The organism is Rubripirellula lacrimiformis (genome assembly GCF_007741535.1).
In the GTDB taxonomy this organism is placed as follows: Bacteria; Planctomycetota; Planctomycetia; order Pirellulales; family Pirellulaceae; genus Rubripirellula; species Rubripirellula lacrimiformis.
In genome coordinates, this window is sequence record NZ_CP036525.1 from 5651793 (window position 1) to 5709463 (window position 57671).

Below are 57671 nucleotides of genomic sequence, written 5' to 3' on the forward strand. Positions count from 1 at the left end.
AAACTTTCACGCAATTGGTCACGACCATCCGCGGGTTGGGACAGCAACAGAATGCTGATCGCCGACACTGTGGTGCTGGAATAGTCGGCATCCACCCCATCTCGCGACGCCGCCACCACCACTTCGCGACGATAGGAATCCAGTTCCCAATCGGCACGACGCCCGTACAACATCGCACTGGCCGGTGCGGCATCGATCGCAGCATCGAAACGTTGCAACGTTTGTCGATATTCATCCTTGGATACCGCAGCGGCCGATTCCGACGAAACCCAATCGCCCGACAAGGCGAGTTGCAAGCAGATCTGACTTTTCCACGCACGTTCGGACAAACCAAAGGCGAACAACGTCAGCCCCAGCGACATGATGGACACAGCCGCCCGTAGCCCTGGCCGGCGGACAATCCTGGGATACCACGCCCGGGGCCTGCGGGTTCGCTGGATCCCGACCGTCCAAACCACGGCGACCAAACTGGCATAGGTCAGCATGTTCGCCGGAATTTCTAGGACGAAGTCAAACCCACTTTGCAGTGCCCCGGCACACAGGATCGCGACACCGATCATCCCCCAAGCGACGACTTCCGATGCATCGACCTGTGTTTCATCGGATTCGATCGGCGACCAACGGAGCATCCCAAAGGCAACTTTCCCGAACCACGCCACGCCAGCGATCACGATCACTAGGCCAATCAAACCCAATTCGGCAAAAGCTTCCAAGTACTGGTTATGGGCTTCGCGGAACCAGTACCCACGCGGTTCGCTCTGAAATGGCAGGCTGGCGTATCCATAGGTCCCCAGCCCACTGCCACTTGGAAAGTTTGCGATCGCCATCCGCAAACCGTCACGCCATTGATCCCACCGCTGATCATGGGAGAGGTTCCCGGGGCTGATTTGGTAGACGCGATCGCGGATCTCAGCCGCCGTCCCGGTCGCCAAGGCGACTGCGATCATCAAAACAACCAACCCACCGGCGATGCCCCAAGCCCGCGTGGTTCGCAGGCGCCACCCCCGACAAGCTGCGATCACGCCGACCGCTACCACCGTCGCCAACCAGGCTCCCCGTGAAAGCGACGCGGCCAGTCCGGCAAACACAATGGCTGCAACGAACAGGGTTGCGAAGTGCATCAGCGTTCGCGGCGGCCCCGAGTATCCATCTGGACGGCGTGGGTCTGTTCTTTGCACATGTTGCCACCGCAGAGCCAGCAAACAGGCTAAACCCGGCAACAGGGCAGCGGCACCTGCATTCTTGTAATAGAAACTGCCAAACGGCATGCCACCAACTTCATTGGCAATGCCGGGCAATATCATTCCCCCGCCACCGGCACGCTGAACGATGCCCCACGCAGATAAAGCCACTGCGTTGCCGATCAGAGTGAACATGAACGCGCGGCGAGCCGCTGGAGTGCGAAACCCGAGCGACGCCAGCACGGAAATCCCCAGTGCCAAAATGTACGGAACGGTCGCCTGCAAAGTATCTTCTTGGATCGCTGTTCCGCAGCCTGATTCAAGAGAACTCTCGACCAGCCCATCCAAACTGTCCGCAGACGCCGCTGCATCGGGAAGTCGCTGAACAGCCTGACTGAGATCGCCAAGCGGCTGGGCCAGTTCGACCGCCGCTTGGTTGGACCGCTGGAACCAAAACTGCAGTGGACCGGCACTGGGCGACGCCTGCAACAATGCGTAAGCGATCCACGCGATCAACAACACGTTCACCGCAATCGGCATGGGGCCCATTCGCCGCGACCAGATGGCGGGCGTCGCCAACGCGGCCAGCAACCCAACGCCGATCAGGATCGACAAATGCCATTGTGCGAGCGCGCCCACCGCTCCGAAATGCCATGTCGCGTAGACAATCCCCGCCAAAACACAGCCCCGCACAACCAGCAGACAAGCCGCATCGAAGCGACCCTGGGGCAGTTCTTCCGATGGGTTCTGGCTCTCTGAATTCATCCGGACACTGTACAGCACCCACGCGATCGCGAACCACGCCAGTTCTGCAAGTAGCACCTCCCAACCCACCCACAATGAAAAACGCGGCCAAACGACAAAGATGTAGGCCGGATCAAGGAGCGCAGCGAAGCGGATCCGGCAATCAAGCATTGGCACGTGCCGCGCCGCGGCCGACGCGAATGAAACACGCGACCCAAGCCCAAAATCGTTTCACCGCGTGGGCAACGCCCCGTGCGTCCACGTCCCCAAACGCGCGGCCCGCTGGGCACGCGGTTAAACGACAGCGGAGGTCATGCACCACGCATCCGATCCGAGCCCAAGATCGTTTAACCGCGTGGGCAACGCCCCGTGCGTCCACGCACCCAAAACGCGCGGCCCAACGACAGGGCGGTCATGCACCACGCATACGATCCGTGCGCGAAATCGTTTAACCGCGTGGGCATCGCCCCGTGCGTCCACGCACCCAAAACGCGCGGCCCGACGACAGGGTAGGTCATGCACCGCGCATACGATCCGTCCCCAAAATCGTTTAACCGCGTGGGCATCGCCCCGTGCGTCCACGTCCCCAAACGCGCAGCCCGACGACAGGGAGGTCATGCACCACGCATACGATCCGTCCCCAAAACGCGCGGCCCGGTGGGCACGCGGTTAAACGATCGTGGAGTAGGCCGGATCGAGGAGCGGAGCGACGCGGATCCGGCAATCCGCACTGGCACGTGCTGCGTCGCGGCTGGATCGGCGGTTCGCTTGGTCGGTGCCTATAAATCTGTAGCTGCGTTCGGGGCTGGCTTGCCGCTTCAACTGACATTGCCTTCCCTTCGCAGTCCCCCTACGATCACGCGATTCGACTAGTAAACGTCCCGCCCCGGAACAGCGAAGTCGCTTCTGCGGCCCGTCGCCTCGATTTCGGAGCCAAGATCGTCCGCAGAGTAAGGAAACGTTGCATCGGTCGCAGGGCTGTGCCGAGTGCCAAGGCTGATGATGGATTATTTCTCCGACGATGCCGTGCGTTCCCAATTGCGAACCAAGACGGTTCGCGGCGCGGCGATCACGGGGATCACCCAGATCATTCGAATTGGCATCGGATTGGCTACGATCCCCTTGCTAGCCAGGCTTCTTCAACCGGAAGATTTCGGTTTGTTCGCCATCGTGGCGGTGATCACCAACTTTGCGTTGATCTTCGTTGACGCTGGTTTGTCGATGGCGACGATCCAGCGTGAAAGCATCAACCGGACTCAGGTCAGCAATCTGTTTTGGACCACGGCCGCGATCGGCTTAGCCTTGACCGCCATCGTTTCGGCGACCGGTCCGGTCTTGGGCTGGCTATACGCCGAACCACGTCTTGCATGGCTGGTCGCTGTCACGGCACTTACTTACATATTTGCCGGATTGACCATCCAGCACCAGGCGCTGCTTCGCCGCTGCATGCTATTCAATCGCATCGCAGTGATCGAGGTCCTTTCCCTGCTGGCCGGTCAAGTAGCGGCGATCGTGTGGGCCTTTAACCACACTGGCCAAGCCAACGATTACTGGGCATTGGCGTTGATTCCGTTGGTATCATCCGGCACACGCATGTTGGGCGTTTGGTCGGCATGCCGCTGGATCCCGCAATGGCCCGCTCGCGATCCACAGAGTCGTCAAATGCTTCACTTCGGCGGTAACTTGACCGTCGGCCAGGCCTGCAACTACCTATCATCGAATGTCGACCAGCTTGCCGTGGGGTACGTTTTTGGCGATGCGTCGCTGGGCAATTACGAACGTTCCACCACATTGGCTCTGCAACCGATTCGGCAGATCAACGGCCCATTGACCTCGGTTTGCGTTCCGGCACTTAGCAGATTGATCGATCAACCCGAGAAGTATTTCCATGCCTTCCGCACGGCAGTCGTGCTGGTGGGGTTGTTGATCGTACCGTTCGCATCTCTGTGCATCGTAGAAGCGGACAAACTTGTCCCGTTGATCATGGGGCCAGGTTGGAATGACGCGATTAACATCTTCCGGTTGCTCGCCGTATCGCTGTTAACTTTGCCGATCTGCAACGCTTCAGCTTGGCTTTTGATTTCGCAAGGCCGTGGGGCGGAAACGCTGAAAGTGCAAGCTGTCGATGCCGTTCTGAAGATTGGCCTTGTCGGGTGTGGCATTCCCTTCGGGGTACTCGGTGTCGCTGCGGCGACCCCGATTCGCTCGCTCGTCATGCCGGCCTATCTGTTTGGGGTGATCGGACGCTCTGGCCCGGTTCGCAGCCGAGCGATATGGAAACTTTGCCTCGTCCAAATGTTGGCGGTGGCAACGACAACGACCATGCTGCTGGCGATTCGATGGTGCAGCGTGAATTCGGAACCCAGCGCGATTGTGGTTTCGGCCCTCGCCGCGGGGCTAACCAGTACTGCGATTTTCTTGGCGTTTCGGTTTGTTCGCACCGGGATTGCCGACATCGTTCGTTCGCTACCACTTGCCCACGCCACTGCGAGCTAAACCATGCCTGGCATCGTTGGATTCACAACGCCTAGTGAAAGAATCGAGGATGGAGCGTCGACCGAGCGACTGCGGCGGATGCAATCGCTGCTTCGGCATGATACCGGCTACCGCTGCGATGATCTGTTCTGTGACGAATCGATCGCAGCGTCCAGAACCAGCCATGGGATCATCGGTACGGCTCCGCAGCCAGCGGTGGGCGAACATCTTTTGGTGTGGTTCGAAGGCGAACTGCTACAACGCAGCCTCATCACCTCGGAGTCGTCCACAGCGAATGCGTCCAGCGACGATCGCCCCTCCGATGCGATGACCTTTGCCCGACTGCTGGGCGACGACCCTAGTGGCGCGTTCCTGGCTTCTGCCAACGGCGTATTTGCGGCAGTGGCGTACGCCCCAGCCCAGCAACGGATTCACTTCATTACCGACCGACATGGCCTGGAATTCTTGTACTATACGATCCAGGATGGATCGATCACGTGGTCATCGGAAACCAAAGGCTTCCTAGCCAATCAGCAATTTTCGACCGAGATCGACCGAGCATCGGCCGACCACTTCTTTCAACGCGGACATCTCCCCAGCGACCGAACATGGTTCCGCGATGCCAAACTGTTTCCACAGGCCTGCCACTGGGTTTGGGACATTCGAAAGAAACAGTTCATCACGCAAAACCAATACTGGTCATCCAGCACCTGGGCATCGGCAGCAGGGGACGCGGACCGAATCGATATCCGCGACACGGTCCGCGAATCGGCAAGCTTGTTTCGGCGAGCCGTCAAACTCTGTGACGACCGCCCCATCAATCGAGTCGGCCTGCTGCTTAGCGGCGGACTTGATTCACGAGCCATCCTGGCAGCATTGCAGCCTTCCGATTCGTCGGTCCACGCTGTCACCTTTGGGCTGCCCACATCCACCGATCTTCGGATCGCGAAACAGGCCGCAGCGGCCACCGGCGTTACGCATATCTACCACTCGATTGATTCGTCATCGTGGACAGACAATCGATCCGATTTTGTGTGGTGGCTCGATGGGCATCTGGATTTGCAACATATGCACTACGCAACCTGTGCTCGGTCCACCCGCGACTGCTTTGATGTCAATCTAAACGGATACCTCGGCGACGCGACCATCGGCGGATCGTACTTGGATTCCGAGGATCCGGACGAAGCTTTCCGAATCGCCAACCGCGGTCGACGATTCATCGCCTATGGAATTCAACAAGGACGAATTTTCACGCACGAAAGACTTCCGTTCTTAGAGAACGATTTCTTGGATCATGCGATGAGTATCCCGGCGTCCATTCGACGCGACAGCAGGTTTTATTTCCAGATGTTAAGGGAACTGATGTCGCCGAAACTGACCCGCATTGCGTGGCAGGCCAGCGGGCTAAGCATGAAATGGCCACCTGTGATTCACCGCATCAAACAGACTCAACAACGTGCCGTTGGAAAGCTTACTCGCATGTGCGGGCTGGCTAGTGGCAACCACGAATTCCACGACTACTGCGGATGGTTTGCCGCACCGTCGGGACGCAGCATGCTAACGAACTACCTAGCCGACAAAGAATCGCGATGTCGCGATCAGAATTGGTTCGATCAAGCTCCCAACATCGATACCGTGTTACAAAAGTCGACTTTCACACAACCTGAAACTAATCTGCTGGGCCGCATGTTGACCCTAGAGATTTGGCTTCGCCAGATTGACACTCCGCAAATTCGCCCAGATGGATCGAGGTGCCGCAATGAAGAATGAAGACAAGTGGATTCCGACCAAATTCCGATATCGAAAAGGCCGTTTGATTGGTTCCCGTGATACCGAGTTCGTCAACTTGGCCTCGCGCACCATTTCGGACCGAGTGGCCGCGTGCTACGACCGAGCCATCCCGATGCACTGCCGCGGTGACCTGCTGGACATTGGATGTGGTCGCGTACCGCTTTTGCTCGCGTACCGGGACCACGCTTCCTCCGTCACCTGTGTGGACTGGCCCGGGTCGCCACACGACATCCAGCACGCGGATGTGCTGTGCGACGTCAATCAGCCAATCCCCATTCCAGACAATTCCTTCGACACCGTCATTTGTTCCGACGTCCTCGAACATTTGCATACCCCGCATATCACGATACAAGAGATCACTCGCGTGCTGCGTCCCGGCGGCAAGCTGTTCTTGAATGTGCCGTTCCTGTACGGACTTCATGAACAACCGCATGACTACCATCGCTATACCAGGTTTGCACTGGAACACCAGGCCGCCGTCAATGGACTCGAGATGGTCGAACTGTCCAAGATCGGTGGGGCCGGAGATGCAATTTGTAATATCCTTGCCAAATTGATCATTCACATTCCAATCGCGGGAACCCTGCTCAGTTGGCTGTTGCAAACAACTTGGAACGGACTTCGGAAGCTAAGTTTGGTTCGCACTGCGGAAATGAAAACAGCCGCCATATTCCCGCTCGGCTACTTCGCAATTTTTTCCAAACCGGTTTCGAACACGGACGATTCAATCGCCGAAAATTCCATTTGACGATTTGTACAGATTTGACTTTCGGTTTCGCAGAAGCCGAAGTCGCACGACATCGGAACCGAATCGTCGATCCGATCCACCGTCTAGCGACTTCCGCTACAGCGGTCTCGAACAAGTTGACCATTCGATTATTGCAGAGGGCACACCATGACCAACACCTTCCCAAAAGCATGGATGACCTGCGTCGCCTTTGGCGTTAGCAGTGAAGTCTGGATGTACCGCCAAGCGACTCTGCTTCGCAAACTAGATCTAACGGTGATCGCAAAACGCTTTTACAACGAGGAACGATTTCCGGCAGTCGGCTTCGAATCGAAATGCGTTCAACATCGATGGCGACTGCCGCGGCAAGAATTTTTGCGTCAGTCGGCGCAGCAGATTTTGGGACGCTTGAATCGACGCGTCCCCGGGTTTGCCGCATCGCCGGGCGAAACCAGATGGTGGTTCGACCAGATTGAAAGGCAACGTCCCCAGGTCGTTTTGGCACAGTTTGGCAACCATGCCATGGAAATGTTGCCGCTGTTTCAGTCACAACAGATTCCCGTGGTCGCCCATTTCCATGGATTCGACTTGTCCCGCCTGCTGCGGAATCGACGGTACAGGCAACAGCTTCGGTCGACGGCGGGACAATTGGCTGGCTACGTCGTCGTCGCCCAATACATGCGATCAGAACTCTTGCAGCTAGGCGTCCCCGACAACCGAATCCATGTCATTCCATGTGGGGTTCCACTGTCGCCCATGCCTTCGAGCGAACAAAGATCGGGAGCGTGCCGATTCTTATCCGTAGGACGCTTCGTCGACAAAAAACGTCCCGAATTGACCGTCCGCGCCTTCGCGTCCGTTGCCGATCGCGAGTCACAATCGACGCTAACGATGATCGGCGATGGTCCCATGCTGACGCAGTGCCAAGAACTAGCCCGAACGCTGGGCGTCGCCGAGCGGATTCACTTTGTTGGTGTGAAAACGGCACCCGAGGTGAAGCAGGCAATGATGGAATCCAGCATCTTCGTTCAACACTCGGCCATTGCTGCCGATGGCGACAAAGAAGGCTGGCCTGTCGCGATCGCCGAAGCGGCCGCGCTGGCATTGCCCGTGATCGCAACCAACCATGCAAGTATTCCGGAGCAGATTGAGCACGGAAAAAGCGGATTGCTGTGCGACGAAGGCGACTGGGAAGCCATGTCCAAGAACATGCTGACCCTGGCGACATCGCCCGAACTGCGGCAAAGCATGGGTCGTTCCGCCTACGACCAGATGCAACCGTTCTCGGTTGACAATCAGGTCTCGCAATTGCAGAACGTTCTATTGAATGCCTCAGCGATGCCTGCGGCGAATCCAGTCCACGAACCTAGGTAGCTAGCCCGCGATGGCTGTTTCATTCCCACGAGTGGTCAACCACCGATGCGATTTTCGATCAATATCGACGCCAAAGACTTCTCGCACCTGGGCCCTACGTTGCTTAGCGTCTGCTGACTCTTTGAGTCGTGACAACCTCGATTCAATCCGCCGCTGCAACCCCAGTGGAAACCGACGAGACCATTCCGAGCTCGGGATCGTGACTCCGACCGATTGTCCTCGCGAAAGCACGGTATAGCAGTACTGCCCCGGAGTCCACACATTCACCGATTGATGGGCGACCACGGATGCCCCGATCTCTTTCGCGAAAACTTCAAAGTGGCTCCGATCAACGATCTCGTCAACGATCTGCAGCCCTTCGGGTTCGAACTCCGCCAGCCATTCCTGGTGTTTACGACTGGGCGTTGTCAGAACAACGATGCCGTTCTCGGCCAATGAACGTCCAACAGTCGCGTGGAACACCGAACGCGCCTCACAGGGGATGTGTTCATACACGTCGACCATTGTGATCACTTCAAACGAATTCACTCTGGGGGGCGTGGTCATATCCGAAACCGAAAATTCAATTCGCTCATTCGCCGACAACCGAGACGCTGCTTGAATATTCTGTGCACTGATATCGACACCTAAGACCTTTAGTTCAGGAAAACTTTTGGCCAGCGCCAACGAAGTTGTCCCGATTCCGCATCCGACGTCCAGCACATTTTTCACATCACTGGTAACTGCCGACTTCACGAACTGCAAAGCCATGTTCAGGCGCAAATTGCCATAGATGAAGTCGCGTAGCAATCGAATATTGAACTGGTCATAGAACTGGCTGATTTCGGCATTGGTCGTCATATCGTTTTTCCTAAAGATGGAGAGATTCGATTCGGGTCAGCATACGACTGGCAATCTGCTGCCAACTCATATCGTCATCAAGGTTGGTGGTCGAGAATCCTTGGGGATCTCTTCGAAAAGCAAGCGCCGCATCGACGGCTTCACCAAGTCCACTGGCCCCAGCCTGCTGGTAAAGGAACAATGAATCGCTCGAACTTAGGGGAGCAAGTGATTCCGCAGCAAAGGCGGCGATGGGTATGTTGGACGACCGATATTCGAAGTATTTCATGGGACTGCGGCCATGATTTTCTTCGTTATCGACTAGCGGCAACATTGCTACATCGCAATGTTGCAGCACAGCAGGCAACCGATCGTAGGTAATCGGCCCCATCCAGCGCAGATTGCTTGGCGAGTCTGCTGGCAAACTGATCGTGGTGGGCCCGTACATCAACACGTTCAAATCGGGTCGCCGCAGGGCCATGCCTACGACTCCGTCCAAATCAAGCCGATGATCAATAGCTCCCACGTAGACCGCTCTTGGGCCATCGATTCCTGCCAAAGATGGATCCTCGTCTCGCCGCTCGCGAAAGTGGTCTGCATCAAAACCGTTTCGGAAGACGTCGACTTCTCGTCCGCCACTTAGATCGCGCAGATGTCGCGCCACCGGATCACTGGTAGCGAAGATCCCATCTGCCGAGGCTAATATCTTGCGTTCGGCATCAAGGATGGATGGGTCACCTCGGTACTGGGCGTACAAATCCGTCGCTCGATAGACCGTCTTGCGTGCCTGCAAAACTGGCTCGACGCCAACCATCCGGGGTTCATCGATCAGCGCGACATCGATCGACGAAAAACCAAACCGTGACAACACGGCCCGAATACGCTTCGCCAGCGGAACGGAGAAATTGTGACCGAGCGGCGCGCTCAGGTATTTTGCAACATCCCATGGAACAGCAGCCAGCGGCACCCATTCGATCAAATTTGGCTCGCGTTCGGTCGCACCACCCCAGGCGGAATCGAAACGCTGCTTCATATGCGGACGCCCGATGCGCGACAAATGGAATGGCGTCAACGGCAGCGACACATGGATCACGCGATGACCAAGCTTCGCCCAAACTCGTGCGAGTTGATGCGAGCCGACCACCATTGCGGGATGAAAAGCCGAATGAGAGACAAAGGCGATATTCACTTTAGGCCGCTGCCTTTTGGAACACGAAACGTCCCAAATCATCGATTCGGTTCCACCCCAGCAGGATCCGATTGCTGGTTCGGCAACCATCGATCCATTTCCTCGCGTCCCCCCGATGCGCATCGTCATTGATGGCCAGCACGCTATTGTTTCCTGGCGAATGATACAGACAGGTCATTTCGCGATTGATCGATTCATACCAACCGGCAACCAAGCGCGGTCGTGCAATTTGACTTGGCAAAGCTGTTGGGATGGTGTCTTCGACCTTGCCTTGAATGATCGACAATAACGACCGTGGGTAACCGGTGGAAAGGGAATTCCGGGTGACACTTTCGAATCCCGTACGCACGACAGAACGAACCGCTTCGACCAACCCGTTCACTCGTTCAGAGGCTGTCATAGGAAACGCCTTGACCCGTTCGATGACCTTGCGATTCTCGGCGGTATTGTCGTCTCGGACGCACACCGCGTCGTGCGAATGGCGAAACATGTTGCCCCCTAGCGTATTTATGCCTGGACGCACCAACTGTTCGTGCAGTTTGATCATGGGAAAACCGGGAACTTCTATTTGGAAGAACTCTCAACGGCGGGCGGCAAGCTGGGGCGAACAAATGGCGTTGCTACCACCGCGGTCCCTATCGGTATCGACCAACCAAGATTCAATCGACCATACGATCTACTGGGCGCCGACCTGTGCTGAATTTGCACGAAACGCCGCCTTCAAATGCCGCGTCTTCTTCACACCTGATTCAATCCATACGACTGACCTGTGCGATCAGCAACAAGAACCGGGGCGAGCGTCCAAACGCAGACGCTGTGACACATTCGTTCCCCACGTTTGGAGCGTCTTCTTTGTAGCGGAAGGCGCCAACGGTTTGTCGATCGAGTGAGCCGTGATCGCGTGAGCGGCCGGGAATCTTTCCAATCGCCCGTGGCCTCATGGCCAGCGGAATTCGCCAATGCCGGTGAATGTTCGATCCAATCGACAAACCGTTGACGACTTGCGTTACGAGTTTCGGTCGAGGGACGTGGGATCGCCGAAAGTCTTGGCGACTTGCGCTACGAGTTTCGGCCGAGGGACGTGGGATCGCCGAAAGTCTTGACGACTTGCGCTACGAGTTTCGGCCGAGGGACGTGGGATCGCCGAAAGTCTTGACGACTTGCGGTACGAGTTTCGGCCGAGGGACGTAGGATCGCCGAAAGTCTTGGCGACTTGCGCTACGAGTTTCGGCCGAGGGACGTAGGATCGCCGAAAGTCTTGGCGACTTGCGCTACGAGTTTGGGCCGATGGACGTGGGATCGCCGAAAGTCTTGGCGACTTCCGCTACGAGTTTCGGCCGAGGGGCGTGGGATCACCGAAAGTCTTGGCGACTTGCGCTACGAGTTTGGCCGAGGGACGTGGGATCGCCGAAAGTCTTGGCGACTTGCGCTACGAAATGCTTCGCTGCGTTGGGGCAAGCGGCGAACAGTGGATGACGTTCGCACTAATAGCGGATGACGAGCCCACCGCTGTATTGCTTTGGCGGACGCACGTCGGTGCTGATGTTGTCCAGCTTCTGCGACATCTCTTGCCGGATTCGATGGACCAGTTCTTTTAGGTCAGCCGCACTTCCTTCGACGTCCAACATGACGCTGCCGTCGATCTCGTTTCGAACAAACCCGTGGACGTCCAACCCGGCGGCCGACTGGACTGCTGTCATCCGAAACCCGACACCTTGAACGTGACCGGTGAAACAAACGACATGACGAATCGGCGTGGTCGACATTAGAGGTGTGAATCCGTTTGGCCTAGAACATTGCCCAGGTCTTCGCTATCCAGCGTATCGGTGCCGGTGGTATCGGCGACAGGATCCGCGGATGTCGCACTCTTCATCCGTTCGATGACCACCATGCACATGTCATCAAATGGCGGTCGGTTGCCAATGTGTTCCAGCACTTCCTTGACGATCCGATCCTTCACTTCGTCGGCATCGCCCGGCATCGCCGCAAGTTCGCGAAGGCGTTTGATCCCGAATTCGTTGTCGTCGGTATCCATCGCTTCGTTGATCCCGTCGGTATACAGGACGGCAAGATCACCCACGTCAAACTTGAAGTTCACGACTTCGTATTCCATGCCATCGTCGATCGCGATCGGCAGTCCCGATTCCTCTTCGCTCGGTTCGCATAGCGATCCATCGCTGTGCATCCGCACCAGGGGAGCCATGTGACCAGCGTTGACAATCGAAACATATTCGTTGGACGGGTCGATCACGATCACCAAAAACGTGATGAACCGCTCAACATGCAAACGGCTCATTCGATCATTCAGACGCTCGATCGCTCGCGACAGATTTGAATCGCTTGCCAAGCAGAACCTAGTCTCGGCGGACAATTTGGCCATGAACATTGCTGCGGCCACGCCGTGTCCCACCACGTCCGCGACGACAATCGCAACGCGTCCATCCGCCAAGTGGATGTAATCGAAGTAGTCGCCACCGATATGGTGCGCCGCTTGATAGAAACTGCGAACACGAAAACCGGTCGCGTCGGGTGGCGTTTGGGGCAAGAAGGCTTGCTGAACCTCGGTTGCCAATTTCAGGTCCTGTTCGACCTCTTTTTGCTGTAGGGCTTGTTCGTGCATGCGAGCGTTGTTGATCACGATGCCCGCCTGTGCGGCGACACCGGCCAGCAAGTCGGCATCCTCTTCGCGAAATTGTCCGCGGCCCTGGATCGAGTCAATCTGCAAAGCTCCGAACGACTTGCCTTCGGCATCCACCAGCGGTGCGCAGATCATGGACCGAATCGAAAAATCGGCAATCGATTGGCTGCTATCGAACCGGCTATCCTCCGACGCGTCCAAAGACAAAATCGCTTTGCCCGAATTCATGACTTCGCGAATGATCGTCCGGCTGACGCGGATCGTTTCAGTTTCGTCGTGCGCAGCGCGTGTCTTGACCCAACGTGGCACCAGGTTCCCATCGGGGTCCTGCATGACGATGAACCCACGGTCGGCGGCCGGAAAAATCCCAAACAGGCTGCTAAGCACCTTGGGCAACACTTCTTCGACCGACATGGCGCCGTTGAGGTTGCGATTGATCTGGATCAGTGCCTCCAGTTTCGCCTCCGCCGTCGCGATCATCTTCAGCCCCTCAGAGGAGCTGCGGAATTCAACTTTGGCACCGGGGCTGTTCAGTCCGGATGACGATCCACTGCCAGAACCTGAAAGATTTTCGGTCTCTTGCTCGTCGACCATCATGATGCCGAAATTCGATCCATCGAATGTCATCTCGGCCCCGGCGCGAGCAAACTCGGGGACTGAATCGCCTTGGAAAACAAATTCGACGTCGCTGACCCGGATGCGATCACCCTGCTTCAGCATCTCCGGCGCGGTCAGCAGTTGGCCGTTTAGGAAGGTGCCATTTCGGCTGCCCGAGTCTTCGACCAGGAAGTCGGCGTCACGCTTGAAGACCTTGGCGTGATAGCGGCTGACGGCGCCAGCGTCGACGACGATGCTACATTCTGGGTGCCGGCCCAAAGTGGTTTCACGATCCACCAACTCGAATCGTTCCGAGCTGCCTGTGCCGTTTTGGGTAACCAGAAATGCCATTAAAAATACCTGCGACCATACCGATTCGTAAGTTCAGCATTGTAAGTTGGCAGGTTGCGTTCCACAACGAAGGCGCGGCGGAAAGCAGGCACGCTTCGGCAGGAAACGCCCGGACTGGCTGAGCGGAAGATGGGCGATCCAGTGAAGACGGGACGCTGCCGAGCGATCCAGGTCCCGATCCCTCACTACCCCCGACCCAACGATCCTATTCATGGGGACCACCGATCCCCTTGCCGGTCCGTTGGGATGCCCTGCCAACCCCTGGCTTCCAGCGACACTCTCGGGAAAGACTTAGCCTCCGACAGACGCCGACGCGAAAGGTCAATCGCCAGAGATTGGACGGCGTCGGCAATTCCGGCGGCGACTTCCCAGCTGACGTTTGGCTTCTAACCGCGAGACTGCCCATTGCGATCAAGAATCGATCAGGTGCTTTCAACAATCGATCGTCGCAACCAGGTCAATTCGCCTGCAATGTCCTCGGCCAATCCCCGCTTTCGCATCGGCTCGGGCAATACCGTCCAGGCGTAGGTCTCGATCTCGAGGTGTCCGGTGAATTCGATACTGGAATCGCTGGCCGCCAATGCTTGCAGACAATCCAGGACCTCGCCATGCGTCGTGGTGAGGTGCCCGAATCGCTCCAAGAAGATAGGCACGTGGAAATGGACCACCCACCGATCGTCGCCCCAAACCGGGTCTCCGTCTTGGGCCACTCGGCCGATCAATTCGGGCAGGTCTTCGACCAATTTCGATTCGCCCGTCGCGGTCCGCCGCATGGTTTGGTGCAGATAACGGTCTTCGGCAAAGAAACGCAACTGATCGATCGCTTCGCGGCGGCGGCCAATCGCCATCGACTTCCAATCCGCCACGACGGCGCTACTGACCTGGACCTTTCCGATCATGATTCCGGCTTCACCCAATCGGTTCAGGGTGTCGGCTTGGCCTTCCATCATGACCGCACTGTGACAGATATCGTGGCAAACGCCGATGTATTGACGGTGATCGGCGTCGGGCAACTGGTCCTGAAAAAACTCGATGACGTCGCTGGTGGTATCCAGCAAACACCCCGGTTCGGGTTCGATGGCCACCACGATTCGGCGACCGGTGCGAGACTCTAGGTCTTTCAGCGACGTCGCCAACTGCCGCAGATTCTCTCCCGCGGCCGCAATCATCTGAGCGGTCTGCGATTCCACATTCCCCGAACCATCGGCCCCGGACCCTGGCGGCCAACCGATGGGCAGGGTGCTGATGGATCCGAGCGAGCTTTTTTCGCCGGACGGGTCGGTTTCAGGCAGGATGGCTGCCAAAATTTCCGCTAACTGCTGGGTGTACGTCAGCCGTGACGTGTCGGCCCAGGTGGGCTGATACACCGCATGCTTGACGACGGGTTGGTGGAAATTGTCGTAGGGAAAGCCATTGATCGTGTAGGGACGTAGGCGCCGCTGGGCCAAAAAGCCAGCGAAATCCGCCGTATTGCCCACCAATTGCCCGGCTGCCGATGCCGGCAACCACAGCCCCACCCCCAAGTCATCCAGTCCGGCCTCAATGCGGGCGGGCACAGCGTACTGTTCCAAGTTCGATTGGATCGACTTCATGTCGGTCCCTGCGTGCACGTTGGTGCAGTAACCAATGGTCCAGTCGATGGGGGCTATATTCGTCACAATTCCTCGCGTTGAGCATGGGTACGGGCAAAACCGGCCTCCATATCTTACGCCCTGTGCGGTCTCCGACGCGACCCGATTAAACTAAGCTTGACCTACACCCAGATCTCCCTCCTTTGCTTGTAGCCCTGATATGTTTCGAACTCGCCTCGCTCTGGCCGCTTTTGTCACGTTCCTGTCATGGGGGGCCTCGCTAGGCGTCTCGACCGGGTCCGCCCAGCCGCTCAGCAACCGTAAACATTCCGACTCCACCGATCGCTTTTATCAGATCGATCAATGGCTGCCGACACCGGGTTCGTTCCGAACCGCTTCCGGGGCACCAGGACCGCTGTATTGGCAACAGCGGGCAGACTATGACATCGATGTCACGCTGGACGATGCCGAACAAAAGATCAGCGGCATCAGCAAAATCACCTATCACAATCAATCGCCCCACTCGCTTTCCTACGTGTGGGTTCAACTGGACCAAAATCGGTTCCATCCCGATTCCGACGGCAACCATTCGTCGCCCGCACCTTCGCTGGCCCCCAAGATCACATTCGATGCAATGACGTCGATCTTGGCCCAAATGAACTTTGACGGTGGTTTCAAAATCGACGCGGTCACATCGCTGGATCCCAAGACGGGCAAGACCGGCGACGCCATGAACCACACGATCGTCAAAACGATGATGCGGATCGACCTGGACCGCCCGCTGGCCCCCAACCAAAAACTTCATTTTGCGATCCAGTACCACTACAACATCGTCGACGCCAAGGTGATCCGCGCCCGTGGCGGATACGAACACTTCGACAGCGATGACAACTACATCTACGAGATCGCTCAGTGGTACCCACGCGTGGTCGCGTACACCGACTACACCGGATGGCAGCACAAACAGTTCCTGGGCCGTGGTGAGTTCACCTTGGAACTGGGCAACTACGACGTGTCCATCACGGTCCCAGCTGAAATGGTCGTTGCCGCCACAGGCACGCTGAAGAACGCCAAAGAAGTGATGAAGGCCGAGTGGTCCGAACGCTTGGCCGAGGCCCGATCGTCGGCCAAACCAATGTTTGTGATCACACCCGAGGAAGCGAAGGCCAACGAGTCGCAGCGAACCGGAAAAACGAAGACTTGGCAGTTCCATGCCGAGAACGTTCGTGACTTTGCCTTCGCCGCCAGCCGCAAATTCATCTGGGATGCCTTGGGCGTCGATATCGATGGCAAAAAGGTGATGGCCATGTCTTACTACCCCAACGAAGCCGAACCGTTGTGGAGCCAGTATTCGACCGAAGCGATCGCCCACACCCTGGAAGTCTATGGTCGGTATTCGTTCGCCTATCCCTACCCCGTTGCCATCAGCGTCAACGGTCCGGTCTACGGCATGGAGTACCCCATGATCTGTTTCAACGGGCCGCGTCCCGAGGACGACAAGACGTACACCAAGGCGACCAAGTACGGACTGATTTCAGTGATCATTCACGAAGTCGGCCACAACTTCTATCCCATGATCGTCAACAGTGACGAACGCCAATGGACATGGATGGACGAAGGCCTGAACACATTCCTGCAGTATCTGACCGAACAGGAATGGGAAGAAGATTATCCATCGCGACGCGGCATCCCCGAGAAAATCGTGCCTTACATGCGTGGCGGAAACCAGCGTCCGATCATGTCGGGTAGCGAGGAAATCCTGCAATTCGGAAACAACGCCTACGGCAAACCGGCCACCGCGCTGAACATTCTGCGCGAAACCATTTTGGGGCGTGAACTGTTCGATTTTGCGTTCCGCGAATACGCTCGCCGTTGGAAATTCAAACGCCCCACCCCATCGGATTTCTTCCGCACCATGGAAGACGCCTCGGGAACCGACCTGGATTGGTTTTGGCGTGGATGGTTCTACAGCACCGACCACGTTGACATCGCCATCGACAAGCTGGAACTGTTCCAAATCGACAACGGTGACCCCGACACGGATGCCGAACGAAAACGCAAAGAACGCGACGAACAAGAACCCACCGTTTCGAAAACACGCGACCAGAAACTGCGCAAACGAATCGAATGGCAGGCTGGGCTGAAAGATTTCTACAACAGCCCCGACTACGACGAATTGGCCGTGGACGACGACGCTCGCAAATCGTTCCAAAAGTTCGTCGACGGACTGGACGCCAAAGAACGTGCGATGCTGCGTCGAACGACCAATTTCTACGTCGCTAGCTTCCGTAATGTCGGTGGTTTGGTGATGCCGATCATCGTACGACTGCACTACTCGGATAACACCAGCGAACTGGTTCGTATTCCCGTCGATATCTGGCGGCACGACGGCAACAAGGTTCGAAAGATGTTCGTCACCGACAAAGAGATCACGCGAATGGAACTGGATCCGATGCGTGAATTAGCGGACACGGAAACATCTAACAATTTCTGGCCACCACGAATCGTCCCCAGCCGTTTCAAGCTGTACAAGGACGACAAGAAAAAGAACCCCATGCAAAAGGCTGGGCTGGCAGAGAAATCGGAAAAGGATGAACCGTCCGAAGATGATGCGGATGCCGGTTCGGACAAGTCGAAAGACGCCAAAGCCAAGACCAAAGCCGACGCGGCATAACGAACCAGGTCGTCAGGAGTCTTTCGGTTAATCAACCGTTCTGGCGAAAACGCGCTCGTCCCAATCAATCTTCGAACCCACGAATTTCCCAACCCCATTATCGCGAACAAATCGCTTGCCAAGCGTGGAGCCGCGATCGAACCATGGACTGGAACTTCAGGCCAATGGGGTTGGAAGATTTGCAGGACGTGAACGGTAACGTTTGAGCGAATGGCGATCCGAATTCCGCCGAAATCCGTAGCGGAAGTCGTCAAGACTTTCGTGAATCACAGCGAGTCCGAAACTCTTGACGAGTTCCGCTACCCCAAAACCAAGGCATAGCGAAACCCTAGGCGGCGTTGGATTGCACTTGATCGGTGATCGCTCGCAGCGCTCCCATCAACACATCGGTGGCATCATCTCGCAGGCCGACCGGTCGATCCGCCCAAGCTCGGTTGGCTAAGACTTCGATGCCCAGATAGGGAGTTCCGGCGAATTCGGCGCGCATCGACTTGGTGATGCTGTCGTGGGTCCCCCGTCTCGGGTAGTTGCGTCGCACACGAAGCAATTCCGTTTCGTCGTATATCTCGTCGATCCAATCCAGGCAAAGATCCAATTCGTCCTGGTTCGACGGATCGTACAACAGCCCGACGTCGGCGCGTCGGACCTTGGTGCCACTACGCGACGCGAAGGTGCGAACCGAAAGATGGATCACAAACGAATGTCGCAGCATGACGCCTGCGATCGCTCGGCGTAATCGTTCGCGGTGCGGAAAATAGACTTCGTCCAACAGGATCTGGCGTTGATCGGCGGACCATCGGCGCGTTAGCGGACCAAACAGCTCGCGGTGATGAAGCGAACGACCCACATCGATCAATTGGGCGGAAAACGGGTTCTTCACCAGCGGTGCGTTTAGCCCGCTAGCTAAGCGATCGGCAATGTACAACGCACTGCGATCCGACTTCGATCGGGACAAACGAGAACCAGCAAACGGCGACGATTCAACGGGTGCGATCAGCAGCGACTGATTCAAAATCGGCAGAATCCCGCACGATGGTGGGACCGCTGGATCCATCAACAGCGCAGCGGGAACTTGATCGCCCCCAACCTCGCAACTGATCACCAAGCACATAGTTTGTCTCGCTGCGGCTAAACCTCGGCCAAAAATGAATCCGCGTCCCGCAGTCTAGGGTTGGATCGCCCCCCCTGTAAATGTTGATTCCATTGCTCTGGAAGTGATCGGCCGCCGATCGTGGGCCAGCGCTGGGACATTCGCCCGAGCGTTTGGCAGGAAACCTCCGTGGCGCGATCCGGGGCAGCACACAGAGGCATTTTGAGTTGCCCAGGCAAATTGAGTTGCATGGACGCAAAAAAACCGAGTCGTCCGCATTGCAGACCACTCGGCTCTGATGACACGCTCATGTTGCGATCTGCACCGTCCAACGCCCAACCGATTGGGATTGATCGGATCAGATCACTCAATTGGATTAACGCGATGGCGATGCAGGAACGCCAGGCTCGTCGTCGTCATTGGTGGTCGCAGCGACTGCTCCGACGGCTCCCAGTGCAGCCAGTCCGCCTAGGCCGCCCATTCCACCAGCCGCTCCGCCGCCGCCACCGCCGGAAACACCGCTCGAAGCGGGCATCGAAGTGCCAGAGTTTCCGCCCATGCTGCCATCCAAGCTGGGTGTGGACGAAGCTGTACCGGCAGGGAACTCTTGCACGATTTGGTTGACCAGCTGAGTCCCGTTTTCGATCTCTCCGGCAAGCGTTTTGCTAACGATCGATCGCAGCTTCAATGCTTTCTGACGAAGGCCGGACAGTTCTTCCGTGTTGGCGGATTTTGACTGGATTGCAAAGTCGATATCGGAAACCAGCGAGTCGATGCGAGCCAGCATGGCTGGGTTCGCCGTCGGTGCGGCTTTGACATCGGCAATGATCTGGTTCAGCCTGTCGGTCAATTGGGCAGGTGTTTGCTGCACGTGGACGTCTGCGACCGCCGTTAGATTGGCGACGCTTGTATCGGCTGCATGCCCGGTGCCGGACGCGAAAGCGATCGACAGTGCCAAAGCAGCACTTAGGATACGAAGGGTTTTCATCTTTATTCTCATTTGGTTTTTGTTAAGCGGTCTCGTAAGTGTTGAGCGTCTTTTCGACCAGCTCTATCTTTTTGCACTGAATGTCGGCGGAAAGGCCGGACTCAGTAAGCGCCGCGACGGGTCAGGACGGTTAGTGGGGTTTTGACCAAGATCCAGGCATCCAGCCAAAGTGACCAGTTCGATGCGTAGTGGTGAACCAAGAAGACGCGAGTTTCGAACGTCGTCTCGTTGCGGCCCGAAACCTGCCACAGCCCTGTCAGCCCAGGCCACATATGCGTGTATTCGTAGTACCGGTTTTGATACCGTACGATCTCGTGCGGCAGCACCGGCCGCGGCCCCACCAAACTCATTTCGCCCACCAACACGTTCCATAGTTGCGGCAATTCATCCAAGCTCCATCGGCGCAGAAAGTGCCCCACACCGGGAATGATTCGCGGGTCGTTTTTCAATTTGGAATCTTGCGCCCATTCGGATCTGGCGATCGGATCGGACGCCAATTTTTGTTTCAGCACCTCGTCGGCGTTCACCACCATCGATCGGAACTTCCACATTTTGAAGCGACGACCATGCTGCCCCACGCGGCCGCTGCCATAGATCACCGGTCCGGGTGACTGCCATTTGATGGCGATCGCGACGGCGGCGATGAAGGGGGTCAGTGCCAGTAGACCCGGCACCACAATCATCAAATCCAAACCTCGCTTGCACAGCCTTGGCACAAACCGCAGGAATGGCATGTTCAATCGTTTGGTGAACGCACCCAACACGTCCGATGAATCTTGCGCTGCCGCCGAATGCCCCATCCATACCAGCGAAGGGAACTGAAATTTCATCCGATGTGCGGACTCTTCGACTTCACAGGATGCGATCGCTGCGACCGGCACGCTGCGTCGGCATGCAATGGCGAACGCGTCATCCAGCGTGCCCAAACAATTTACATCCTCGAGGTCCTGCTGACCGCGATGTCTAGCGACATAGCCCACCATCACAAACCCAGAGGATCGTCGATGAAGCATTCGTTCACAGATGCGGCCGCATTCGCCTTGTTTGCCCACCAACAGGGTTCGAATGCCCCACCATTTGGTTTTCGACAATACTTCGCGTGCTAGGTGACGGGCCAGTGGCAAGGACAACGAAATCGCGATCGCGGCAATCGCAAACACAGCAAATTCCGACCGCGGCAATTGCCCAAAGGTCAGGTTCATCCCTGACAAGAACAACAGCGCCATCACGGTCGAACGCACCAAGCCACGCAGTTCATAGACCGGGCTGACACCCGCACCCGGATACAACTGGTGCAGCGCGATCAGGGCCAATTGCAACGATAGCAGGACGGGTAACTGGATCCACATTCCCGAATTCACCGACATCCCCAATGCCGAACTGACGGCAAAGGACGCCGCGACAAAGGTGAATGCGGTCACCAGCGTATCGACGATCGCGAGCGGCAAACCGGTCAAAACCGACTGGACCGTGTAGGCACGCGACAGCCCAGCATGAATTTTTGATGCAGTGTGGTTGGCGACGACCGCGTCGGCTGCATCGACTTGCACCGACGGTTCGGCAAGCGCATTGGGACCGGTCGCATTGGGACCGGTCGATGAACCGGGCCCATACGTACCGGTTCTCGCCCCCTTTTCACGTCGGCGATATTTGCCGGCGGCCCGATCGAGTTCACCTGGACCATCGGCAGGAATGGTTTCCGGAAGATGCGGCGCCGGAACGGGTTGCACAACGACGGCACCTAGAGTCGGCAAAGATGTCGTGTCTAAATTTCCGGTCGGAATCGAAGTCGGTGAAAATACCAATGGAATGCTCAGGACTTTCGTATCGAGAGAGAATCAATCGAAACTCTCACCTGCTTTCCAAACGGACTGTTCGGCAAACGGCGACGCTGTTTCGGTGGCCGCCCCCCTGAATGATCTAGCCAAAATCAAGCGGTGTGCGTTGATCTTGCTGGATCCAAATGTCACAAACGGTTGACGAAGATAGCGGGACGTCGACGTTCAACCGTCCAACAATTTTTGGGTCGAAGCGTTCAAAAAACGAAAATAAATTGACCTCGTTCGCCCTTCCTTGCTAGCGGCGGCAGTGGTGATCGGCAGAGAAGGCACAGACGAAAATTTAAAAACAGATTGAAGGTCCGGGCCGCCCCGCTCTGGGACCTGCAACCCGCTTGTTCATCGCGACCCCGAAACTTTGCAATCTCGCTACAATGCCGCAGTACACCACCCCTTCTCTCACAAGGACGAACAAGACCGGATGAGTACCGCAGCCCCTGCAAAACTGCCCAACCGAAGTGAAGTTGCCCCCGAAGACTGCTGGGACCTGTCCAGCCTGTTTGCCGATGATGCGGCATGGGAGAGCGATTTTGCGGTCTTGGAGTCCAAAATTGCGAACTTTGAAACCTTTCGCGGTCGCTTAGGCGAATCCGCCAAAACGTTGGCCGAAGCGTTGAATTTCGACAACGAGTTCGACTTGATCGCCGAGCGTCTGGGGACCTACGCGTTTCTGAAGACGACCGAAGACCAGGGCGACAGCAAATACCAAGGCATGAAATCGCGGTTCCAGAACCTGGCCGTTCGCGCCGGTCAAGCCGCCAGCTACATGCGACCTGAACTGCTGTCGATCGATGCCGAAACCATGGCCGGCCTGATCGAAGACCCCGCGGTTGCACCTTTCCGGCTGCAACTGGAACGGCTGGTTCGATTTCGGCCGCACACGTTGACCGACAACGAAGAACGGTTGCTGGCGATGCAGGGCGAGATGGCTTCGGCGGCCGGCAACGCATTCCGTCAGCTGAATGATGCCGATTTGCGTTTTGGCGAAATCGAAGACCACAAAGGCCGCACGGTCGAACTTTCGCATGCCACCTTTGGCCAGCTGTTGATCAGCCCGCAGCGCAAAGTTCGACGGTCAGCGTTCCACCAGTATTACAAACAGTTCGCGGAACACGAAAACACGTTTTCTGCGACCCTGTGTGGCAGTGTCCAACGCGATGTCTATTATGCCAAGGCACGCAACTATTCCAGCAGTTTGGAAGCGGCGCTATTCCCCGACAACGTTCCCGTCAGCGTCTACGACAATCTGATCACGGCGGTTCGAGATTCGTTGCCAGCGGTTCACCATTACCTGGACGTTCGTCGTCGCAAGATGGAACTGAAAGAACTGCACCACTACGACACCTACGTCCCCATTCTTTCGGGCATCGAAAAACACCACACTTGGGACCAGGCGGTCGATGTCGTTCTGCAGTCGCTTGCGCCGCTGGGGACGGACTATGTCAACACTCTCGAATCCGGTCTACGCGGGCGTTGGTCCGATCGCTATCCCAACCGGGGCAAGCAGTCAGGGGCATTCAGTTGTGGTTCGTTCGCAGGTGATCCCTACATCCTGATGAACTTCAAACCCGAAGTTCTCAACGACGTGTTCACACTGACACACGAAGCTGGCCACTCGATGCATAGCTGGTATTCGTCACGCAACCAGCCGTTCCAGTATTACAACTACACGATCTTCGTTGCCGAAGTCGCCAGCACGTTCAACGAACAATTGTTGACCGATTACTTGATCAAGAACGCCGCTGATGACCAGGAACGCGCCTACCTGATCAACAACGAACTGGACTGCATCCGAGCCACCGTGGTTCGACAAACGATGTTCGCCGAATTCGAAAAGAAGACGCACGAGATGGCCGAAGCGGGCGAACCTTTGACGGTCGCCACCTTCCGTGCTGCCTATCGTGAACTCCTGGACGCCTACTTTGGTCCCGACTTTGTCATCGACAAAGAATTGGAACTGGAATGTTTCCGCATTCCTCACTTCTATCGCGCTTTCTATGTCTACAAGTACGCCACCGGCCTGAGCGCCGCGGTGGCCTTGTCGCGACGCGTGCTCGAAGGCGGACAAGCTGAACTGGATGATTACCTGTCGTTCCTAAAGGGTGGCTGCAGCAAAGATCCACTCGACTTGCTGCGCGATGCTGGCGTCGACATGACCAAGCCGGAACCGGTCGCCAAAACGCTGGAACACTTCCGCAACTTGACTCAGGAACTGGACCAACTGCTGTAGGCATTCCCGCCGATGCCTTCCGGACTGGACCGAGACGCGATCGCGACTGCCGCTAAAACACTAGCGGCATCCGATCTCGTTTTGGCGGATGTCTATCAACGATTGGGGCCGCCTCCGATATGGAGTCGCCCCGCCACTTTCGCAACCCTGATCCGGATCATCTTGGAACAGCAGGTTTCGTTGGCTTCGGCCAAAAGCACTTTCGACCGCACGCTTACCCTCTGTGGCGGACGTGTGACGGCCCCGACGATCATCGGCATCGGTCCAACCGGCCTTCGCGAGATCGGATTCAGTCGACAAAAGGCTCGCTACGCGCTCGCGCTGGCGGACGATGTTGCTGGCAAGCGGTTTCGTATCGGTTCGCTTCGACATCTTTCCGACGATGACGTCCGCTCGCAAATCACGGCCCGCTTGGGGCTTGGCAATTGGTCGGCAGACGTCTTTCTGATGATGGGGTTGGGTCGCCCCGACATTTTGCCCATCGGCGACTTAGCGTTGGTCAAAGGGATCGCGGAACTGGATGGATGCGTTTACGACAACCTGGATGAAATCATCCAGCGTGCCGAACCGTGGCGACCGTTTCGCAGTGTAGCCACACGGATGGTTTGGATGTCGTACCTGGACCGCCGAAAGTCTAGCCCCCAGTGATGTTTCGCTGCCCTATGCGGCGTCGGTGCAAACCGGTTGCCGAGCGTCTAGAATGGCCGCTCGTTGCCCCGCTTGGGCCCCACACTTCCATCCATCCGTTGGTACATTGCCATGCGTTTTGCACCGGTCTGTTTTGTGATTTTTAGTCTGCTGTACGGGACCGCTGCCACAGGCCAAACGGTCGCGTCCGAAAAACCGGTCCAGCAGCGACGCTTCGAAATTCCAGCGACAAACGATGAAATGCCCGGTACCGGCCCGGTCCGGCGATACGATTGGATGAAGAATCTATGGGATCAACGTCGATCCACGTTCGCCGATCGGGTCGAGCAAGACAAAGGTTCCATCGTCTTCTTCGGCGACTCGATCACCCAAGGATGGACGGATGATTTCCGGGGCCGATTTGATGCGTTGAACACACCGGTGGCCAATCGCGGCATCAGCGGCGATACCACCCGCGGAATGCTGTACCGGATCCAGGGGGATGTGCTAGATCTGGATCCCGCCGCTGTGGTGATGTTGATGGGCACCAACGATCTGGAAGAAAAGGCGGATGCGGACTCCGTCGCCGGAAACGTCGAGCGAATCATTGGCCGACTGAACCAGCACAACTCCGAAATGCCAATCGTTCTGTGTTTGGTGATGCCAAGCAGCGAAACGAAATCCCGCTCGGCAAAGGACATCCAAGCGATCAACGCAAAGCTGTTAGATACCGTCCGCGGCAATCCCCAAGTGACCGTCGTTGACACATGGACTCTGTTCGCCGGTGCCAATGGGGACGCTAAGAAAGAAGAGTTCCCCGACCTGCTGCATCCGAACGCGATCGGATACGAAAAATGGACCGCAGCCTTGATGCCTCTATTTGCGACCCTGGGTTTCGTCGACGCATCGACCGAAGCCTTTCAGGTCGAAGACGGATTCACCAACCTGTTCAATGGCAAGGATCTAACCGGTTGGGGCTTTCGAACCACCCCCGCCAAGGCTCGCAAGGGCCGATCCAATTGGATCGCTCGCGATCCTTCGGTGACCTGGCCATTGGTCGAAAAAGACATTGCGCTGGATGGCATGACCGCCAGCCCCGACAACCGGTTCCGAGCGATCGACGGACGATTGGTCGTGACGACTCCGCCCGAAGGACGCAAGATCCAGCAACTGTACACGACCCAAGATTTTGCGGGCGACTTTACATTGAAGCTGGAATTTCGCGCCGGGGCCAATGCCGATAGTGGCGTTTTCCTATGCGGACATCAACTTCAGGTTCGCGACTTCCCGCTGGCCGGTCCCTACAAGAAACTAAAAGACTTCCGCCCCTTCCAATGGAACGAATTGGTGGTCGTCGCACGCGATGGAAAAGCACGCTGCACCTGCAACGGCGAAGTGCTTGAAGATGAGTTTGATGTTCCGGCAAAGGGCCCCATTGGGCTGGAAGGTGACCGCGGACAGATCGAATATCGACGGATCCGGCTGCGAAACGATTCGTGAACCGCAGTCTTTTTAAAACCTGCCAAGGGGTTGCTCCGCTGCGACCTCGGTTGGCCGATTGGATGCAAGAATCGTTAGCACGTCCCGCTGTGCTTGTAGATCTGGTGCAGCGGCATGGATCCCCATTGCATCTGCATCAACCATCCCGAATGCGCGCCAACATCACGTCGTTGGCGGATGCGGCAAACAGCCGTGACGTTGATCTGCAAATCTATTTTGCCCACAAAGCCAACAAATGGTTGCCCTACGCTCAACAGGCTCGCCAGGCAGGCATTGGCATCGACGTTGCCAGTGCTGCAGAACTGCTAGCGGCGATCGAATCGGGATTCGCCGGATCGGACATTGCGGTCACCGCAGCCGTGAAGTCGACTGAACTGATCCGGCAAGCCATCGATGCTGGCGCGACCATCGTCGTCGACAACGCCGATCAGTGGCAACGGATCACTGAATCCCTGATCGAGGATCCCCAAGCGACAGCCACGCTGGTACCGCGACTGCGTGGGTTCGCGCTGGATCACGGTCGGCACCGATCTCGGTTCGGATTCGCGGCCGATTCGGTGGTCAGCCAAATCGATCAAATGATGGCCGCATCTTCCGAATGCACCGACCGGATCGTCATCAACGGATTGCACTTCCATTTCGACGGACACACCGCGATGGATCGCGTCGCGGCGATTCTGCAATCGATCGTCATTGCAAAGCAGCTTCGCCAGTCCGGTCACCGGATCGAATCGATTGATATCGGGGGCGGATTTCCCGTCCAGTACCTTCAGCGAGAGGAAGACTGGATCGAATTCCATCGCCGAATGGATCAGTCTCTGGGTTGTGTCGCCGCAGATGCCTGCACCGAACCGGTTCTGATGGATGGCCAGTCGTACGGCCGAACGCGAGTGAGTGATTCGAATTCAATGGTTCAGACCCAGCGAAACTACCCGACATGGCAACCCCAAGGTGCGGCGGAGTACCTAGGCCGGATCCTGGACACGCCTGGCCTGTGTGCGAGATTGCGACAGGCTGGACTGACACTTCGATGCCAGCCCGGACGCGCGCTGTTGGCTGACTGTGGAATGACGATCGCGCGAGTGGACAGTGTCGTTGATGACCACAGCTCTGACCCGGCCGGCCGTAACGAACGCAGGCGCAACGTGATCGTCAATCTGGAAATGAATCGCACCAACTGTTCGACAACGTCCGTGGATTTCGCAGTCGATCCCATCTTGTTGACCGTCGGACGGGGCGAGCGGTCCGAACGGTCACAGGGTGTGTTGGCGGGCTGCTACTGCGCCGAGGACGATTACATCACACCGCGGCGATTCTGCTTTACGCCCTCGCCCGTGCCGGGTGACTTATTCGTCTTCCCCAACACCGCCGCCTACCAAATGCATTTCCAAGAATCCGGTGCCCACCAAATGCCATTGCCCCGAAACATTGCATCGGATTGAAAAACGTGCTGGGAATGAACACCGTGCTGGCACCATGGATGCGATCGCATCGGCAACGCACAGGAAATATCTGTCGTAGTGGGATTCGCCAGAATTCCTGACACTGATCGATCGTACATTGCTTATTCGGCATCACGTTTTAATTTGCGATAGATCGTTTTGCGGTCCAGTCCCAAGATACGAGCCGCCTGTGATTGGTTTCCACCGGTCGCTTCGATGACGTGGTTGATGTATCGCTGTTCCAGTTCCTCCATCGACACCAATTCGGTGGGGTCCAGCCCACCGATCACGATCGTGCCGCCACGAAAGTTCTGGATTTTTTCTGGCAGGTCCTCGATCGTAATCTTGTCGTACCGAGTCAGGGCGACCGCACGTTCCATCACATTTCGCAATTCACGGACGTTGCCGGGCCACGAGTAGCCAAGCAGCTTTTCGGCGACGCCGTCGGCGAGCCCAGTCACCGGCTTGTTCTCGTTGGTGGCAAACTGCTTCAGAAAATGCTCGGCCAGACGCAGGATGTCGGTACCGCGTGACCTTAGCGGGGGCAGTTCCAAACCAATGACATTGATCCGATAATACAGGTCTTCGCGAAACCGCCCTTCGGCAACGGCCGTTTCCAGGTCGCGATTGGTGGCCGCCAGCACGCGAACATCAAACCGCGATTCCTTGTCGCTGCCGACCGGGCGAACCTTTCGTTCTTCCAGAGCGCGCAGCAGTTTGGCCTGCATCGAAATCGGCATCTCGCCCATCTCGTCCAACAGCAGCGTGCCACCGTCGGCTTCGACGAACAACCCACGTCGTTCGCCCCTGGCATCGGTGAACGCGCCTTTCACGTGACCAAACAGTTCGCTTTCAAGCAAAGTTTCCGTCAACGCCGCGCAGTTCACCGCCACGAACGGTTGGTTGGATCGGCGGCTGCCCGCATGAATCGACCTAGCAACCACCTCTTTGCCGGTCCCGCTTTCGCCGGTGATCAACACCGAAGCGTCCGAAGCAGCCACCTGGGACAATTGACCATACAAGGTGCGCATCGCAGGGCTCTGGCCTAGTACTTCGCCGAACGACGATGTCGATTCCTGGTTCAATTCCAACAACCGAACCTGTTGTGTCAGTTGGCGGTGCTGGATCGCGCGTCCCAGTGTGATCGACAACAAATCCATTTCGATCGGTTTGGTGATAAAGTCGTAGGCGCCTGCGCGCATGGCCGCGACGGCCGTTTCTAGAGTCCCGAACGCGGTCATCACGATCACCGGGATGTCGGGGCGTAACGCATTGATCTGAGCACAGAATTCCAGACCGGTCGTGCCCGGCATTCGAACATCGGTCAAGATCACGTCAAAGTTCTCTTGATGCAACGCTTCGATCGCATCGGCCGCCGACGTAAACCACCGGCTCGCGATCCCACGCAGCCGCAAATCGGTTTCAATCAGCTCGCACATGTTGCGTTCGTCATCGACGATAAGAACTTGTGGCTTCGAATCTTTCGAACTCATGACGCCTCCGAGACGTTGACGTGTGCTGGTAAGGTGACGCGGAACGTGGTCCCACGCTCGGGATGACTTTCAACGTGAATGTCGCCCCCATGTTCTCGCACGATTCCATAGGCGATGGAAAGCCCCAGACCGGTCCCCTGCCCAACGTCCTTGGTGGTGAAGAACGGTTCAAAAATATGCGGCAGCGATTCTTGGGCGATCCCTTCGCCAGTATCGGCAACCGTCAGTGTGATGGGGCCATCATCCGACGATTGATCCAGAACGACCGTCAGCGTCCCGCCATCGGGCATCGCCGCAATCGCATTGGTGATCAGGTTGGTCATCACTTGCTGCATCTGAGCGGCGTCGGCGCGAGTCGACACGGTGGGTTTGCAAGCTTGAAAATCAAGCTCGACGCCAGCATGTTCGGCCAACGATCGAGTCAGGTCGCAGGTGGTTTTTACCACTTGCACCAAATCCACGACTTCATGGGGGGAAGGTTTCTGGCGGGCAAAGTCCATCAATTGGCGGATGATCCCCGTCATCCGCTCGGCCTCGCTGTGAATCGTTTGGGCGCTGGAACGAATTTCTTCGTCCGACAGTTTTCCGCTGGCAATCAAACCTGCCCGCCCCGACACCACGTTCAGCGGCGTCCCCAGTTCGTGAGCCATGCCGGCCGCCAACGTCCCGATCGTCCCCAATCGGTCGGCGTGCCGAATCGTATCACGCTGTTGGCTAATCCGATGGCTCATCTGACTGATGGCAAGCGCCAAACGTCCCAATTCATCATGGCTGTTCAATACCGGCTGTTGGTCCAACTTGCCATCACCGATTTGATTGACTTGTCCGATCAGCTTCGCCAAAGGCTTTCCAACCAATTGCACACCCCCACAGTAAATCACGATCGCAGAAAACGCGGCCACACCGATCAGAGACAGGACCGAAGTCAACATCGACTGACGTACAAATTCGTCCGGCCCATTCATGGGTTCGGCAATTTCAACTGCCCCGGACGCATCCTCGCCAAGCGTGATCGGTACGTAGGAATAGGCTGTTCGAGTGCCGTCGGCATCCGTGATCGACACGCTGGACATCTGACGCGATGTGACTTTGGTCTTGGCGTCGGGCGATGCAACTTCCTGGCCATCGATCCATCGCACTTCAGGACCGTTGATCTTTTGAGTCGATATTTCCAGCGCCTGCCGAATCGTCACCCGACCACCCTCCTGATACGCCGTCTGGATTGCTGGTGCCAGGGCCTGGGCCAAGTCCAAGGCATGAGATTGTCGACGTTGTTCTTCCCAGTCGTGCTGGCGGCGAATCGTTTGCCAGGCGAACAGGGACACGATCGCCAGCACTCCGACCAGGAACACGAGAATCAATTTGGCGGCTAACTTCATGCGAACGAGTTCGATCGAGAAACGGAAAAGAGAAACGGCCAATATCCATTCTAAACGGACATCGGCCGCCCTACGTCCCCAGCGGCCAACCGGTTGCCCGATTGCCGCTGGAAATCAGTTGTCAGTCGCCTCGTTGGCGACATGGCTTTACTTCGCAACCACGACAAAACGCGATCCAGCGTCGCTGCGTACCAGCAACAGCACCGATCCATCGGTATCAGCCGCAAGCGCCTTTTCAAAATCCTCGGCTGTGGCCACGTTCTCTCGGTTGACCTGGGCAATCACCATGCCTGGTTCCAGCCCCGCTTCTGCGGCCGGGCTTTCATCCTGGACGCTGGTGATCACGACACCCACCTGATCTTCCATATCAAGTTGCTTGGCAACGTCTGCGGTCAGAGATCGGATTTCGACCCCCAATGACTTCATCTTCACGCCCTCGACGGGTTTCGACGAAGTTTTGGCCGCAAAGGTATCGGGAGCCGATTCACCAACGTAGGACAACTGGATCGATTTGCCATCTCGGATGACATCGACCGTCAGTTCGGTCCCCGATTTGGACCGTTCGACAGCAAGCTGTAATTGTTGCGGAGTGGTGACGCTTTGACCGCCAAAGCGGACAATCACGTCGCCAGTTTTGAACCCAGCTTTGGCCGCAGGTGTTTCAGGAAACACTTGGTTGATTGCCACACCGCTTTTCGGTGCCACCCCCAACTGGGATGCCAGTTCGTAGTTGACCGGTTGGATACTGACCCCCAAATACGATCGGTTGACGTGACCGGACGATACCAATTGACCGCTGACCCAACTTGCTAGATTCGAAGGGACAGCAAATCCGACACCGTTATTGCCACCGCCGCGTGATGAGATCGCAGTGTTGATACCGATGATCTCGCCCTTCAGGTTCACCAAAGGCCCGCCGCTGTTGCCTGGGTTGATCGCGGCATCGGTTTGGATAAAGTTTTCGCGGTCGGTGATCCCGATGCCACGATTCTTTGCACTGACGATGCCGGTGGTCACCGTGCCTTCGAGCCCGAATGGCTGCCCCAGCGCGACGACCCAATCGCCGACTTCCATCGAATCACTGTCGCCGATCTTGGCCGCCACCAAACTGGAATCGCCCTGAAAGCGAACCACGGCGATGTCGGTCTGAGGATCGGTAAGCACTTCGGTGGCTTCGAATTCACGGCCATCATGCGTTTTGATGATGACCTTGCCACCACCGGCGACCACGTGGTTGTTGGTCAACACGATGCCAGCGGAATCGATGATCACACCGGATCCGATCCCACCCTGCGAACGTGGACTCTGTTGCGGCACTCCGTTTGGAAACATCTGGTCCAACGGCATGCCTTCAAAAGGGGTGCCCTTGAACGGGTTGGCACCGGGGGCTTGGCCCCGTCTGGGCTTGTTTGCCGTGGCTTGCCAAGAATCATCCGGACGATTCTCGATTGCAACGACCGCTGGAAGCACATGGCTTGCCACATTTCGGAATGCATCGGAGAGTGCATTTGCTACATCCAGTGATTCCGGTGCAAGCACCTGAGGGCTACTGGAGTGCATCGTCTTGGCCGGTGCGTTGGTGGCCACCGTCGTCTTGACAGGCGTCGTAGTCGATGGTGTCGCTGCGGTCAGCAACCCGACGCTGCCGACGGTCAAAGGAGCGGCAACTAACGCGGCGAATAATTTGGATCTTGATCGTTTCATGTTTAACATCCTGAACATTGAATTGTTTGATAAGCAATGTGCCGTAACCTTCGGCGACGGACCGACTAAATGCACACTGCGTGCCATCACCCAAAACAACGCCAAAACACTGTGTTTCGCGAGGCGAATGCGATTGACAGGAAACAATCCACGTGGCAAGACGCCCTACCGAGGCAAGATGCCCCAACCGTATCAGCATTGAAGGGTGATGAGTTGATGGCTGGGGCTAGAGGCTGTTCTTGGGGAAGGGGAAGTGGGGAAGAAGGCAGGTGGGGGAGAAGAGATGTGGGGAAGAAGAGATGTGGGGGAGAAGGCAAGTTCGAGTTCGAGTTTAAGTTCGAGTTTAAGTTTTCAAGCCGCTTTTTGGTCCGCAACTTGAACTTGAACTTGAACTTGAACTTGAACTTGAACTTGAACTTGAACTTGAACTTGAACTTGAACTTGAACTCGAACTCGGGTTCTCCAGCCGACTCGACCGTGACGGACGACTGCCGCCGCCTGCGAAGAGGCGATCCGCGTGATCCCAGATGGAATCACTTGGGGGCGGTTCGGTCCCATAGTAAGAAAAGTTCGAGTTTAAGTTCGAGTTCGAGTTTAAGTTATCGAACTGTGCGCCCGCCTTGAACTCGTCCTCGAATCAGCCCCGTCACGCGATCAGATCGAAAGAGTCGCGACTACCACAGCGGCACCCGCGAAGTAGCCGACCACGGCCCAGCCGGTGATGTGCTTCACGTACCACACGAAATCGACCGTCTCGATCCCCATCGCTGCGACTCCGGCGGCAGATCCGATGATCAGACAGCTGCCCCCGGTGCCAGCGCAGTAGGCCAATAGCATCCAAAATGGATCGTTCGTCGGCATCTGATACATCTCTAGACCGGCGGCCACTAGCGGGACGTTGTCGACCACCGAAGACACCAGTCCGATGACGATGGCGACGACATCTCGGTTCTGAACGCTGTGGTCCAACCACAGTGCGGTCGATGTCAACCACCCGGTTGCGCTGAGCGCACCGACGGCAAGCAGTGCAACCACCCCCAGAATCAAGAACAACCAACGGTGCCAGGGCTGGATATCGCTAGCGACTTTCTGAACCGGTGGTTTCAGCGAAAGCTGTCCCGGCATTCGGATCGAAAACCCAACCAGAGGAACCAGAAAACACACCAAGCTCCCCCAAAACAGTTCTTGCATCACCGGGACCGTTTCGATCTTGTGCTTGATCCACAGCATGGTGGTGGTCACGTCGCCAATCACGGTCCAGGCACCGCCCGCGTTTGCGGCGATCACAATCAACCCGATGAACCGCAACCTATCCTCGCGATCGTGGATCAGTTTGCGTAGCAACGACACCATCACGATCGTGGTTGTCAGGTTGTCTAGGATTGCAGACATAAAGAACGTCAAAAAGCCAACCGTCCACAACAGACTTCGTTTGTTCGTCGTCTGAATACGATCAGTGATCAGCGAGAACGATTCATGCGAATCGACCCGTTCAACGATGGTCATCGCCCCCATCAAGAAAAACAACTTCTCGAACGAGCGTCTCTGCATTTGCCGGCAAAACGCTGCGTCATCTTCAATCCAGCATTTCACAATTGCGTTGCGCCATCGATGCGCCGGCAATTGGTCCTTGTGCCCAGGGTGCAAATTGCTGCACCTGACCATGCAAAGATCTGCGTTGATGTTTCTCGCATGCCCTGGACACAAGCACGATTTCCCCCGAACGCAGTGACCGAATGAGCGTTAGTCGTCCGTGATCGGATCGACCGTTATCGTGCGAATTGCGGTCTCAATCGCGTCTTGCCCTCGATCCCTGATCGATCCGTCCCACGCCAAGGCCAAGATCGCGGCATCCCGTTGGCACGACGGATGCAATGGGGATGGTCCTGCAAACTGAAACGTCAGGCACCACTACATCCAACGGTGTCTGGACCGACGGATTTCAAATCATGAAAGGAACATCACCATGTCACGCTTCTCTACCGCCTTGTCGCTGATCAGCGCATTGGTATCCGGCAGCGTTTACGATTCTGCGAACGCGGCCCCGGTTCGCACCTCCCCATCGAACGTTCCGCTGGTGCAATCGATCGACACCGAAGACGAAGCCCACCGGATCAAGATGGATGCGCGGATTCAACTGGGCACCGAACTGGGCAGAAAGTAGCGAGCGTTTGCATGGGAATTCGCACAACCGCCACTGCATCCCGGGCGCCGCCGACCATCGCTGGATCGACGTCTGGTGTGGGGCTAGACGATAGAACGAGTATCCATCACTTGCATCACTTGCATCACTTGCATCACTTGCATCACTTGCATCACTTGCATCAATGGCACTCCACGTCGTCGGCACTTGTAGAGGAAAACTTATCGAACACCAGATAAAGCACGGGAGCGAGTACCAGCACGACCAAGGTGCTGAACGATAGCCCGAACGCCAAACTGGTGGCCATTGGCGAGACCACCTGGGCCTCCTTGGATCGTTCCAGCAAAATCGGCAGCATCCCGGCCACGGTCGTGACCGATGTCAACAGCACCGCCCGGAATCGACGACGCCCACCGTCAATGATGGCGTCATGGATTGGCAACCCATCGGCCACACGTCGGTTGATAAAATCCACCAACACGATCGAATCGTTCACGACGACACCGGCCAACGCCACGATGCCAAAAATACTGAACAGCGTTAAGTCGATGTTCATCACGATGTGTCCGATGATCGCACCGATGAAACCAAACGGGATGATGGCCAGGATCAGGACGGCTTGCCAGGACGAATTGAACTGAATCGTCAGCAGCAAGAACATCGCTCCTAAGACGACGAAAAAACCAAGCGTCAAACTGTTGACCGTTTCGTCGGTTTGTTCTTGTTGACCGGCCCATTCGAGTTGAACGCCGGGAAATTCCTCGGCCAACATCGGTACAAAACTGGCACGCATGTCAGCCACCACGTTGAACGCGTTCCCCCGTTCTTCGTCGACGTCGGCAACGACACCGATGCTGCGCATTTGGTTGACGCGTCTGATTTCCGAGTAGCCGCGAGAGACGCTGACGTCGGCCACTTCCCCCAATGGTCGTTCCATGCCATCGCCATTGCGGATGCGAATGTCATCGAAACTGATCAAAGTGTTGCGATCTTCGCGTGGATATCGCACTCGCAGTGGCACCTCGTGCCGACCACGCTGCAGTCGCATCACTTCTTCGCCATAGTACGATGCCCGGACTGTGCCGGCGACGTCGGCCAACGATACACCCATCGCTTTGGCATCATCGCGAACCTTGATTCGATATTCCCATTTGCCTTGCCGAGTATCGGTTGCGATATCGGACACGTAGGGGTATTCGCTGAGCTTGGTTTTAACGCGATCGATAGCGGCATCCAGTTGACCAAGATTGTCAGCCGTCGCCATCAATCGAATCTCGATTGGCAACGAAGCGGGACCGCGCGGGGTCGCCCCATAGGCGACGGCTTCGGCGCCGGGAAAACGCCCAGCTTCCTCGCGCCACATCCGCACGATTTCGTCGCTCGATACCGTCCGCAATCCAATATCGTTCAATTGCACAAACAGACCGCCCAGATGGCTGGCCGGGCTGACCCCAATTTCGTCCCCCGACGACCCCACAGTCCGCTGAACCGCCTTCACAAATCCGCCCGGATCTTGGGTTAGATTCTCGTCGATCGATCGTTGATTGACCCGCCAAATCGCCGCCTCGATCTGCTGCGTGGCCCGATCGGTTACCGAGACCGGCGTCCCATCCGGGTAGACCACTTGGCAGGTGATGAACCCAAAGTCGATTTTGGGCAGCAGCAGGAACGGCACCATCCCGGATCGGACGACGCCCACCGACAAGATCAACATGCCCGCCAATGTCGACAAAACGATCGCTGGATTCAGCAACGACCAACGCAGCACCGGCGTGTAGACCGCGTCCACGGTCCAGGTCAGCAATCGGCTCATGCCGTGATTCGCTTTCTGCATCAGCCAGCCCAGCGGACGCAGCGGCAACAGCAACCACGTCAACGCGTCCAAAAACCGACTTCGTCGGTGCGATAGGTGGGCAGGCAGAATCGTCAAACTTTCGAACATCGAAATCACTAGCATCGCACCCACACACAACGGCAGCACCACGGTCAGCCGTTTGATCCGGCCTTCCATGTACATGATCGGCGCGAACGCGATCACCGTCGTCATGATCGCGGTGATCACCGACGGCATCACCTCGTAGGCACCATCGATTGCCGCCTGACGATAGCTTTTCCCCATCTCCCGGTGCGCGTACACGTTCTCGCCAACGACGATGGCATCATCAACGACGATCCCCAGCGCGATCAAGAATGCGAACATCGACGTCATGTTCAGCGTCTGACCGCCGAAGTACATGTAGATGCAGGCGCCAAGAAGCGAAACAGGAATGCCCAGCATCACCCACCACGCCAACCGCATTTCCAAAAACAAGGCCAAGACGATGAAAACCAGGGCCAGCCCCATCCAGGCATTTTTGGCCAACAGGTCCAAGCGATTCTTGACGCTCGTCGATCGATCCCGCATATCGATCATGGTGTAACCGTCGGGAAGATTGTCCTTGTTGTCCAGCACGTATTGGCGGACTTCGTCGGACACTTGGATCAGGTCGTCTGCGCTGGTCGTTTCCACCGACACGGACACCGCCGGACGCCCGTTGACTTGATTGATCGTTCCATCGACCGAAAACTCGTCGCGGACTTGACCCAGATCACCAACGGTAAGCACCGTGCCTCCGGGTTGGCTGACCAAGGGGATCTCGGCAATCCCTTTGCCCAGCGTGCTCTTATCGCTGCCACGCAGCAGCACTTCCTGAGACCGTCCACGCAGGGTTCCGCCGGGCAGTTCGACATTGTTGGCCCGAACGATGTCGGCCACCGCTTTCAGCGAAAGGTTGTATTCGCGCAGCCGGTGTTCCGGAATTTCGATGTCGATCTGATAGTCCGGTGTCCCAACCAGGTCACAGACCGAAACCGACGGCAACGCCAAGATCTCGCTCCGCACACGCTCGGCCACTCGCCGCAGTGCCATCGCTGCTTCGGCGACCGCTTCGTCGCTTCGGCCTTCGCCCGGTCCGGAACCTTCGGGGCCCATCACGGCGACACGAATCGCGGTCACGAAATTGGTTTGCAGTCGAATGTCTGCTTTCTCGGCCAGCTCGGGAAAGCTAGGTATCTGGCCGATCAGGGTGGTCACCTCGGTCAACACACGCTGGGCGTCGGCCTGCTTAGCATCGGGATCGAGTTCCAAGGACACCGAACCAACACCCTCTCGAGCCGACGACGTCATTTCCTCGATGCCGTCCACCGTCCGGATCGCTTCCTCGATCTTCTCCAGAATTCCCGCTTCGATCTCGTCTGGACTGGCGCCTGGATAGACAACCGAAACATTCAGAACGTACAGTTCGAAATCCGGCCAAAAATCGCGACGCAACTGCGAAAGGCTGTATGCCCCTAGCAGCAACACCCCCAGCATGATGACGTTCATCGCTTGCCAGTTTTTGACGGACCAAGAAATGATCGATTTCATCCGTCCACCTTTCCGGCCGATGCATCGCGGCGCACAGAATCACCTGCGTTGACAGCCGAATTGATTTTGGCCGGAGCATCGTCGACGATGCCCGCCGACGCAGGTTGTCGTATTGGTTCCGACATCAGCGCCATCCCCGGTGACGGATCGCTGATCGGCGAGATCACAACGCTGGATGATGCGTCGGCAACTCCGTTTCCAGGCGGTGATTCGATCATATCGACAATCACGCCATCATCGGAACGGGCGACGACGTGCACGTTTTGAATCCGAAGCCGGTGATTGTCATCCAACCACAATCGGTTGCCGGGCCGAATCGCCGTCTCAGGAACTTGAAACAAAGGTCGGTCCGGTGTCGCCATCAGAGTCACCGAGACAAACATGCCCCGCATCAAACGATTGCTCGACCCTCGCGCATCGGCAGCCCGCGGATCGTTGACGCGAAACAAACAAGGATACGTTCGCGTGTCCAGATCGATACCGGCTCCGTCAATTCGTTCTAACGAAGCGGTCCACTGCTGTGAAACGCCACCGAAGGAATGCTCTACGATTGCTGGTATCGGCGGAACTCGATCATCCATCGTTGATGACGCATCCGGCAGCTCGGACATTCCCGCCGCCGAACGCCATACCCAGATCATTTGGCTTGCCGTTAGGCTGCATCGGACTTCGACCGCCGACGTGTCTTCGATGGTGACAAAGGAGGTTCCCGACAACAAATACGAGTCCGTTTCCACCGTCGATGACACAACGCGTCCGCGGATCGGCGATTTGACGGTGGTCCGAGACTGGTCCAACTGCGCACGCTGCAAAGCGATCTGCGTCAGCGATTGTTTTTCGACGATCAGCTGTCGTTGGGCAATTAGTTCACGACGACGGTTCTGCAGTTCGACCAAGGCCGCTTTCGAAGTCAGTTCAGAACGACGAGCGATGTCGGCCTCTGATCCCGACGCGGCTTGACGCTTGATCAGCGAATCAATCCGATCGCGTTCCCCCTTGGTGATGTCCACTTGCTGTTCGGCCAAGGCCAATAACAAGGTCGCGTTTTCAATGCTGACGTCGACCGAGACCAGTTCAGCGGCCTCCTGTGATTGCTGCGCTTTCAGACGCTTGACCTCCAGGTCATATTCGATGCTGTCCAATCGAATCAACACCTCGCCGGCATCAACCATCCGGCCGTTGCGAAGGTTCGGTGATATTTGGACCACGCGCCCAGTCACTTCGGTAGCCAAGCGAATCTCTCGCAGTGGCACGACCACTCCGCTAGCGCCGATCTTGACGGGCCCCTCGTGCGACGCAAGTGGAACCGATGTGACCACCGTCGCGGCAGGCTTTTGGGGTTTGGACCGTTGCGGTCGCTTTCGTTCGCCCAACAACGTGTAGGCATAGAAACAACTGCCCAAGACGGCGACCGATACGACCACGTTGACGATCAACCGAACGGTACTGTGTCTTGGCACAGCATCGTGGGACGGCACCGTTTGTCGCAGAGACTCCGGCGATCGTTCAGGCTGTTCTTGGCGGTCAGGTGTGTTGCTGTTCAAAACAAAAGGTACGCCCAAATTTTTGCACGGTCATCCGCTCACAATTCGGAGCGCAGTATAGATACGGCCGAGCTGAAAGAATCCAAGTTTCAGCCACCAAAATCCCAGAAAGCGATCCTGACCGTGCCGATCGAACCCCGACGGGCCACAAAGGTTTCGGTCGCTGGGGGACTGGTTTGTGGAGTCCTGGACCATTTCCAAGCAGCCCGGCATGGGGTGCGGCCAAAGCCCGTCGATCAGGCCAGAAACCGCCCATCCGATCCGCGGCAAACAATTTTCGTTCCAGCCCGACCGGTTTTCGGATTCCGAGTCGCTGAGTTTCAGATAGAATGGATCGACCGCCCATTTTCCGATCTCTGTATACATGCAATTCAATCCAGCCCAACTCCGCCGTTCCTCCACCCTCGCCACGCGGCGAATGGGGCGATCGGTTTTTACATGGGTTTGCTGTGTTTTGCTGCTACCGATCCCGATGCCGGTGCTGCACAGCCACGATTCGATTGACGGGTCGGACGTGTTGGTCCGGCACCTGGAAGCGAGGCACCTGGAAACCGCCGTGGACCTACAATCCGCCGTGGACCTACAATCCGCAGTGGACCTACAATCCGCAGTGGACCTGAAATCCGCAGTGGACCTGGGCAGCGTTGGCGTGGCGGACGATTCCGGATGGGTTTGCCCATGCAATGACGCTCCACACTGGCATCTGGGATGGCCCAATCAGCGGTGCCGTTCCGAACCATCGGGCGATCCGACCGCAGCATCGATTAGTGATTTGGTAGCGGCCCCGGCATGCCAATCGGCTGCTGCGGTGGCGATGCATCAAATTACGCTGGACATCCAGGCTGTGGTGGTCGGAACAGTCGTTGATGCCGTCCTTTGCCGCCCCTTGGTTTCGCTCGAACAGATTGATTTGGCTTTCGAAGCCGTTCATGCCAATCGCGTGGCCCTTTCTTGTGTGATGCGCTGCTAGCGCGGTTCTTGTCGCTTGATTTGCCTTGGACATTCTGGTCCGTGGCGTGACAAGATTCCTTCCCATCCTGAAGATCATGAACCTGACCAAAATTTTGAGCGCCACCGTTGCGCTCGCCGTGATAGGCACCGCTGCCGTACTTCTGATTCCATCGCCCACCGATCATGCAACCGAAGGTTCGGCACTTGATGTCGAGGCGATGCCGGTTGCCGATGTATCGGAAAGCATTTTTGATCGATTGATCGTGCTGGACGAAACCCAACGTCAGGCGGCAAAGATCGAAACCGCGATCGTCCAGCGAACGACGATGCATTTGACTCGCACTCTGCCGGGCCGGTTTGCGTATGACAACACGCGTCACATCGCCGTTCGTGCACCGGCGGATGCTGTCGTTGAAAGCGTGCAGGTCCAGACTGCCGATGAAGTCAGTCCTGGGCAGGCGATTGCGGTGTTGCGAAGCCCCACGATCGGCGCAGCAAGGAACCAGATTCTGTCGGAACGATCCACACTGGCACTGGCCCGCGAACGGCTGCAATGGGAATCCGATATCCGCGACGGGATCGTTCGGTTAGCGGACTTGATTCAACAGCGTGAAGCCGTCGAAACGATCAAGGATCAGCTTGCCAAATCAAAACTAGGGGTTCCCGGCGGCGACATTCTGGCGCGATACAGCCAGATGTTGTTGGCGGAAAAGACGTCGCGGTCTGTCGATCGCATCAGCGAATCGGGCGCAATCAGTGGCCGAGTCGTTCGCGAACGCAGCAGCGAACTTCAGCAGGCCGAATCGGGTTTGGCCACCGCCATCGACCAATCCATTTTCCAAACTCATCAATCGGTCGCAACGGCGAAATCCGAAGTCGAATCGGCCCAGCGCCAGTTGCTGGTCGCACAGCAAACCCTGCACACATTGTTGGGCAGCTTTGCGGAATTGGAAAGCGATTCCGATGCGTCGCCCACCCCATCGGATCCGTCTCGTCTAACCCTCCGATCACCGTTGAAGGGAACGATCGAACGCAAGGTGTATTCCGCTTCGGAACGGGTTGCGGCGGGCGACGAGATGTTCATCATCGCCGACACCAATCAATTGTGGGTCGAAGCCGACATTCGTGGTCGCGACTGGCACTCGATTGACCTTTCCCAGCGCGATCATGTGACCGTATCCACGCCTTCGGTCGACCTGCCGCCACAGGATGCGACGGTCATCTTTGTGGGCCGCGAAGTCGATCCCGCCTCGGGCGCCATCCCCCTTGTCGTTCAAATCGACAATACCGCCGGCCAGTACCGCCCCGGGCTGTTTGCTCGCGTTGCAGTGCCCACCGGAACGTTGGAATCCGTGATCGCGGTCCCTGAAACCGCCGTCGTCGACCTGGACGGAAACGACGCCGTCTTTGTGACCGCCGACCAGGGATTCAAGCCAGTCATCATCCGCAAAGGCAAATCGGCCGATTCGATGGTGGAAGTGTCCGCCGGAATTCAAGACGGTCAAACGGTCGTTGTCTCCGGTGCATTTGTGTTGAAAAGCGAACTCCTGCTCGAAGGGGAGGAGTGATTCAATGCTTAAACGTCTGATTGAATTTTCGCTGAACAATCGATTCCTCGTCATCGTCGCCGTGCTGTTGATTGCCGGCGTGGGGATCAGCAGCGCGTTGAAGTTGCCGATCGACGCGGTGCCTGATTTGACGAACACCCAAGTCACGGTGATCACGCAAGCGGGTTCGCTGCCACCGGTCGAAGTGGAACGCCAAGTCACCTACCCCGTCGAATGGGCGATGGGTGGGCTTCCGAATGTAGAGGAGGTTCGCAGCATCTCGAAATTTGGTCTGTCGGTGATCACGATTGTGTTCAACGAAGGGACCGATGTCTATTTTGCCAACCAACAGGTCGGTCAACGATTGCCATCGGCAACCGCCAGCCTGCCCGACGGCTACGGCCCGCCCGAACTGGGCCCGATGACCACCGCGCTTGGTGAAATTCTGCAGTTCGAAGTCCGCAGCCCTTCGCGGTCGCCGATGGAATTGCGAACGATGCTGGACTGGGACGTGTCCCCCAAACTGCGTCAGGTCGACGGGGTGACCGAGATCAATGTGATGGGGGGATTCTTCAAAACATTCGAAGTTCGTCCCGATCCCGATCTATTGATGTCGCAGGGGCTGACCCTGCAGGATCTGTACACGCGGATCGAGGCGGCCAATGCCAACGCCGGCGGTGGCTACGTCATCCACCATGACGAACAACGGTTCATTCGCGGACAGGCGTTGCTGGCCAATGTGGACGACCTGCGAAATATCGTCATCCGCCGAACCGACGCCGGGTCACCGCTGCTGCTAGCCGACGTTGCGGATGTCGTGATCGCACCGATGTCACGCCAGGGTGCGGTCAGCCGAGACGGACGTGGCGAAGCGGTCACGGGCATGGTGATGATGCGGATCGGCGAAAATTCGCGTGATGTCGTCAGCCGCGTCAAAACTCGGATCGCGGAAATCCAGGCAACCCTACCCGATGATGTCGTGCTAGACATTCTTTACGATCGCGAAAGCCTGATCGATCGGACGCTGCATACGGTGCTGAAAAACCTGCTCGAAGGCGGCGTCTTGGTTGCGATCGTCTTGCTGGTCACCCTTGGCAGTCTGCGAGCCGGGTTGATCGTCGCGTTGGCGATCCCGTTATCGATGCTGTTCGCGTCGAACATGATGTTGATCTTCGGGATCTCCGCCAGCCTGATGAGTCTGGGTGCGATTGACTTTGGCTTGATCGTTGATTCGTCAGTGATCATGGTCGAAAACTGTGTTCGCCGGCTCTCACAAACCAAGGACGGACAGAATCGATTGCAAGTCATCCGTGATGCAGCCATCGAAGTCCGTGGACCGACGATGTTCGGGGAACTGATCATCGCGGTGGTGTATGTTCCGGTGTTGCTGCTGGAAGGGACCGAGGGAAAAATGTTTCGCCCGATGGCGTTGACGGTACTGTTCGCATTGTTCGGTTCGTTGATCCTATCGATGACTCTGATGCCCGCCCTGGCATCGCTGTCGCTCCCCAAGTCCCCCAAAGACCACGACGTACTGCCGATTCGAATCCTAAAACGGTTCTATCTTCCGTTGGTCCGCTGGGCGGTCGATACGCCCAAAGTCACCGCGCTCGTCGCGGCAAGCATCTTTGCGATCAGCATTCCCGTCGCCATGAACTTGGGTGCCGAATTCATGCCCCGGTTGAACGAAGGGGACCTGTTGGTCGAAGCCGTTCGATTGCCAAGTGCATCGTTGGAAGGTGCACAGCAAATGGCCGAAACGGTGGAATCGGAACTGCTTGTGTTTCCAGAGATCAAAACGGTGTTCACCAAAACCGGTCGTCCCGAGATCGCGAACGACGTGATGGGGGTTCACCAAAGCGATGTCTGGGTGATGCTGAACCCACCGGTCGAATGGCCGCATCCGAAAACTCGAGACGAATTGATCGCCGAGATCGAAACCGTGCTCACCGAAAAAGTGCCCGGCGTCGCGTTCGGGTTCACACAACCGATCGAAATGCGAGTCGATGAACTGGTTGCCGGGGTCAAGGCCGATGTCGCCGTTCTGGTGTATGGCGATGACTTGGATACATTGGCGTCGAAGGCAAAAGAGATCGAACGGACCTTGCGTCAGGTGCCGGGATCCGCCGATGTGAAGGCTGATATTCAGTCCAAATTGGCAACCCTGACCATCGCTCCCGATCGCGAAGCGTTGGCCCGCTATGGCATCGACGCCGCTCAGGTGATGGACGTCGTCGCTGCGATGGGCGGTCGCCAAGTCGGTGAGGTGTTGGACGAAAGAGCGAGATTTCCAATCCGTGTACGTCTGCCAGAATCGTGGCGAGACGATATCGAGAAACTGGAACAGTTGCCCGTCGCCATGGCGGGTGGCAAACCCGTGCCGCTGTACGAGTTGGCGACAATTCAGTTGGAACAGACGCCACCTACGGTTGAACACGAAGACGGTCGACGCCGCACATTTGTGTCCGCCAATGTGCGTGGACGTGACGTGGCAACCTTCGTTCGCGAAGCTCAGGCGGCGGTATCCAAGCAAGTTCATCTGCCACCCGGGTACGAACTTCGGTGGGGTGGTGATTTTGAAAACCTGCAATCGGCTAGCCGCCGGCTGTTGATCATCACGCCGATCGTTTTGCTGGTGATCTTCCTGCTGCTTCACACATCGTTCCATTCGGTGCGATTGGCCATGCTGATTTTTCTATGCGTCCCAATCGCGGCTAGTGGCGGTGTGTTTGCGTTGATGATTCGCGAGATGCCGTTCAGTATCGCGGCGGGTGTCGGATTCATTGCCCTGTTCGGCGTCGCGGTGCTTAATGGCCTGGTTTGGGTCAGTGATGCAGAGCATCATCGATTGGACGGGACCACGCCAAGGAAATCCGCATTGAAGGCGGCAGACGATCGACTGCGACCTGTGCTGATGACGGCGTTGGTGGCCAGTCTGGGGTTCCTGCCGATGGCGATCTCGCACAGCGACGGTGCCGAGATCCAGCGTCCGCTGGCGACCGTCGTGATCGGTGGCTTGATCACCAGCACGCTGCTGACCTGCATTGTCATCCCCGCGATCTACCCCTGGTTTGCAGACCAGGTCCGAGAGAAGCCAGAACCAGCGGCTTGATCCCGCGGTGGTTTCGAAGACGCGATCTGAATCGGAATGGTTCGGATCGCGTCGGCGACGGGGGGATATCGATTGAAAGAGTGGCGTAGTGCCGGGGGGAATGGAGTTCGAGTTTAAGTTCGAGTTCGAGTTCGAGTTTTAGCTTCCGTACTCGTACTCGTGCTACCCCGCTTCCTCATCGATCCACCGCGTCAGGCTAGTTCAACAATCGCTAAACGACGCATTAGCAACGAGCGATCAATCAGTGTCGCGATTCAAGTCATCTTGCCCCTGCCGCGTAGCGGTTTGCGGGGGGAGAGAATTAGAGAGAGAGGGTGAAGAAAGAAACGACACTGATTGATCGCTCGCCAGCTTAATAGTCAAACCAGATGCCTAAGCCCAGATACTCATCATCGCGGCTGAAGAACTGATACTGATTGCTGGGGCCGGCACCGTATTCCAATCCGTATCTCATCCGCCGTCCCGATCGCGACCCCTGAAAGGACCAACCGACTTGGATCGTGGTGGTTGGACTGAAATCAACCGCTTCTCGCAGATTCACATTGATCGCGGCGAATGGGGCACCGCGAAAATCGGACTTCGACTTTGGCGTGTACTCCGCACCGGTCTGCAATTGCCATCGTTTCGCACCACCGGAATCATGAAAGGAGTTCACGACTTCGCCGTACAGTCGCCAATCTGCCGGTTGGTAGCTGCCGCCAAGAATCATCGACTCCGTCACATAATTGATTCGTTGGTAGGTAGGGTTCCGGCCCATGAACTCGTCTCCCACATGCGAACTGATGTGGAAGTACCCAAACTTCATCGCCCAGGGACCTTCGGCAGCGGTAATTTCGGTGCCGAAACGGTAGTCCATCGATTCGACGTCCTCGGACTCCAACAAATTCAGTCGGGTCATGACCGCGCCTTCGATGTCCCATTGCCAACCATTGGGGCGTCGTGCATCAGTGGTTCCATAGCGGATTAGCCCAACCCGACCGCCTAGCGTCGCATCCCAGAAATAGCCTGCGTCCGAGTCACGGAACAGCAGCATCGACATGCGCGGTTCATGGGGCGCGGCAAGATAGGATCGCCACATCAACCCATCGGGCAGTGCTTGCCATTGTCGCGCATTGGAATGGCCTGATGTCGTCGCGTGGTGGTGCCCGATCGTCATCGCCGCGATGGTGTCTGAATCGATCGCCCCCGCCATCCGATCGGAATCGGTAAGAACCGTAATCACGTCATCCGTGGTGGTTGCTTGCGATATCGTTTGGCTACCCGACATCTGATCGATCAACCGATGCGCGGTATCAAACACCGTCAACGATTCAGTCTGATCGTAGGGAACCACCGCAACGCCGTAAGCATCTTGGCGCGTGTCATCCCCCAGCGACTGATCGGCGCGTGCCACCGACATCATCGCGATCACTGCGACGACGCCAACGACGACATTCACGGCCCATGGATACCGAAGGTGCATCATCAACGAAGCTCACTACCGATTGGATGTTCGGTGTTCGCGATGACGGCTGCCACCGAGGTCGATGCACGCGGGGACGCAAGATACAAGCGTTTGTGCGCTCCGGTTGCCTGGATAACGTGGGTCGCCGCGATTGCTTCCCGTGTCGAAGGCAAACTGCGTTCGTTGGCCACCACGATGGTGTCGGCATGATTGACCAGAAAAGTCGCAAACTCTTCTTTTTGCTGCTCGGAAAAATAGACCACTCGATCGGCACGGATCTGCAGTTTCACGGCATGCCGTTTCTCACCAAAGAAAACGATCCATCGATCGGGGTGGTCGTGGGCCAGTGCCGCAGTCTTGCTATAGACCGATCGTTCGCTTGCGATCGCCGGCAACAATCCTGTTCCCGCCGTCGAAAGCACAGCGATCGCCAAAAGAGCAGTCGTCACCCACCCCAACCGCCCATTGGCAGCGGGTTGATTCCAGCAGCGAACCGTGACGGCAAGAATGACAGCACCAAGCAACATCGTAGTAATGACGCTCCAGCTTGCCGATTGTTCGAGCCAGATTTGTGTTCCCAAGACCGTAGCCCCGGCGATCAACAGAATCAGGTTGGCTCGCAGGGGAAAAGGACGTAAATAACGAGTGATCCGACTGGTCGATTCCGATGCGAACACGGTCGTGCTAAGAATCACGCCAAGGATCAAACTGATAATCGGAATAACCGGTATAATGTAAGTCGGCAATTTGCAGCTCGCGGCTGAAAAAAAAGCCAGGATCCAGGCCGCGGTAACGCATAAAAACCTCAACTGAGTGGGTTTCCCACGTCGACACCGCTCTTCTGGGCTGAACAAGAACACCCCCAATGATGGCAACAGCAACGAAGTGGGAAACATGGCTGCCATCAGAATTGGAATGTAGAACCAGAATGGTTGCCGGTGGTTGGATCCTTCGGTGAACCGCTTCACGTTGTGTTCTAAGAAAAAGTAGTCGCCGAAGTCAGGATTGAATTTCCAGACCGCCAGATACCAGGGCACACACAGCAACGTCATCAGGATCGCCATTGGGCCCCAGTCCCAGATCCTGGGTTGGATGCGTTCTTTGTGCATCCACACACCGATTGCTAACGGGGGACCACACAGCACCAAAGCGATGGGTCCTTTGGTCAGTATCCCCATCCCACAGGCTAGCCCTGCCAACAACCACCACCAACAGCGACGGTTGCGCCGGCCCGCCGCGATGCAGCCAACCAGCAGGCAGCACGTCGTCCAAAACGACAGCAACGAATCCAAGATCAAGAATCGACCGGCCAACAGAAAGCCGCCACAAAGCAGCAGCGATGCGGATCCCAGAAACGCTGCTTGACTGCCGACGATCTGGCGTCCGAGCAACAGCACCACCATCACGGTCGACAGCGCCGACAACATCGACGGCAACCGTGCTGCCCATTCGCTCTGGCCACAAATTTGAAAACTGATCGCCGTCAACCAATACATCAAAGGCGGTTTGTCCAGGTACGGCTGTCCATCCAGAGTCGGCGTGATCCAATCTCGCGATTCGATCATCTCCATCGCGATCTGCGCGTATCGTGTTTCGTCCGGGGCAATCAACGGATACGACAAACTGGGGGCCAGCACCACCAAGGATGCAACGGCAATCACGATCGCTGCGACTCGCTCTTGGATCGGACTCCAACGATCCACCGCGGACTGCCGATCATCCGATTCGATGGTTGGGTAACCGTTGTTCCAACAGCAAACCAAACCATCTTTAAAATTTTTCATCATCTAGATCACTCGGTAAACAGCGCGCTTCATCATCACGAAACCGATCGCGATGGTCACTCCATTCGCGATCCAAACCCCACAGGCAGGAATATCGCCCGACTTGGCCATGTCCAATGACAATGCAAAGACGGGGTAATAGATCAGCAGTGTCGGCAGAAAGCAGACACCAAAGGTTGTCATCGTGTCGGAGGTGCGCAGTCGAATGGAAAGCGGCACACCGATGATCGCAAACGCCAAACAGGTAAATCCGCTGGCCCAACGGCGATGCATTTCAGCGTCCAATCGATGCAAGCGTTTACGACTTTGTTGCAGCTGAGCTTTTCGCTTCATGGCGTCTGCCCCGGCGATCTGGTCGCTATGGGAACTGAGCAGACTGAACCCGGTGTGGACAGCAATCTCACCCGATCGACGATGGATGTCACCAAATTGACCGACCGTTGCCGAAGGCAGATCTCGCATCCGCATGTGCGATGGATTTGCCGTCAGAATCGAATCGTTCTGCTGAGCCCCCAGCGGGATACGCTGGATATACTGACCGGGGAAGTGAAATGCGACATTTCCGCCGACCGTCGCCGTTCCGTTGTAGATGGCAAACGACAACACCTGTTCCTTGTCGATGTAGCTCATCGTCGCCTCGCGTGCGCTGATGACAATCGGATCCTGGCCGTCTCGGCGAACGCTGATCAGCGGTTCGATCAGCCGATCATCAACAACATCGCGAACCGTCAACGAGAAGTTCCCGTGCTGGAAATTCCGTTCACGCCGCAGGACTCCGTAGGCAATGTTTTCAACCGACGACACAACGACGTTCTGAACGCCATGGAACCCCCACGTGAACGCGGTGTTGATCAAAATGACCGTCGCGATGCTCAGACCAACGGTCAGGATGATCGTGGGCCACATCACGGCAAACGTCGAAATGCCAACCGATTGCATTGCCGTCAGTTCATTGTCGGCCGACATCCGCCCGTAGATGCAACACGTACTGAACAGTGTCGTTCCGGGAATCGAAAGTGCCAACGCGTTGGGCGCCGCAAACGGAAGCAACCGCAGAACACTGGCCAAGTTCAACCCTTGGTCCAACGATTCTCTGGCCACACCGATCACGAGTACCAAAGTGGTCAATGCGAACAACGAAACCACAAACATTCCCAGCACATCCAGAACGACCTTTCGCTGTAACTTTCCCATCAGGAATCTCCTGAACCATTTGAAGTCGGCCGAAAACAGGAATCGTGTCGCAGACCTAGGATGCCCCCGTCGCTGCTACCACTGGATTCCAAACGCTGAATCATTTGTCGAATCAACCGGATATCAGCTTGCTGTTGACGATGCTGATCCAGCGAACTCGGCGACGAACCGCCCAACGCCAAGCAAGCCTTGGACAACACCCATTCCAACCACCTGGACGCAATGCGTCGACACATCACCGTGCCCCCGAAGGCAAAGTATCTAGCGAAGGTGAACTGGGTTTCGAGGGCAGTCGCGAAACATGCGATTGGGCATCCGGACGGGACGCGACCCGTAGGGCAACATCCACCGAACCGGTTTCGATCAAGACAGCGCAGCCATGGCCGACAATCGATTTCATCACTGTTCCGGGTGGCAACTGATGCTGTAGCGATTTGATCGGCACGTCGTCCGCAACCAAGATCCAGGACTGCGGATGTTCCAAGAAGAAGTCAGTCAATCCGCCGTCCTGAACGTCCAAGTAGTTTGCGACGTCAGACCGATTCAAATAGAACGGGATTTCGGAGAACTCGTGCCCCACCGTTGCAATCGCTTGCTTGGGCGCGGCAGCCATGGTCGCGATGAACGGTGACGATCCGCGTAACAGAGTTTGGCTGTGACTGTAGGTTGGCAACATCTGATGCATCAGCATCACAGCAAACAGGAAAGCGACGGTGGCCGACGATCCCCAAGCGATCTTGGACTGATGCGAATCTGCGATCATGACCAACGATGCCACCAACAATACCGTCCACAGGATCGCCCATCCATAGACAGCCAACGGTGGATTACCAGTCGACATGATCACAAATCCGACCAACCCAACCCCTGCCATGCAGGTTGCTGCAGTTGCTGATCGAGCGGACCAAAACCGAGCAAACCAGTGTTGGCGAGAATCCGTGGCCGTTCCCAAAATGACATCCAAGTAATGCGCCAACATCAATGCTAGCGCCGGGGCAGCAGGCAAAAGGTAGGTTGGCAGCTTGCACTTGGCCAAAGAGAAAAACACAAACGCCCAACCCGCCCAAAGGAACAAAAATCCGACCGCGGGTGATCGCCGACGTCGCACCGATTCGCTGCGGCCAAACAGAAAGTTGACATAGGGGATCGTCAGAAACGACCAGGGATGACCTGCCAACAAAAGGATCGGAATAAAGAACCAAATCGGCCGATCATGAAATTGCCCGGCAAACCGCTGGACATTGTGGGTGTAGAAAAACTCGACCAGAAAGGTTGGGTCTTCCAACGTGACCGCTACCAGCCAAGGCGTCACCATGCCAGCCACCACTGCTCCCGCGACGGCGTAGTGTTTCCAGTCGGGCCGAGCGTGCGAATCGGACAACCACGCAAATGCGAACACAGGTGGCAACCACAACACGATGGCCAACGGCCCCTTGGTTAAAAATGCCAACCCGACGAAACACGCCGATGCGATCCACCATGTCCATCGAACACGCGATGCGCGTATCGCTTCGAATGCCGTGAACAAGGACATCGACACAAAGAATGCCAACACACCATCGAGCAACAGATATCGACTGGTGAAGGCAAAACCGACCGACAGCATCAGCACACCGCCGGCCAGTAACCCGACACGACGCTGAAAAAGACGATTGCCAAAGAACACCGTAGCCCCAATCGTCGCCAGCGCCGAAAGCGCCGGTACCAATCGTGCGGATGCCTCACTGATTCCGAACAAGCGGTAGCAAATGGCACATAGCCAATACACCAGCGGTGGCTTGTCGTAGTAGGTTTGGAAATTCAGTTGTGGCAACACCCAATTGCCGGTTGCCAACATCTCACGCGGAATCTCGGCGTAGCGAGTTTCGTCACGATCGATCAGCGGATAGCTCAGGTTCGTCAACAGAAAGAACGCGGCGATCAACAGCAACCCATAGGTCGTCCGCGTGACGTTGCGATCCGAGATCCAAGCCGGAACACTCCGATCGGAATCCGGACTGCAAGGACGATCCGGTGATCGAGCGGGCGATGGAAACTGGGCCACATTCCACCAGTATCTAGCCAAACTGGCCAATACTTTGGGAATATGGGCGATCGATACGGTGCTGGTCCCTGCGGTCCTAGGCCGATGCGAAACACCAACCTCGACAATGCTAAATTTGCACTGACGTGCCGACGTGAGCATCTCGGAATTGACCAAGAACCCGTTTCCCGACAACTGCAACTGATCGGCCACATCACGATGGAACATCTTCAGTGCACAGTCGACATCGCGAACGCCAGTTCCCAGCAGACAGCGCACCATCAGGTTGTAGACATTCGAATACAAACATCGCAGCGCTGTATCTTTTCGATCCATGCGGTAACCGCAAACGATGTCGTATCGCTGCGACAACAACACGAACCGATCCAGTTCCGTTAGATCGAACTGACAGTCCGCATCGGTAAACACGACCAAGTCTTTCTGGGCCGCGCCGAAACCGCTGCGAATGGCGGCACCGTAACCTTGGTTAGGACAGTGCTGCACCAATCGAACGTTGGCGTGACTGTCGGCGATGCGAGACACAATGGCAGCGGTATCGTCGGTGCTTCCATCGTCCACCACGATGATCTCGTAATCCGATGCAATGCGACGTAGAGCATCGTCTGCTTCGGCAACCGCGCGAGCGATCACCTCGGATTCATTCCAAGCGGGCAAGATCAGTGAAATCGAAGCGTTGGGCAATGGCGACATTGGCAGGGGCATCCTTGCACTCCCGAGTTACGTAGACCTTAGTAGTTAAGGACGATAGCGAGCCGTTCACGACCAATGCAATGCCAACTCCTATCCTTTTAGTAGTTCTAAAAAGAAGGACCGAACGGCGGCGATCGCGAGTGCTGCCCAAGCAACCATCCGCTCCGTTGGTAGTACCGGCTTCAGCCGGCCTGACCCGACATGCGGTGGATCCGAACAGCACCCGCCGCCTAAAGGCGGTACTACAAACGGTGCGTCGCCAGAACACGACGAACTACGCGAACAGTGGGATGCACCGGCGTGCTAGTGATGGTGCGACGTCTTGAACACTTCGTCCCACTGTGACCGCTGATCGAAGGACTCGAAATCACGGACGTGAATTCCGCAGTCATGCAACACGCTAGCGGTCCACGTCGGCCACGGCGACCAACCGCTCCGGTTCGAAGCCATCGCATTGACGGGCAAGCAAACCTGACTCGCCAGCAGAGCAATCATCCACAGTGCGGCGCATCCGACCCAAGCTCGATAGCGTGGGCGGCGGAATCCTGCCGCCAGCGAAACGATCCGATTGCTGCGCAAGATCAGAGCGCTGGGTTGATTCCCGAACGCCAGCGTTCCAATCGGGGTGGCACTGCAACAACGGGCCGAGCAACGTTCAGCGATTTTGACCAGCGTTCTTAGATAGGCCGCGTATCGACCGTCTTTGCCGGCCGCCATCTCGTCGCACAGATATTCTCGAGTCAGTTCCGCCTTGCCAGCTGCCCACCACACGGCGGGATGAAACCAAAACAGCACCGAACAAGTGCCTTGCAAGAAATGCTGCATCGGGTGCTTCGTTTGAAGGTGAGCCAGTTCGTGGACCAGCACGTGTTCCAACATGGTGGCATCGTCGTCCAAAATGTAGCTTGGCAACACGATCACCGGACGATGCAATTGCCAACAAAACGGCCCTTCGACATGATCCGACACCAGCACACTGACATCGCTGGGGACCAGCGTCGTGGACAACAAAGTTTGCTGTGACGCAGTCAATGGTGTGCATTGATCGCGCAAGAACCGAGACAGCGTGCCCCAACGAACGACGCGTTGAATCAACATCACCACCACTCCGGTTCCCCAGAGAACGGCACAGGCAAAGAACACTGGTTGCTGCCAACCGATCCAAGTCCGTGTCCAAGCCGGAGACACAAATTCGGGAAACCCCAGCAGGCGCCGGTGTGGCAACGTCAACGAGGCGGTAACCAGCGCCAACAGAAGGATAAAACAGGTCGTCCAAAGACGGCAGCCACTGCGTGCGTCACCGACCCAGCTTTGCAATGCGACAGTCGCCGAAACGACCAATGCCACTTGCAGCAAGATCGCGGTCACCGTTTCGAAGCCAAGCAATGCGTCCATGATCAAAGCCCTCGTTGTCCGTCGTCTAGTTGTGCCGCAGCGTGCTTGACCGCTTCGATGTCATCGATCGAAACAGCCTCGGATTGGATCAGGCTAAGGACCAACGACCGAGCCGAACCACCGAACAACTGGTCCGTCAACGCTCGCAACATTCCCGCTCGGACCTGGTCGCGTGAAACCTTGGCGGTGTAGGTCAACGCCCGGCCAATCTTTTCTCCGCGTGCAACGATTCCCTTGTCTTCCAAGATCCGCATCGTGGTCAGAACCGTGGTGTAGGCCAAGTTGCGGTCAATCGAATCGACCACGTCATTGACGGTCACACATTGCCGGTCCCAGACGACCTCCATCACTTCGGCTTCGCACTTCGTCAGCTCGACGCGATTGTTCGTTTTGCGTGTCATCAGTTTCGCCGGGGGTCGGGAGTGCAAAGAAGGAAGGCAGGTGCAGAGGGGGTTGATCGGGTGCTAGTGATCACGAAGCTTTGCCCAACGATGGTATTCACGAAGATCCACCTGTTGGCTGACAAAGCTGACGTGCCCATCGCCCCACAGAAAGTTGGCGCCGCCCGGGTGACGGCTCGAAAAATCGCACTCGTCCGCCAAACGATTGTTGATTCCTTCCAGCGTTGACCCGACCATCCGGGCCGCCGCATCTTCGCCCGCCAATTTGACGCCGAACCAAGTCGATGGAACCTGTGCCATGGTCCGTTCACCGACCATCAATGTGTGAGAGAGGCCGCGTTGGAAATCTCGGAAACGCACGATCCGATTCTCCAAAAACGCACCGTCACCGATTGGGGCGGGAATGGAATCGTCGGGTTCCAAGGTGCCAAACACACCGACGTAGTTTGCCGTCGGCAATTCGATCAATGGAAGCTCGACCCGATCGGCATGGCCGGCGGCTGTGTCTCCACCGGAGCCAGCGCCAAGCGTCATCGCATGATCTCCGTGCTCTTTGTCATCGTCTTCCGATTCGGCGAACATGACAAACGACGGCGCCGCGATGTCCGACGGGCAAAGCATGCCCGCGATGGATGTGGTGCGGGCCTGCAGATTGGTCAAGTTGTCAGGCGGAGCGCTGCGATCGACGTGTTGGGCAAGCGAGTCTTGGCCCAAGTACGGCAACAAGGAAACGGCCCATCCGTAGGCATAATCATCCGTCGGATCGAACGCCCATCCCACGGGAAGATGCCGTTTCGAATCGTGATGGGTATGCAAAGCCAATCCGACTTCACGCAGATGGTCGACGCATTGAATCCGTCGCGCGGACTCTCGAGCCGAATTGACGGCGGGTAACAGCAGTGCTGCCACGACGGCGATGATGGTCATCGTGACCAGCAATTCAAGCACCGTCAGTCCCCGACGACGTGGTCGGTTGGTCAGTGGCAGCAACCGTTTGGAAACAACCGAATGCTTCGTGGCCTTTGATCGATTCACAGAATCACCCTCCTGGTGGTCTATCGGAGGGCGGATTCTACGTAGGACTTAGTTTTTGTGCAAGATCGACAATCGTTAAGCCACTTTGGTCATCGATCGCTTGGCTTCGATCTGGTGGATCGCGTCGCAAACGTCCGCCACCTCGATCGCTCGCATCGCCGTGTTGTCCGCTTTTCGGCGGTGAGTTCGGGAACCGCTTTCGTAGGCCTTCTGAAGCGCGAACTGGCCATAGGGGCCCGAATCCCCCGGACGCGTCGCGCCGTACAAGCCGATCGTGTCGGTGCCGACCGCAACCGCAATGTGCAGTGGCCCGGTATCGCCGCTGATGAAGATGTCGGCCGTCTCGATCAGGGCGCCCAAGTGGTGCAGATCGGTATCCGGTGCCAACGTCGCGGCACCGCCGGACTGTTCGACAATCGACTCAGCCATCAAACGTTCTTCGAAGGTCCCCCAGACGACGATGCTGCGGTAGCCATATTGGTCGCGAGCGAATTTGGCGGTCGCGGCAAACCGATCCGCTTCCCAAGCCTTCGATGCCCAGGTCGCACCGGGGTTCAGCACCGTCAGACGGTTGGACTGTATCGTGCGACGCCAACGGGCGGCCCAAGTCCGCGATGCTGGCGATAGCGGCAACTTCCATTGCACCTTGGGCGAATGAATGTCCAACGGTATCAACAGTTCCAACGACCGATCGGTGATGTGCGAAAACACCGGTGGGACGCGAACATTGTTCAGCAATCGACTGATTTCACCGCCATGCTTTCCAGCAAAACCGATCCGCTGACGGGCTCCCGACAACCGGCCCGCCAGAGCCGACTTGGTCAGACCTTGGCAATCGATCGAAGTGTCAAATTGGTGAGGACGCAATAAAGCTTTTGTTTCGCGAATCTTTTTGGTCGACGTGAACCACCCGCGCTCCAGCTCGATCACAGCGTCCAGGGTCTGATGGCCGCGAACCATCGGCGCAGCCTTCTTTTCGATCACCCAACCGATGTACGCATCGGGATAGTGTTCACGGATCGCGCAAGCGACCGGCAAGGTCAGGATTGAATCTCCGATCGCACTCATTCGTGAGATCAAAATTCGGGGCGATTGCTTTGTTTCCATCACTGCGATCCTTCGCATACTTAGAATGGTATCCTCTGTCGTAGGCTACGAAAAAGGCGAGGCTAGGCGAAAGAGCGAAGTTGCCCGATCGCTATCCCCTGAATTGCTAGCGATTGACGGTTTGCTTGGGCTGGTACAGTTCAATTCATGCGCCGAAACAGGCCCACAGGGGGCTGAAAACGCACGCCATCTTGCCTATCCTGCCAAACATTGGCTTTCCACAGGATTGGCAGGGCGCCCGGCCGCCGTCAAAATACGAACCGAGCTATCACGAACTCAGGCGTCTGGTCGCCCCGGCCATCGCCCACCAACTCGATCGCCACCGATGTCCCACATGACTAGTTTTCCCATGACACGCAATCTAGCCGCTTTGCTTATGTTCAACGTCGCACTCGCGCTTTCATCGCCATGCGTTCTCGGTGACGAAGGCATGTTCCTGTTCAACGAACTGCCAACGGAAACCCTGAAATCGCGGCATGATTTCGAGCCCACCGAGCAGTGGGCGGACCATCTGCGGCTCAGCTCGGTTCGCTTCAACAGCGGCGGAAGCGGATCCTTCATCTCTTCGGATGGGTTGGTGCTGACCAATCACCATGTAGCGAGCGACACGCTGCACAAACTCAGTTCTGCAGACCGCAACCTGATCGACGATGGATTCTTGGCCCATTCGCTTGACGAAGAACTCCAGACGCCGGACTTGGAACTGAACCAATTGGTGTCCATCGAAGACGTAACGGACCGAGTCAATGGTGCCGTAGAATCCGACGCATCGGCCGAAGATTCCGCAGGACAGCGTCGCGCCGTGATCGCCAAGATCGAAAGCGAATCGACCGAGGCGACTGGACTTCGCAGCGACGTGATCACGCTGTTCGGCGGCGCCCGCTACCACCTGTATCGATACAAGAAATTCACCGATGTCCGCTTGGTTTGGGCTCCTGAAACTGCGGCTGCGTTCTTTGGTGGCGATGCTGACAACTTCGAATATCCTCGATACAACGTCGACGCGACCATCATGCGAGTCTACGAGGACGGTAAACCGGCCAAACTGGAACACTATCTAAAATGGGATCGCGAGCCGCTGAAAGAAGACGAACTGGTATTCGTCAGCGGGAACCCCGGACGCACACAGCGAATTTTCACCGTCGCAGCTCTTGAATTTCTGCGTGACGATCGGATCCCGTATGTGTTGGACTACCTGCGTCGCAAGGAAATCTTGATGCAGCAATTCGGTCTGGAAGGCAAGGAAGAAACCCGTCGTGCCCGCGACGAACTGTTCGGCATCCAGAACGCTCGAAAGGCCTACACCGGAATGCTGGCGGGTTTGCAAAACCCAGCGACGATGGCGACCAAACGCGGCCGCGAAGATCGGCTGCAACACACCGTTGGCCAACGGGCCGAACTGAAAGAACTGTTGTCGGCTTGGGACGACGTCGCAGCGATCCAAGACGAGAA

At 56.9% G+C, this 57671-nt stretch carries 41 protein-coding genes (2 of these 41 cut by a window edge); 15 read left to right on the forward strand and 26 right to left on the reverse strand.

Annotated features, from left to right (window positions below; translation table 11 throughout):
• Positions 1 to 2096, reverse strand: partial view of an O-antigen ligase family protein gene (locus tag K227x_RS19770; protein WP_145172209.1) — the 5' portion only. Its footprint begins 742 nt before the window's first position; 2096 of the gene's 2838 nt are visible here — the first part of the coding sequence; the start codon lies at positions 2094 to 2096; its stop codon lies beyond the left edge, outside the window.
• An 828-nt stretch (positions 2097 to 2924) separates the two neighbouring features.
• On the opposite strand from K227x_RS19770, the gene K227x_RS19775 reads away from it, so the two are divergent.
• From K227x_RS19775 to K227x_RS19790, 4 genes are all read left to right on the forward strand, one after another.
• Entirely contained in the window at positions 2925 to 4421 is a 1497-nt protein-coding gene (locus K227x_RS19775; protein ID WP_145172211.1) for a lipopolysaccharide biosynthesis protein, read from the forward strand.
• A gap of 3 nt (positions 4422 to 4424) precedes the next feature.
• Positions 4425 to 6170, forward strand: coding sequence for an asparagine synthase-related protein (locus tag K227x_RS19780; RefSeq protein WP_145172213.1), 1746 nt, complete (start codon positions 4425 to 4427; stop codon positions 6168 to 6170).
• Complete coding sequence (locus K227x_RS19785) at positions 6160 to 6939, forward strand: class I SAM-dependent methyltransferase (RefSeq protein WP_218933390.1); 780 nt, start codon at positions 6160 to 6162, stop codon at positions 6937 to 6939. Before K227x_RS19780 ends, K227x_RS19785 begins: the two co-directional genes overlap by 11 nt.
• A gap of 147 nt (positions 6940 to 7086) precedes the next feature.
• Complete coding sequence (locus K227x_RS19790; protein ID WP_145172216.1) at positions 7087 to 8292, forward strand: glycosyltransferase; 1206 nt, start codon at positions 7087 to 7089, stop codon at positions 8290 to 8292.
• Here K227x_RS19790 and K227x_RS19795 read toward each other — a convergent pair whose 3' ends face one another.
• The 3 genes from K227x_RS19795 to K227x_RS19805 are packed head-to-tail and all read right to left on the reverse strand — an operon-like array spanning position 8293 to position 10847.
• A complete protein-coding gene (locus K227x_RS19795; RefSeq protein ID WP_145172218.1) occupies positions 8293 to 9132 on the reverse strand; it encodes a class I SAM-dependent methyltransferase in 840 nt (279 codons plus the stop codon).
• 10 nt (positions 9133 to 9142) lie between these two features.
• Entirely contained in the window at positions 9143 to 10300 is a 1158-nt protein-coding gene (locus tag K227x_RS19800) for a glycosyltransferase (protein ID WP_218933391.1), read from the reverse strand.
• A gap of 1 nt (position 10301) precedes the next feature.
• Positions 10302 to 10847, reverse strand: coding sequence for a hypothetical protein (locus K227x_RS19805; protein ID WP_145172222.1), 546 nt, complete (start codon positions 10845 to 10847; stop codon positions 10302 to 10304).
• A gap of 64 nt (positions 10848 to 10911) precedes the next feature.
• On the opposite strand from K227x_RS19805, the gene K227x_RS19810 reads away from it, so the two are divergent.
• Positions 10912 to 11190, forward strand: coding sequence for a hypothetical protein (locus tag K227x_RS19810; RefSeq protein WP_145172224.1), 279 nt, complete (start codon positions 10912 to 10914; stop codon positions 11188 to 11190).
• A 594-nt stretch (positions 11191 to 11784) separates the two neighbouring features.
• Here the strand turns inward: K227x_RS19810 and K227x_RS19815 are convergent.
• From K227x_RS19815 to eboE, 3 genes are all read right to left on the reverse strand, one after another.
• Positions 11785 to 12066 (reverse strand): acylphosphatase, encoded by a 282-nt coding sequence (locus K227x_RS19815; RefSeq protein WP_145172226.1) that lies wholly within the window; start codon positions 12064 to 12066, stop codon positions 11785 to 11787.
• A complete protein-coding gene (locus tag K227x_RS19820; protein ID WP_145172228.1) occupies positions 12066 to 13886 on the reverse strand; it encodes a SpoIIE family protein phosphatase in 1821 nt (606 codons plus the stop codon). The genes K227x_RS19815 and K227x_RS19820 overlap by 1 nt, the downstream gene beginning before the upstream one ends.
• A 422-nt stretch (positions 13887 to 14308) precedes the next feature.
• Complete coding sequence (eboE, locus tag K227x_RS19825; RefSeq protein ID WP_246145973.1) at positions 14309 to 15544, reverse strand: metabolite traffic protein EboE; 1236 nt, start codon at positions 15542 to 15544, stop codon at positions 14309 to 14311.
• 133 nt (positions 15545 to 15677) lie between these two features.
• Here eboE and K227x_RS19830 point away from each other — a divergent pair, with 133 nt between their 5' ends.
• Positions 15678 to 18131: a M1 family metallopeptidase gene (locus K227x_RS19830; protein WP_218933392.1), complete on the forward strand. Its 2454-nt coding sequence runs from the start codon at positions 15678 to 15680 to the stop codon at positions 18129 to 18131.
• 328 nt (positions 18132 to 18459) lie between these two features.
• Here the strand turns inward: K227x_RS19830 and K227x_RS19835 are convergent, their stop codons facing one another.
• The 3 genes from K227x_RS19835 to K227x_RS19845 form a co-directional block, all read right to left on the reverse strand.
• Positions 18460 to 19242 carry an N-formylglutamate amidohydrolase gene (locus K227x_RS19835; protein WP_145172230.1) on the reverse strand — a complete coding sequence of 261 codons (783 nt, stop codon included), beginning with the start codon at positions 19240 to 19242 and terminating at the stop codon, positions 18460 to 18462.
• Positions 19243 to 19597: 355 nt separating this feature from the next.
• Entirely contained in the window at positions 19598 to 20209 is a 612-nt protein-coding gene (locus tag K227x_RS19840; protein ID WP_145172232.1) for a hypothetical protein, read from the reverse strand.
• A 101-nt stretch (positions 20210 to 20310) separates the two neighbouring features.
• Entirely contained in the window at positions 20311 to 21939 is a 1629-nt protein-coding gene (locus K227x_RS19845; protein ID WP_218933393.1) for an exopolysaccharide biosynthesis polyprenyl glycosylphosphotransferase, read from the reverse strand.
• A gap of 529 nt (positions 21940 to 22468) precedes the next feature.
• Here K227x_RS19845 and pepF point away from each other — a divergent pair.
• The 4 genes from pepF to K227x_RS19865 all read left to right on the forward strand — a co-directional run bounded on the left by pepF (position 22469) and on the right by K227x_RS19865 (position 27846).
• Complete coding sequence (gene pepF, locus K227x_RS19850) at positions 22469 to 24277, forward strand: oligoendopeptidase F (protein ID WP_145172236.1); 1809 nt, start codon at positions 22469 to 22471, stop codon at positions 24275 to 24277.
• A 12-nt stretch (positions 24278 to 24289) separates the two neighbouring features.
• Positions 24290 to 24925: a DNA-3-methyladenine glycosylase family protein gene (locus K227x_RS19855; RefSeq protein ID WP_145172238.1), complete on the forward strand. Its 636-nt coding sequence runs from the start codon at positions 24290 to 24292 to the stop codon at positions 24923 to 24925.
• A 111-nt stretch (positions 24926 to 25036) separates the two neighbouring features.
• A complete protein-coding gene (locus K227x_RS19860; protein ID WP_145172240.1) occupies positions 25037 to 26404 on the forward strand; it encodes a GDSL-type esterase/lipase family protein in 1368 nt (455 codons plus the stop codon).
• Positions 26401 to 27846 carry a type III PLP-dependent enzyme domain-containing protein gene (locus K227x_RS19865; protein ID WP_145172242.1) on the forward strand — a complete coding sequence of 482 codons (1446 nt, stop codon included), beginning with the start codon at positions 26401 to 26403 and terminating at the stop codon, positions 27844 to 27846. Before K227x_RS19860 ends, K227x_RS19865 begins: the two co-directional genes overlap by 4 nt.
• Before the next feature lie 122 nt (positions 27847 to 27968).
• Here the strand turns inward: K227x_RS19865 and K227x_RS19870 are convergent, their stop codons facing one another.
• The 4 genes from K227x_RS19870 to K227x_RS19885 all read right to left on the reverse strand — a co-directional run bounded on the left by K227x_RS19870 (position 27969) and on the right by K227x_RS19885 (position 34087).
• Positions 27969 to 29339: a sigma-54-dependent transcriptional regulator gene (locus K227x_RS19870; RefSeq protein ID WP_145172244.1), complete on the reverse strand. Its 1371-nt coding sequence runs from the start codon at positions 29337 to 29339 to the stop codon at positions 27969 to 27971.
• Positions 29336 to 30718, reverse strand: a complete 1383-nt coding sequence (locus K227x_RS19875) for a sensor histidine kinase (RefSeq protein ID WP_145172246.1) — start codon at positions 30716 to 30718, stop codon at positions 29336 to 29338. Before K227x_RS19875 ends, K227x_RS19870 begins: the two co-directional genes overlap by 4 nt.
• 147 nt (positions 30719 to 30865) lie before the next feature.
• Positions 30866 to 32422, reverse strand: a complete 1557-nt coding sequence (locus K227x_RS19880) for a Do family serine endopeptidase (RefSeq protein ID WP_218933394.1) — start codon at positions 32420 to 32422, stop codon at positions 30866 to 30868.
• 654 nt (positions 32423 to 33076) lie between these two features.
• Positions 33077 to 34087 (reverse strand): SLC13 family permease, encoded by a 1011-nt coding sequence (locus K227x_RS19885; RefSeq protein WP_145172250.1) that lies wholly within the window; start codon positions 34085 to 34087, stop codon positions 33077 to 33079.
• A gap of 301 nt (positions 34088 to 34388) precedes the next feature.
• On the opposite strand from K227x_RS19885, the gene K227x_RS19890 reads away from it, so the two are divergent.
• Entirely contained in the window at positions 34389 to 34586 is a 198-nt protein-coding gene (locus K227x_RS19890; RefSeq protein ID WP_145172252.1) for a hypothetical protein, read from the forward strand.
• Between the two features lie 160 nt (positions 34587 to 34746).
• Here K227x_RS19890 and K227x_RS19895 read toward each other — a convergent pair whose 3' ends face one another.
• The 3 genes from K227x_RS19895 to K227x_RS19905 are packed head-to-tail and all read right to left on the reverse strand — an operon-like array spanning position 34747 to position 39881.
• A complete protein-coding gene (locus tag K227x_RS19895; protein WP_145172254.1) occupies positions 34747 to 37971 on the reverse strand; it encodes an efflux RND transporter permease subunit in 3225 nt (1074 codons plus the stop codon).
• Positions 37968 to 39515, reverse strand: a complete 1548-nt coding sequence (locus K227x_RS19900) for an efflux RND transporter periplasmic adaptor subunit (protein ID WP_246145982.1) — start codon at positions 39513 to 39515, stop codon at positions 37968 to 37970. Before K227x_RS19900 ends, K227x_RS19895 begins: the two co-directional genes overlap by 4 nt.
• A gap of 30 nt (positions 39516 to 39545) precedes the next feature.
• Complete coding sequence (locus tag K227x_RS19905; RefSeq protein ID WP_145172256.1) at positions 39546 to 39881, reverse strand: hypothetical protein; 336 nt, start codon at positions 39879 to 39881, stop codon at positions 39546 to 39548.
• On the opposite strand from K227x_RS19905, the gene K227x_RS19910 reads away from it, so the two are divergent.
• From K227x_RS19910 to K227x_RS19920, 3 genes are all read left to right on the forward strand, one after another.
• Positions 39880 to 40485, forward strand: a complete 606-nt coding sequence (locus K227x_RS19910) for a hypothetical protein (protein ID WP_145172258.1) — start codon at positions 39880 to 39882, stop codon at positions 40483 to 40485. The two genes, K227x_RS19905 and K227x_RS19910, sit on opposite strands and share 2 nt — an antisense overlap.
• Before the next feature lie 76 nt (positions 40486 to 40561).
• Complete coding sequence (locus K227x_RS19915) at positions 40562 to 42034, forward strand: efflux RND transporter periplasmic adaptor subunit (protein ID WP_145172260.1); 1473 nt, start codon at positions 40562 to 40564, stop codon at positions 42032 to 42034.
• 4 nt (positions 42035 to 42038) lie between these two features.
• Positions 42039 to 45125, forward strand: a complete 3087-nt coding sequence (locus K227x_RS19920; protein WP_145172261.1) for an efflux RND transporter permease subunit — start codon at positions 42039 to 42041, stop codon at positions 45123 to 45125.
• A gap of 352 nt (positions 45126 to 45477) precedes the next feature.
• Here the strand turns inward: K227x_RS19920 and K227x_RS19925 are convergent, their stop codons facing one another.
• The 9 genes from K227x_RS19925 to K227x_RS19960 form a co-directional block, all read right to left on the reverse strand.
• Positions 45478 to 46590 (reverse strand): DUF1207 domain-containing protein, encoded by a 1113-nt coding sequence (locus K227x_RS19925; protein WP_145172263.1) that lies wholly within the window; start codon positions 46588 to 46590, stop codon positions 45478 to 45480.
• Complete coding sequence (locus K227x_RS19930; protein WP_145172265.1) at positions 46590 to 48356, reverse strand: phospholipid carrier-dependent glycosyltransferase; 1767 nt, start codon at positions 48354 to 48356, stop codon at positions 46590 to 46592. Before K227x_RS19930 ends, K227x_RS19925 begins: the two co-directional genes overlap by 1 nt.
• On the reverse strand, positions 48357 to 49547 hold the full coding sequence (locus tag K227x_RS19935; protein ID WP_145172268.1) for an LptF/LptG family permease: 1191 nt from the start codon (positions 49545 to 49547) through the stop codon (positions 48357 to 48359).
• Entirely contained in the window at positions 49547 to 49783 is a 237-nt protein-coding gene (locus K227x_RS30720) for a hypothetical protein (RefSeq protein WP_218933395.1), read from the reverse strand. Before K227x_RS30720 ends, K227x_RS19935 begins: the two co-directional genes overlap by 1 nt.
• The gene (locus K227x_RS19940; protein ID WP_145172270.1) at positions 49783 to 52293 is read right to left on the reverse strand and encodes a glycosyltransferase; all 2511 of its coding nucleotides are present in this window, start codon (positions 52291 to 52293) and stop codon (positions 49783 to 49785) included. The genes K227x_RS30720 and K227x_RS19940 overlap by 1 nt, the downstream gene beginning before the upstream one ends.
• Before the next feature lie 291 nt (positions 52294 to 52584).
• The gene (locus tag K227x_RS19945; protein ID WP_145172272.1) at positions 52585 to 53676 is read right to left on the reverse strand and encodes a M56 family metallopeptidase; all 1092 of its coding nucleotides are present in this window, start codon (positions 53674 to 53676) and stop codon (positions 52585 to 52587) included.
• Between the two features lie 2 nt (positions 53677 to 53678).
• Positions 53679 to 54077 carry a BlaI/MecI/CopY family transcriptional regulator gene (locus K227x_RS19950; protein WP_145172274.1) on the reverse strand — a complete coding sequence of 133 codons (399 nt, stop codon included), beginning with the start codon at positions 54075 to 54077 and terminating at the stop codon, positions 53679 to 53681.
• Positions 54078 to 54140: 63 nt separating this feature from the next.
• A complete protein-coding gene (locus tag K227x_RS19955) occupies positions 54141 to 55112 on the reverse strand; it encodes a DUF1559 domain-containing protein (protein ID WP_246145984.1) in 972 nt (323 codons plus the stop codon).
• A gap of 75 nt (positions 55113 to 55187) precedes the next feature.
• On the reverse strand, positions 55188 to 56219 hold the full coding sequence (locus K227x_RS19960) for a glycosyltransferase family 9 protein (protein ID WP_246145986.1): 1032 nt from the start codon (positions 56217 to 56219) through the stop codon (positions 55188 to 55190).
• A 349-nt stretch (positions 56220 to 56568) separates the two neighbouring features.
• On the opposite strand from K227x_RS19960, the gene K227x_RS19965 reads away from it, so the two are divergent.
• Positions 56569 to 57671, forward strand: partial view of a S46 family peptidase gene (locus K227x_RS19965; RefSeq protein ID WP_145178166.1) — the 5' portion only. The gene runs 952 nt beyond the window's last position; 1103 of the gene's 2055 nt are visible here — the first part of the coding sequence; its start codon is at positions 56569 to 56571; its stop codon lies off the right edge, out of view.

What these genes read in the sequence shown, in the direction of transcription:
- K227x_RS19785 (WP_218933390.1), top strand. Translation starts at nt 6,160, where the DNA reads ATGAAGAATGAAGACAAGTGGATTCCGACCAAATTCCGATATCGAAAA.
- K227x_RS19870 (WP_145172244.1), bottom strand. Translation starts at nt 29,339, where the DNA reads ATGAGTTCGAAAGATTCGAAGCCACAAGTTCTTATCGTCGATGACGAA.
- K227x_RS19945 (WP_145172272.1), bottom strand. Translation starts at nt 53,676, where the DNA reads ATGGACGCATTGCTTGGCTTCGAAACGGTGACCGCGATCTTGCTGCAA.
- K227x_RS19890 (WP_145172252.1), top strand. Translation starts at nt 34,389, where the DNA reads ATGTCACGCTTCTCTACCGCCTTGTCGCTGATCAGCGCATTGGTATCC.
- K227x_RS19820 (WP_145172228.1), bottom strand. Translation starts at nt 13,886, where the DNA reads ATGGCATTTCTGGTTACCCAAAACGGCACAGGCAGCTCGGAACGATTC.
- K227x_RS19860 (WP_145172240.1), top strand. Translation starts at nt 25,037, where the DNA reads ATGCGTTTTGCACCGGTCTGTTTTGTGATTTTTAGTCTGCTGTACGGG.
- K227x_RS19950 (WP_145172274.1), bottom strand. Translation starts at nt 54,077, where the DNA reads ATGACACGCAAAACGAACAATCGCGTCGAGCTGACGAAGTGCGAAGCC.
- K227x_RS19810 (WP_145172224.1), top strand. Translation starts at nt 10,912, where the DNA reads ATGGCGTTGCTACCACCGCGGTCCCTATCGGTATCGACCAACCAAGAT.
- K227x_RS19885 (WP_145172250.1), bottom strand. Translation starts at nt 34,087, where the DNA reads ATGGTCAGGTGCAGCAATTTGCACCCTGGGCACAAGGACCAATTGCCG.
- K227x_RS19895 (WP_145172254.1), bottom strand. Translation starts at nt 37,971, where the DNA reads ATGAAATCGATCATTTCTTGGTCCGTCAAAAACTGGCAAGCGATGAAC.
- K227x_RS19940 (WP_145172270.1), bottom strand. Translation starts at nt 52,293, where the DNA reads ATGCCCCTGCCAATGTCGCCATTGCCCAACGCTTCGATTTCACTGATC.
- K227x_RS19910 (WP_145172258.1), top strand. Translation starts at nt 39,880, where the DNA reads ATGCAATTCAATCCAGCCCAACTCCGCCGTTCCTCCACCCTCGCCACG.
- K227x_RS19815 (WP_145172226.1), bottom strand. Translation starts at nt 12,066, where the DNA reads ATGTCGACCACGCCGATTCGTCATGTCGTTTGTTTCACCGGTCACGTT.
- K227x_RS19835 (WP_145172230.1), bottom strand. Translation starts at nt 19,242, where the DNA reads ATGTGCTTGGTGATCAGTTGCGAGGTTGGGGGCGATCAAGTTCCCGCT.
- K227x_RS19925 (WP_145172263.1), bottom strand. Translation starts at nt 46,590, where the DNA reads ATGATGCACCTTCGGTATCCATGGGCCGTGAATGTCGTCGTTGGCGTC.
- K227x_RS19875 (WP_145172246.1), bottom strand. Translation starts at nt 30,718, where the DNA reads ATGAAGTTAGCCGCCAAATTGATTCTCGTGTTCCTGGTCGGAGTGCTG.
- K227x_RS19930 (WP_145172265.1), bottom strand. Translation starts at nt 48,356, where the DNA reads ATGATGAAAAATTTTAAAGATGGTTTGGTTTGCTGTTGGAACAACGGT.
- K227x_RS30720 (WP_218933395.1), bottom strand. Translation starts at nt 49,783, where the DNA reads ATGTGTCGACGCATTGCGTCCAGGTGGTTGGAATGGGTGTTGTCCAAG.
- K227x_RS19780 (WP_145172213.1), top strand. Translation starts at nt 4,425, where the DNA reads ATGCCTGGCATCGTTGGATTCACAACGCCTAGTGAAAGAATCGAGGAT.
- K227x_RS19855 (WP_145172238.1), top strand. Translation starts at nt 24,290, where the DNA reads ATGCCTTCCGGACTGGACCGAGACGCGATCGCGACTGCCGCTAAAACA.
- K227x_RS19775 (WP_145172211.1), top strand. Translation starts at nt 2,925, where the DNA reads ATGATGGATTATTTCTCCGACGATGCCGTGCGTTCCCAATTGCGAACC.
- K227x_RS19960 (WP_246145986.1), bottom strand. Translation starts at nt 56,219, where the DNA reads ATGGAAACAAAGCAATCGCCCCGAATTTTGATCTCACGAATGAGTGCG.
- K227x_RS19805 (WP_145172222.1), bottom strand. Translation starts at nt 10,847, where the DNA reads ATGATCAAACTGCACGAACAGTTGGTGCGTCCAGGCATAAATACGCTA.
- K227x_RS19905 (WP_145172256.1), bottom strand. Translation starts at nt 39,881, where the DNA reads ATGTATACAGAGATCGGAAAATGGGCGGTCGATCCATTCTATCTGAAA.
- K227x_RS19795 (WP_145172218.1), bottom strand. Translation starts at nt 9,132, where the DNA reads ATGACGACCAATGCCGAAATCAGCCAGTTCTATGACCAGTTCAATATT.
- pepF (WP_145172236.1), top strand. Translation starts at nt 22,469, where the DNA reads ATGAGTACCGCAGCCCCTGCAAAACTGCCCAACCGAAGTGAAGTTGCC.
- K227x_RS19790 (WP_145172216.1), top strand. Translation starts at nt 7,087, where the DNA reads ATGACCAACACCTTCCCAAAAGCATGGATGACCTGCGTCGCCTTTGGC.
- K227x_RS19915 (WP_145172260.1), top strand. Translation starts at nt 40,562, where the DNA reads ATGAACCTGACCAAAATTTTGAGCGCCACCGTTGCGCTCGCCGTGATA.
- K227x_RS19880 (WP_218933394.1), bottom strand. Translation starts at nt 32,422, where the DNA reads ATGAAACGATCAAGATCCAAATTATTCGCCGCGTTAGTTGCCGCTCCT.
- K227x_RS19840 (WP_145172232.1), bottom strand. Translation starts at nt 20,209, where the DNA reads ATGAAAACCCTTCGTATCCTAAGTGCTGCTTTGGCACTGTCGATCGCT.
- K227x_RS19935 (WP_145172268.1), bottom strand. Translation starts at nt 49,547, where the DNA reads ATGGGAAAGTTACAGCGAAAGGTCGTTCTGGATGTGCTGGGAATGTTT.
- K227x_RS19920 (WP_145172261.1), top strand. Translation starts at nt 42,039, where the DNA reads ATGCTTAAACGTCTGATTGAATTTTCGCTGAACAATCGATTCCTCGTC.
- K227x_RS19830 (WP_218933392.1), top strand. Translation starts at nt 15,678, where the DNA reads ATGTTTCGAACTCGCCTCGCTCTGGCCGCTTTTGTCACGTTCCTGTCA.